This window comes from Comamonas sp. DB36, assembly GCF_057914905.1.
Genome location: NZ_CP196632.1, coordinates 670,885 through 725,955 on the forward strand (window position 1 = coordinate 670,885; position 55,071 = coordinate 725,955).

Annotated in this window: 53 protein-coding genes and 1 riboswitch (2 of these 54 cut by a window edge); of the genes, 29 read left to right on the top strand and 24 right to left on the bottom strand. The window is 67.9% G+C overall.

Going from position 1 to position 55,071, the window contains the following annotated elements:
• On the bottom strand, positions 1-511 hold the 5' portion of the coding sequence (locus ACSVDO_RS24110) for a DJ-1/PfpI family protein (protein WP_489596828.1). 71 nt of this gene lie to the left of the window's left edge; 511 of the gene's 582 nt are visible here — the first part of the coding sequence; its start codon is at positions 509-511; its stop codon lies beyond the left edge, outside the window.
• A 289-nt stretch (positions 512-800) separates the two neighbouring features.
• Here ACSVDO_RS24110 and ACSVDO_RS24115 point away from each other — a divergent pair, with 289 nt between their 5' ends.
• From ACSVDO_RS24115 to rbp, 5 genes are all read left to right on the top strand, one after another.
• A complete protein-coding gene (locus tag ACSVDO_RS24115; protein ID WP_332535510.1) occupies positions 801-1,139 on the top strand; it encodes a helix-turn-helix domain-containing protein in 339 nt (112 codons plus the stop codon).
• A gap of 35 nt (positions 1,140-1,174) precedes the next feature.
• A complete protein-coding gene (locus ACSVDO_RS24120; protein WP_489596831.1) occupies positions 1,175-2,497 on the top strand; it encodes a type II toxin-antitoxin system HipA family toxin in 1,323 nt (440 codons plus the stop codon).
• Positions 2,498-2,537: 40 nt separating this feature from the next.
• On the top strand, positions 2,538-3,230 hold the full coding sequence (locus ACSVDO_RS24125; RefSeq protein ID WP_489596832.1) for a glutathione S-transferase family protein: 693 nt from the start codon (positions 2,538-2,540) through the stop codon (positions 3,228-3,230).
• A 284-nt stretch (positions 3,231-3,514) separates the two neighbouring features.
• Positions 3,515-3,724: a hypothetical protein gene (locus ACSVDO_RS24130; RefSeq protein WP_332535513.1), complete on the top strand. Its 210-nt coding sequence runs from the start codon at positions 3,515-3,517 to the stop codon at positions 3,722-3,724.
• A gap of 97 nt (positions 3,725-3,821) precedes the next feature.
• Positions 3,822-4,157, top strand: a complete 336-nt coding sequence (rbp, locus tag ACSVDO_RS24135; protein ID WP_332535515.1) for an RNA-binding regulator — start codon at positions 3,822-3,824, stop codon at positions 4,155-4,157.
• Positions 4,158-4,277: 120 nt separating this feature from the next.
• On the opposite strand, the gene ACSVDO_RS24140 is transcribed toward rbp, so the two are convergent.
• The 4 genes from ACSVDO_RS24140 to ACSVDO_RS24155 all read right to left on the bottom strand — a co-directional run bounded on the left by ACSVDO_RS24140 (position 4,278) and on the right by ACSVDO_RS24155 (position 8,117).
• Entirely contained in the window at positions 4,278-5,030 is a 753-nt protein-coding gene (locus tag ACSVDO_RS24140; protein WP_489596833.1) for a GDSL-type esterase/lipase family protein, read from the bottom strand.
• Positions 5,031-5,072: 42 nt separating this feature from the next.
• Positions 5,073-5,975 (bottom strand): TIGR01777 family oxidoreductase, encoded by a 903-nt coding sequence (locus ACSVDO_RS24145; RefSeq protein WP_332535517.1) that lies wholly within the window; start codon positions 5,973-5,975, stop codon positions 5,073-5,075.
• Positions 5,976-6,017: 42 nt separating this feature from the next.
• A complete protein-coding gene (locus tag ACSVDO_RS24150; RefSeq protein WP_489596836.1) occupies positions 6,018-6,725 on the bottom strand; it encodes an SDR family NAD(P)-dependent oxidoreductase in 708 nt (235 codons plus the stop codon).
• Positions 6,726-6,869: 144 nt separating this feature from the next.
• Positions 6,870-8,117, bottom strand: coding sequence for an MFS transporter (locus ACSVDO_RS24155; protein ID WP_489596837.1), 1,248 nt, complete (start codon positions 8,115-8,117; stop codon positions 6,870-6,872).
• Positions 8,118-8,252: 135 nt separating this feature from the next.
• On the opposite strand from ACSVDO_RS24155, the gene ACSVDO_RS24160 reads away from it, so the two are divergent.
• Complete coding sequence (locus ACSVDO_RS24160; RefSeq protein ID WP_489596839.1) at positions 8,253-8,969, top strand: ArsR/SmtB family transcription factor; 717 nt, start codon at positions 8,253-8,255, stop codon at positions 8,967-8,969.
• A gap of 42 nt (positions 8,970-9,011) precedes the next feature.
• Here ACSVDO_RS24160 and ACSVDO_RS24165 read toward each other — a convergent pair whose 3' ends face one another.
• The gene (locus tag ACSVDO_RS24165; RefSeq protein WP_489596841.1) at positions 9,012-9,608 is read right to left on the bottom strand and encodes a lipocalin family protein; all 597 of its coding nucleotides are present in this window, start codon (positions 9,606-9,608) and stop codon (positions 9,012-9,014) included.
• A gap of 90 nt (positions 9,609-9,698) precedes the next feature.
• Here ACSVDO_RS24165 and ACSVDO_RS24170 point away from each other — a divergent pair, with 90 nt between their 5' ends.
• Together ACSVDO_RS24170 and ACSVDO_RS24175 are read left to right on the top strand one after the other, a co-directional pair.
• Positions 9,699-10,367 carry an HD domain-containing protein gene (locus ACSVDO_RS24170; protein ID WP_489596843.1) on the top strand — a complete coding sequence of 223 codons (669 nt, stop codon included), beginning with the start codon at positions 9,699-9,701 and terminating at the stop codon, positions 10,365-10,367.
• Positions 10,368-10,453: 86 nt separating this feature from the next.
• Positions 10,454-10,762 (top strand): antibiotic biosynthesis monooxygenase family protein, encoded by a 309-nt coding sequence (locus ACSVDO_RS24175; protein WP_332535524.1) that lies wholly within the window; start codon positions 10,454-10,456, stop codon positions 10,760-10,762.
• A 9-nt stretch (positions 10,763-10,771) separates the two neighbouring features.
• Here the strand turns inward: ACSVDO_RS24175 and ACSVDO_RS24180 are convergent, their stop codons facing one another.
• The 7 genes from ACSVDO_RS24180 to ACSVDO_RS24210 all read right to left on the bottom strand — a co-directional run bounded on the left by ACSVDO_RS24180 (position 10,772) and on the right by ACSVDO_RS24210 (position 19,298).
• A complete protein-coding gene (locus tag ACSVDO_RS24180) occupies positions 10,772-11,536 on the bottom strand; it encodes a (2Fe-2S) ferredoxin domain-containing protein (protein ID WP_489596845.1) in 765 nt (254 codons plus the stop codon).
• Positions 11,533-12,342 (bottom strand): ABC transporter ATP-binding protein, encoded by an 810-nt coding sequence (locus ACSVDO_RS24185; protein ID WP_489596846.1) that lies wholly within the window; start codon positions 12,340-12,342, stop codon positions 11,533-11,535. The genes ACSVDO_RS24180 and ACSVDO_RS24185 overlap by 4 nt, the downstream gene beginning before the upstream one ends.
• On the bottom strand, positions 12,339-13,409 hold the full coding sequence (locus ACSVDO_RS24190) for a FecCD family ABC transporter permease (protein ID WP_489596847.1): 1,071 nt from the start codon (positions 13,407-13,409) through the stop codon (positions 12,339-12,341). The genes ACSVDO_RS24185 and ACSVDO_RS24190 overlap by 4 nt, the downstream gene beginning before the upstream one ends.
• Positions 13,406-14,491, bottom strand: a complete 1,086-nt coding sequence (locus tag ACSVDO_RS24195) for an ABC transporter substrate-binding protein (protein WP_332548112.1) — start codon at positions 14,489-14,491, stop codon at positions 13,406-13,408. The genes ACSVDO_RS24190 and ACSVDO_RS24195 overlap by 4 nt, the downstream gene beginning before the upstream one ends.
• On the bottom strand, positions 14,481-16,604 hold the full coding sequence (locus ACSVDO_RS24200; RefSeq protein WP_489596849.1) for a TonB-dependent receptor: 2,124 nt from the start codon (positions 16,602-16,604) through the stop codon (positions 14,481-14,483). The genes ACSVDO_RS24195 and ACSVDO_RS24200 overlap by 11 nt, the downstream gene beginning before the upstream one ends.
• Before the next feature lie 80 nt (positions 16,605-16,684).
• Positions 16,685-16,957, bottom strand: a riboswitch (cobalamin riboswitch).
• A gap of 22 nt (positions 16,958-16,979) precedes the next feature.
• Positions 16,980-18,194, bottom strand: coding sequence for a zinc metallochaperone GTPase ZigA (gene zigA, locus ACSVDO_RS24205; RefSeq protein ID WP_489596851.1), 1,215 nt, complete (start codon positions 18,192-18,194; stop codon positions 16,980-16,982).
• 213 nt (positions 18,195-18,407) lie between these two features.
• Positions 18,408-19,298: a LysR family transcriptional regulator gene (locus ACSVDO_RS24210; RefSeq protein WP_489596853.1), complete on the bottom strand. Its 891-nt coding sequence runs from the start codon at positions 19,296-19,298 to the stop codon at positions 18,408-18,410.
• 101 nt (positions 19,299-19,399) lie between these two features.
• Between ACSVDO_RS24210 and ACSVDO_RS24215 the strand changes: the two genes are divergently transcribed.
• Complete coding sequence (locus tag ACSVDO_RS24215; protein WP_489596855.1) at positions 19,400-20,524, top strand: mandelate racemase/muconate lactonizing enzyme family protein; 1,125 nt, start codon at positions 19,400-19,402, stop codon at positions 20,522-20,524.
• A gap of 36 nt (positions 20,525-20,560) precedes the next feature.
• On the top strand, positions 20,561-21,535 hold the full coding sequence (locus tag ACSVDO_RS24220) for a Bug family tripartite tricarboxylate transporter substrate binding protein (RefSeq protein ID WP_332548109.1): 975 nt from the start codon (positions 20,561-20,563) through the stop codon (positions 21,533-21,535).
• 3 nt (positions 21,536-21,538) lie between these two features.
• Here ACSVDO_RS24220 and ACSVDO_RS24225 read toward each other — a convergent pair whose 3' ends face one another.
• Both ACSVDO_RS24225 and ACSVDO_RS24230 read right to left on the bottom strand, forming a co-directional pair.
• The gene (locus tag ACSVDO_RS24225) at positions 21,539-23,650 is read right to left on the bottom strand and encodes a site-specific integrase (RefSeq protein WP_332535544.1); all 2,112 of its coding nucleotides are present in this window, start codon (positions 23,648-23,650) and stop codon (positions 21,539-21,541) included.
• A 151-nt stretch (positions 23,651-23,801) separates the two neighbouring features.
• A complete protein-coding gene (locus ACSVDO_RS24230; protein WP_489596857.1) occupies positions 23,802-24,293 on the bottom strand; it encodes a DUF6882 domain-containing protein in 492 nt (163 codons plus the stop codon).
• Between the two features lie 144 nt (positions 24,294-24,437).
• Between ACSVDO_RS24230 and ACSVDO_RS24235 the strand changes: the two genes are divergently transcribed.
• The gene (locus tag ACSVDO_RS24235) at positions 24,438-24,890 is read left to right on the top strand and encodes a DUF441 domain-containing protein (RefSeq protein WP_332549521.1); all 453 of its coding nucleotides are present in this window, start codon (positions 24,438-24,440) and stop codon (positions 24,888-24,890) included.
• Between the two features lie 55 nt (positions 24,891-24,945).
• Complete coding sequence (locus ACSVDO_RS24240) at positions 24,946-25,386, top strand: DUF4174 domain-containing protein (RefSeq protein ID WP_332535550.1); 441 nt, start codon at positions 24,946-24,948, stop codon at positions 25,384-25,386.
• Positions 25,387-25,390: 4 nt separating this feature from the next.
• Here ACSVDO_RS24240 and ACSVDO_RS24245 read toward each other — a convergent pair whose 3' ends face one another.
• Together ACSVDO_RS24245 and ACSVDO_RS24250 are read right to left on the bottom strand one after the other, a co-directional pair.
• Entirely contained in the window at positions 25,391-25,921 is a 531-nt protein-coding gene (locus ACSVDO_RS24245) for a hypothetical protein (protein ID WP_332535551.1), read from the bottom strand.
• Between the two features lie 83 nt (positions 25,922-26,004).
• A complete protein-coding gene (locus ACSVDO_RS24250; RefSeq protein ID WP_489596860.1) occupies positions 26,005-26,577 on the bottom strand; it encodes a TetR/AcrR family transcriptional regulator in 573 nt (190 codons plus the stop codon).
• Between the two features lie 88 nt (positions 26,578-26,665).
• Here ACSVDO_RS24250 and ACSVDO_RS24255 point away from each other — a divergent pair, with 88 nt between their 5' ends.
• The 3 genes from ACSVDO_RS24255 (at position 26,666) to ACSVDO_RS24265 (ending at position 29,759) form a co-directional block, all read left to right on the top strand.
• Complete coding sequence (locus ACSVDO_RS24255; protein ID WP_489596862.1) at positions 26,666-27,856, top strand: MFS transporter; 1,191 nt, start codon at positions 26,666-26,668, stop codon at positions 27,854-27,856.
• Positions 27,857-27,950: 94 nt separating this feature from the next.
• Positions 27,951-28,781 carry an amidohydrolase family protein gene (locus tag ACSVDO_RS24260; RefSeq protein WP_489596864.1) on the top strand — a complete coding sequence of 277 codons (831 nt, stop codon included), beginning with the start codon at positions 27,951-27,953 and terminating at the stop codon, positions 28,779-28,781.
• Between the two features lie 12 nt (positions 28,782-28,793).
• On the top strand, positions 28,794-29,759 hold the full coding sequence (locus ACSVDO_RS24265) for a tripartite tricarboxylate transporter substrate binding protein (protein ID WP_489596866.1): 966 nt from the start codon (positions 28,794-28,796) through the stop codon (positions 29,757-29,759).
• On the opposite strand, the gene ACSVDO_RS24270 is transcribed toward ACSVDO_RS24265, so the two are convergent.
• A complete protein-coding gene (locus ACSVDO_RS24270; RefSeq protein WP_489596868.1) occupies positions 29,756-30,616 on the bottom strand; it encodes a LysR family transcriptional regulator in 861 nt (286 codons plus the stop codon). The genes ACSVDO_RS24265 and ACSVDO_RS24270 overlap by 4 nt on opposite strands.
• Before the next feature lie 223 nt (positions 30,617-30,839).
• Between ACSVDO_RS24270 and ACSVDO_RS24275 the strand changes: the two genes are divergently transcribed.
• The 7 genes from ACSVDO_RS24275 to ACSVDO_RS24305 all read left to right on the top strand — a co-directional run bounded on the left by ACSVDO_RS24275 (position 30,840) and on the right by ACSVDO_RS24305 (position 39,582).
• A complete protein-coding gene (locus tag ACSVDO_RS24275) occupies positions 30,840-31,316 on the top strand; it encodes a sigma-70 family RNA polymerase sigma factor (protein WP_332535561.1) in 477 nt (158 codons plus the stop codon).
• Entirely contained in the window at positions 31,313-32,263 is a 951-nt protein-coding gene (locus ACSVDO_RS24280; RefSeq protein ID WP_489596870.1) for a FecR domain-containing protein, read from the top strand. The genes ACSVDO_RS24275 and ACSVDO_RS24280 overlap by 4 nt, the downstream gene beginning before the upstream one ends.
• A 195-nt stretch (positions 32,264-32,458) precedes the next feature.
• The gene (locus ACSVDO_RS24285) at positions 32,459-34,948 is read left to right on the top strand and encodes a TonB-dependent siderophore receptor (RefSeq protein WP_489596872.1); all 2,490 of its coding nucleotides are present in this window, start codon (positions 32,459-32,461) and stop codon (positions 34,946-34,948) included.
• 51 nt (positions 34,949-34,999) lie between these two features.
• Positions 35,000-37,159: a TonB-dependent receptor gene (locus ACSVDO_RS24290; RefSeq protein ID WP_489596873.1), complete on the top strand. Its 2,160-nt coding sequence runs from the start codon at positions 35,000-35,002 to the stop codon at positions 37,157-37,159.
• A gap of 80 nt (positions 37,160-37,239) precedes the next feature.
• Positions 37,240-38,388 carry a PepSY-associated TM helix domain-containing protein gene (locus ACSVDO_RS24295; RefSeq protein ID WP_489596875.1) on the top strand — a complete coding sequence of 383 codons (1,149 nt, stop codon included), beginning with the start codon at positions 37,240-37,242 and terminating at the stop codon, positions 38,386-38,388.
• A complete protein-coding gene (locus ACSVDO_RS24300; protein WP_332535569.1) occupies positions 38,385-38,576 on the top strand; it encodes a hypothetical protein in 192 nt (63 codons plus the stop codon). Before ACSVDO_RS24295 ends, ACSVDO_RS24300 begins: the two co-directional genes overlap by 4 nt.
• Positions 38,577-38,649: 73 nt before the next feature.
• Positions 38,650-39,582, top strand: coding sequence for a LysR family transcriptional regulator (locus tag ACSVDO_RS24305; RefSeq protein WP_332549682.1), 933 nt, complete (start codon positions 38,650-38,652; stop codon positions 39,580-39,582).
• Here the strand turns inward: ACSVDO_RS24305 and ACSVDO_RS24310 are convergent.
• On the bottom strand, positions 39,567-40,730 hold the full coding sequence (locus tag ACSVDO_RS24310; RefSeq protein ID WP_489596877.1) for an alpha-hydroxy acid oxidase: 1,164 nt from the start codon (positions 40,728-40,730) through the stop codon (positions 39,567-39,569). The two genes, ACSVDO_RS24305 and ACSVDO_RS24310, sit on opposite strands and share 16 nt — an antisense overlap.
• Before the next feature lie 10 nt (positions 40,731-40,740).
• A complete protein-coding gene (locus tag ACSVDO_RS24315; protein WP_332539932.1) occupies positions 40,741-41,739 on the bottom strand; it encodes a Bug family tripartite tricarboxylate transporter substrate binding protein in 999 nt (332 codons plus the stop codon).
• 229 nt (positions 41,740-41,968) lie between these two features.
• Between ACSVDO_RS24315 and ACSVDO_RS24320 the strand changes: the two genes are divergently transcribed.
• Positions 41,969-43,657, top strand: coding sequence for a thiamine pyrophosphate-binding protein (locus ACSVDO_RS24320; protein WP_489596879.1), 1,689 nt, complete (start codon positions 41,969-41,971; stop codon positions 43,655-43,657).
• 21 nt (positions 43,658-43,678) lie between these two features.
• On the opposite strand, the gene ACSVDO_RS24325 is transcribed toward ACSVDO_RS24320, so the two are convergent.
• Positions 43,679-45,157 carry an NAD-dependent succinate-semialdehyde dehydrogenase gene (locus ACSVDO_RS24325; protein WP_489596881.1) on the bottom strand — a complete coding sequence of 493 codons (1,479 nt, stop codon included), beginning with the start codon at positions 45,155-45,157 and terminating at the stop codon, positions 43,679-43,681.
• Positions 45,158-45,171: 14 nt separating this feature from the next.
• The gene (gabT, locus tag ACSVDO_RS24330) at positions 45,172-46,461 is read right to left on the bottom strand and encodes a 4-aminobutyrate--2-oxoglutarate transaminase (RefSeq protein WP_489596883.1); all 1,290 of its coding nucleotides are present in this window, start codon (positions 46,459-46,461) and stop codon (positions 45,172-45,174) included.
• A gap of 93 nt (positions 46,462-46,554) precedes the next feature.
• On the opposite strand from gabT, the gene pdxR reads away from it, so the two are divergent.
• Together pdxR and ACSVDO_RS24340 are read left to right on the top strand one after the other, a co-directional pair.
• Entirely contained in the window at positions 46,555-48,090 is a 1,536-nt protein-coding gene (gene pdxR, locus ACSVDO_RS24335; RefSeq protein WP_332539938.1) for a MocR-like pyridoxine biosynthesis transcription factor PdxR, read from the top strand.
• A 58-nt stretch (positions 48,091-48,148) separates the two neighbouring features.
• Positions 48,149-48,940 (top strand): IclR family transcriptional regulator, encoded by a 792-nt coding sequence (locus tag ACSVDO_RS24340; RefSeq protein ID WP_489596885.1) that lies wholly within the window; start codon positions 48,149-48,151, stop codon positions 48,938-48,940.
• A 21-nt stretch (positions 48,941-48,961) separates the two neighbouring features.
• On the opposite strand, the gene ACSVDO_RS24345 is transcribed toward ACSVDO_RS24340, so the two are convergent.
• Entirely contained in the window at positions 48,962-49,924 is a 963-nt protein-coding gene (locus ACSVDO_RS24345; RefSeq protein WP_332549775.1) for a tripartite tricarboxylate transporter substrate binding protein, read from the bottom strand.
• Positions 49,925-49,979: 55 nt separating this feature from the next.
• Positions 49,980-50,708: a ribonuclease activity regulator RraA gene (locus tag ACSVDO_RS24350; RefSeq protein ID WP_489596887.1), complete on the bottom strand. Its 729-nt coding sequence runs from the start codon at positions 50,706-50,708 to the stop codon at positions 49,980-49,982.
• Between the two features lie 106 nt (positions 50,709-50,814).
• On the opposite strand from ACSVDO_RS24350, the gene ACSVDO_RS24355 reads away from it, so the two are divergent.
• The 4 genes from ACSVDO_RS24355 to ACSVDO_RS24370 form a co-directional block, all read left to right on the top strand.
• Positions 50,815-51,543, top strand: coding sequence for a GntR family transcriptional regulator (locus ACSVDO_RS24355; protein WP_332539642.1), 729 nt, complete (start codon positions 50,815-50,817; stop codon positions 51,541-51,543).
• Positions 51,544-51,685: 142 nt separating this feature from the next.
• Entirely contained in the window at positions 51,686-53,470 is a 1,785-nt protein-coding gene (locus ACSVDO_RS24360) for a cupin-like domain-containing protein (protein ID WP_489596888.1), read from the top strand.
• 48 nt (positions 53,471-53,518) lie between these two features.
• Entirely contained in the window at positions 53,519-54,523 is a 1,005-nt protein-coding gene (locus ACSVDO_RS24365; RefSeq protein WP_489596889.1) for a LacI family DNA-binding transcriptional regulator, read from the top strand.
• A gap of 321 nt (positions 54,524-54,844) precedes the next feature.
• Positions 54,845-55,071: the beginning of a glycoside hydrolase family 3 protein gene (locus ACSVDO_RS24370; protein ID WP_489596891.1), read on the top strand. It continues 2,017 nt past the right edge of the window; 227 of the gene's 2,244 nt are visible here — the first part of the coding sequence; the start codon lies at positions 54,845-54,847; its stop codon lies beyond the right edge, outside the window.

A 55,071-nucleotide genomic window follows, 5' to 3' on the forward strand; every position in this document is an offset into this window, starting at 1 on the left:
CGGCCGCCGCAAACACTTCGCAGGTGAAGCTCACCGGCGCGGTTCCCGGGGCCGTGATCACGCGCTGCGCATGCACGGCTGCCGGGCTGTCCCGGTAGTGCGCCGCGCCGCCATAGCCCATGGCATTCCTGCGCAGGAAATCGGCGCTGTTCGAGGTATGGGCAATGTGGTCGAGCAGGCCGGCACGCGCCAGCGCGAGCGTTCCCCCGCAGATGCCGGCAACTGCCGCGCCCTGATCGCGCAGCGCGTGAAGAAATGCGCCCAGGTCGGGCGCTGCGCTGCTTTCCCAGACCATGCCGCCTATGACCGCGACCGCCTGCGGCTGCCATGCCTGGCATTGCGCAAGGTCGTCGGCCACGGTCACGTCCAATCCTCCCTGCGAGCGCAACGCTCCCGGTGCGGGAGAGAAAAACCGCAGGTCTATGCCGTAGAACGACTTGGCCGTGCCTGCGAGCAACGCGTATTCCCAGTCTGCAAAACCCGGTGTGAGCACCACGCCAATGCTTGCCATCATTCAATCCTTTGTTGTGCAGCGCAGCCGCGTGGCGCGCCGGGTTGGAAGGAAAAGATTGTAACTGTATATACGTACAGTTAATAGCTACACGACGTGTGAACCAGCACTCCATGAGAATAGCCATTCAACATGCGATCTTTGGTGTGTTAAAGGCTTTTGGTAAACTAAAGTTCGAAATTTGGTAGTTTATTCACATCAAAACTACTGATGCACCAATGCATGATAAAGTACGTAAAAGCGTATGTTGCAGCCATATTTTTGGTTAACACAACGAAAAAGGTACTTTATGGAGCAGATTAAAACGCCTGAAGATCTGGAGCGCGAGCTGGGCGAGCAGCTGCGCGCCGAGCGTCTGCGGCAAAACATCACCATGGAAGACCTGTGCCTCAAGGCCGGCGTGTCCAAGCAGACGCTGCGCGCGCTCGAGACCGGAGCGGGCAGCCGCGTGATCTCGCTGATCCGCGTGATCGATGCGCTGGGCCATGGCGCCTGGCTCACCACGTTCCGTCCACCAGTGCGCATCAGCCCCTTGCAGATCGCGCGCGGCGTGGCCTCGCGCCAGCGTGCCGCGCGCAGCGTCTATGCCAGGAAGCTGCGCCTGGAACGCGGCGACGACCAGGGCTGAGCCGCCGCTGAAATCAATATACAGAGAACAAGACCATGGCAACGCGCAAGAGTGTTTTCCGGGCCGTGCAGGCCGTGACCGTGAACATCTGGGGAATGGATGTGGGCGCGGTCGCGCTCGATCCAGATACCGGCTACTACGCGTTCGAATACGAGCCGAAGTTTGTGCGCTCGGGCATAGAGCTGGCGCCGCTGCAGATGCCGCTGGCCCAGGCCAATGCGCCGTTCGTGTTTCCCAATTTGCCCATCGCCACCTACCAGCGGCTGCCGGCCATGCTGGCCGATGCGCTGCCCGACCGATTCGGCAACGCGCTGATCAACGCCTGGATGGCCGAGCGCGGCATTGCGCAGGCCAACGTCACGGCGCTCGATCGCCTGGCCTACATGGGCCAGCGCTCCATGGGCGCGCTGACGTTCAAGCCCAGCCGCGGCCCGCAGTCGTCGGCCGCGACCGCCGTGCAGATGTCGCAGCTCGTGGCCCAGGCGCGTTCGGTGATCAGCGGCGACTTTGCGGGCAGCGACCATGCGAGCGAGCTGCTGCGCCAGATCATTCAGGTGGGCACGTCGGCCGGCGGTGCGCGCGCCAAGGCGACGATTGCCTGGCGCCGCGCGACCCAGGACGTGCGCACCGGCCAGTTCGAGATTCCCGAAGGCTATGAAGCCTGGCTGCTCAAGTTCGACGGCATAGGCCTGGACAGCCAGCTGGGCCCGGGCAGGAACTACGGCCGCATCGAATACGCGTACTCGCTGATGGCCAGGGCGGCCGGCGTCACGATGTCGGACTGCAACCTGCTCGAGGAGGGCGGCCGCGCGCATTTCATGACCCAGCGCTTCGACCGCGACGGCAATGCGCGCCACCACATGCAGACGCTGTGCGGGCTGGCGCATCTGGACTTCAACCAGCAGGAATCGCACAGCTACCACCAGCTGTTCCAGACGCTGCGCCAGTTGCAGCTCGATGAGACGGCATTCGCGCAGACGCTGCGCCGCATGGTGTTCAACGTGCTGGCCGCGAACAACGACGACCATACGAAGAACTTCTCCTTCCTGCTGCGCCAGGGCGGCCAGTGGGAACTGGCGCCGGCCTACGACGTGACCTATGCCTATGATCCGGGCAATGTCTGGTTGCGCCAGCATCTGATGTCGGTCAACGGCAAGTTCTCCGGCATCACGCGGGGCGACATTCGCGAAGTCGCCAACAGCTACGGTATGCGCGGCGTTTGCGACCCGATCATCGAGCAGACCCGCGCGGCGCTCGCGCGCTGGCCCGAGTTTGCGCAGCAGGCGGGGCTGCCCGGCGAAGTGCGCGACCAGATCGCGGCCACGCACCGGGAGATGGACGGCCTGCTGACCGCATGAGCGCCTGCCCCGGGCATTGTTTCAACCAACGGAGACCTTGATGACGCTGACCGTTCACCACCTCGAAACTTCGCGCTCGCAGCGCATACTGTGGCTGCTGGAGGAGCTGGGCCTGCCGTATGCGCTGCGCGTCTACCAGCGCGACCCCAAGACGCGGCTGGCCCCGCCCGAACTCAAGGCCATTCACCCTCTGGGCAAGTCGCCCGTGATCACAGATGGCGACACCGTGGTCGCCGAGTCGGGCGCGATCATCGAGTACCTGGCCGAATGCCATGCGGCGCGGGCGCCGGCGGAACTGGCGCAGCTAGAGCCTGCACGCGGCACGCCCGAGCACCGCGAATGCCGTTTCTGGATGCACTACGCAGAAGGCTCGCTGATGAACTGGCTGGTGATGAAGCTGGTGTTCGACACCATTCCACGCCAGCCCATGCCGTTTTTCGTGCGCCCGATCGCGCGCGGGCTGTGCGCCAAGGTGCAGCAAAAGCTCGTCAGCCCGAATGTGCAGACCGCGCTGGAGTTCATGGACGCGCACCTGGCGCGCAACCCCTGGTTTGCGGGCCAGCACCTGACCATGGCCGATTTCCAGATGAGCTTCGCGGTCGAAGCCGCGCTGGCGCGCAGCGGCAATGAATCCGCCTGGCCCCATCTGCTGGCCTACCGCGAGCGCATGCGTGCCCGGCCCGCCTACCAGCGCGCCTTGCAAAAGGGCGGGCCGGTGGTGATGTCGGACTGAAGGCGGGGGCGGGTCAGCATTTTTAAAACCCAATAGAATAATGATTGGTTTTTAAATTCTGATGGGTGATATAATAGCTTCTGTTGCAGCCACGCCGGTGAGTCCGATACGCTGGCCGCAACGCTTGCGAGGAAGGCCGCGGCCTTCCTGCAAGACCCGTTTTGCGACCCTTGTCGCCCGGTTGTTCTGTAGAGCTGCAGACACCCGCGTTCTGCCCTAAGCTCACGCGGCTTGATCCAGGCCTGCGTTCCCGAATGCATTAAATTCCAAAAATCGGCATTTCCATGGGCCAATACGTCGTTTCGCCCGCGACACACCCGACCGACTGTGGCCGTTTTCGCGCCTCCTTCGCGGTCCATCGCTCCCAGAGCAACGGCAGCTATTGCCGAATATTCCGGTTTGACAAGACTTTTGCCTCGCGCGAAGCCGCACGGCTGTTTGCCGTGACGCAAGGCTGGCTGCAGACATGCATGCCGCATCCGCCGATTTGCTGATGCCCCCATTTCCAGTGGCTGCGGGATTTCCGTCCACGCACCTTTGTTCCAACGGCGCGCCATTTGTTGCGCACCTTCCTCCAGAAAGGCTCTTTCCATGAGCGTCAAAATCTATGTGGGCAACCTTCCCTACTCCGTAACCGATTCCAGCCTGGAGAGCAACTTCGCCGAGTTCGGCGGAGTCTCCTCGGCCAAGGTCATGATGGACCGTGAAACCGGCCGTTCCAAGGGCTTCGGCTTCGTGGAAATGGCTTCTGCCGAAGTGGCGCAAGCCGCCATCACCGGCCTCAACGGCATGTCGGTCGACGGCCGCGCGATTGTCGTGAACCTGGCGCGTCCACGCGAAGCCGGCGGCGGCTCGGGTGGCTTCAGCGCGAGCAATCGTTCTGACGTCGGCTATGGCAGCGGTGGCTACGGCGGTGGCCGCTACTGAGCCTGCGGCTCTGCTGAAAAAACCGGCTCTGACGAGCCGGTTTTTTTTCGTCCATGCGCGCGGCGCGTCATCTGCAGCAAGGCCGAGACCGCGGCCGTCGTCGCCGCGCGCAGCCCCGCTTCAGCGCGCCTTGGACGGCGCGAGCAGCGTCGCGAGCTGGGCCTGCTGCAGCAGCTCATCGAACCAGATGCGATAGCCCGGGTCGCTGGGGTGCAGGCCGTCCGAGGCGTGCAGCAGTTGTGGCTGCTGGGCAAACGGGTCCTGGTCCTTGTCCTTGTACAGGTTGATGTAGACCGCCTGGCGCCGCTGCGCCGTTTCGCGCACCACGCTGTGCAGGGAGCGGGCGCGCGCGCTCATCAGCCAGGACACCGGGGCGAAGAAGAACGGCGCATGGCCCACGTTGCCGGCCGGCATCAGCAGCACATGGTCGCTGCGCGCGCGTGCCAGTTCGGTCACGCGGTCCATGTCGCGGCCCATGCTGTCCTGTGATCGCAGCCGTATCACATCGTTGCCGCCGGCCTGCACCAGCACTGCGTCATAGCGCCCGCTGACCGCTTCGAGCTGGCCGCGCACATCGGCGAGCAGCGCGCCGTCCGCTGCGCGATTGTCGATCTGCAGCCGCGGAAAGGCCTGGGCCAGCAGGCCCGCGAGGCTGTTTTCGGGCGAACTCGCCCCGGTGCCCACGCCCGTGCTGTCGCCGACGATCAGCAGGCGCTGCGCGGCATCCACGGGCGTGCTTTGCAGCGGCTCGCTGCGGTCGACCAGCTCGCGCGTCTGGCCCAGGCGCCAGGCGGCGCAGCCCGAGGTGACGATCACGGTTCCTACCACGACGGCGAGCAGGGCGGGAACCACGAGTTTGGAAGGTTTGCGCATGCTTGGCAGTCTATTGCCTGCGCGCCCAGGATGGATGTAGGCCTAGGTGCTGTGCAGTAGCTGCGCCAGCGCCGGCGCGAGCGTGGGCTGGCGCCACGCGAAGCCCGCGTCCTGGGTGCGCCGTGGCGACAGCCGCTGGCCGCCCAGCAGCAGCACCGACATCTCGCCCAGCGCCAGGCGCAGCGCCCAGGCCGGCGCGGGCAGCACCGCGGGGCGGTGCAGCGCGCGCGCCAGCGTGCGGGTGAACTCCGCGTTGCGCACCTGATGAGGCGCGCAGGCGTTGAAGGCGCCGCTGCAGTCATCGCGCTGCAGCAGATGGTCGATCAGCGCGACCTGGTCGTCGATATGGATCCAGGGCATCCATTGCGCGCCGCTGCCCAGCCGCCCGCCCAGGCCCAGCCGGAACGGCGGCAGCAGCCGGCCCAGCACGCCGCCCTGGGGCGCAAGAACCGGCGCGGTGCGCAGCAGCGCCACGCGCATTCCCAACTGGCACGCCTTGTCGGCTTCCTGCTCCCAGGCGGCGCACAGCTGGCTGCCGAAGTCGGGGCGGGTCGCGGCGCTGTGCTCGTCGAGCGGCTGCTCGCCGCCGTCGCCATACCAGCCCGTGGCCGAGCCCGACAGCAGCACGCGCGGCGGCACGCGCTGGCGACCCAGCCATTCGACCAGCGTGCGCGTCAGATCCACGCGGCTGCGCCACAGCAGTTCGCGCCTGGCCTTGGTCCAGGGGCGGTCGGCAATCGGCGCGCCCGCGAGATTGACCACGGCGTCCAGGGGCGGCAGGCCTTCGAGCTGCTGCAGCTGCGCCACGCCGCGCGCGCCGCTGCACAGCGCCGCCACCTGATCGGGGCGGCGGCTCCAGACAAACAGTTCATGGCCCTGGCGCTGCCAGTGTTTGCACAGGGCCCGGCCTATCAGGCCGGTGCCGCCGGTAAGAAGAATGCGCATGGGGAATCTTTCCTTGAATGTGTCAATGTGAGGCGCGTCGTTTCACCATGGCAGACGCTGGCCATCGTAGGCCCACAGGCCGCCGCTGTCTTCGGGACGCAGGCCGTCGAGCACCGCCAGCAGATCGCGCGCCGCGTCGGCGGCCGGCCGGCCGATCTGCGCGCCGCGAAACGGCGCCGACAGGGCGGAGTCCACCGTGCCCGGGTGCAGCGCGGCGAGCACGGTCTGCGGATGGGTACGCGCCAGCTCGATGGCCGCGGTCTTGAGCAGCATGTTCAGCGCGGCCTTGGAAGCGCGGTAGCTGTACCAGCCGCCCAGGCGGTTGTCGCCTATGCTGCCGACCTTGGCCGAGAGCACGGCCACCAGGCAGCGCTCACCGCGCGCGAGCTGCGGCGTGAAATGCGCCAGCGCCAGCGCGGGGCCCAGGGCGTTGATCGCAAAGCTCGCGGCAAGATGCTCGGCACGCAGATCGGCAAGGCGCTTTTCGGGGCCTCCGGTGGGGCCTTGCAGCATGCCGGTGGCGACGACAATCAGCTGCCAGGGACCCTGGGACTGCAATGCCTGCGCGGCCTGGGCAATGCTGTCGGGCGCAGAGAAATCGATGCGCGGCGCGGTGTCGCGCGCGAGCGCGCACACCGTGGCGCAGCGCGGGTCGGCGCGCAGCCTGTCGGCGATCGCGCCGCCTATCGCGCCCGAGGCGCCCAGCACCAGCGCGCGGTAGCGTTCAGGCAGGGAAAGTAGGGAATGCATGGTTGGTCCGGGTGGAGGAATATGGCTGCCATCGCGTCCCAGGATACGGCAGCGGCAGCGCACAAGGCAACTGTCTGTGCGTCGGACCCCTCCTCGTCCTCATGCCCACCATTCAGTTGCAAGGGTCAAGGCATGCACACCGCTTCATTGAGCTGGCCGACGGCTGCGCGTGGGCCGGCTGCCGCCGAGCACGCATGCCGCAGCCAGGGCCTGCAGCACGAAGATCGCACAGAAATAGGCATCGGTGTGGGTGCCCAGCGATGGCGTGTGCGCCGCGCCGAGCAGCAGGCTGGCCAGCAGCGCCGGCGCGAATGCGTACAGCGCCTGGGACAGCGCGACGCTGCGCGCCACCACGCGCGGCACATCGGCGGGCGCGAAGTCCGCCTGGGCGATCAGCGGCGGCAACGAGGTGGCATTGCCTATGCCCAAGCCGAAAAGCACGATGCCCAAAAGCACCAGCGCGCCATGCCCGGCGCCGGCGAACAGCAGCAGCAGCGTTCCCGCGGCCTGCAGCGCATAGCTGGCGGCCGCCGCGCGGCGGCGCTGCGGGTACCGGCCCAGCAGCCTTGCCATGAGCAGGCGCCCGCCCATGCCACAGCCCGTCGCCAGCGCCGTGATGCCGCCCGCCAGTTGTGTGCCCATGCTGGGCGCGAGCAGGGAAAAGAGCTGGGCGATCAGGCCGATCTGCGCGAACAGGCCCAGCGACATCGCGATGGCGAGCGTCAGGAAACGGCGGTCCTGCCAGAGACTCCCGCGGACCGCAGCAGGCGCCGGCGCGCAGCCCGGGCCGGCCTGCGCGCCCGGCTGCTCGTTCGGGGGAGTTCTGGCAAGTGCCCCGCGAGCGATGAACCGCACCACGGCGATCATCGAAAAACCCAGCACCATGGCCGCTGCGGGAAAGCCCATGTGCTCTATCGAAACCGCCCACAGCGGCGAGAAGAGCATGCCGCCGACACTGGCGCCGTTGTAGGCCTTGGCCAGCGCGAGCGGCCGGTTGCGCGTGAACCAGGGCGAGATGATGGCATTGATGCCGGCCGCGCCCAGCGGCACCCAGCCGCCGCCGGTCAGCATCGCCGCGACGAACAGCTGCCACGGCGCCTCTGCCAGCGCCCAGCCCATCGTTCCGGCGGCCAGCATCACGGCCCCGGCGCTGGTGGCCGCGGGAATTCCCAGTCGCCGGTGGATTCGGGGCAGGCAGGCGACGACGCCCGCACCCAGCAGGAAATGGAACGTGACCGCGGCGGACACCAGCGGCAGCGGCCATCCGGTGCGCGCCATGACGGCATACAGGAAGATGGGAGGGCCGTAGAACCCGACCCCCCAGCCGAACAGTGCAAGAACAAAGGCGGCGCGAATGACGCTGTTTCCGTGGAAGGGCGGGCAGGATGGCATGGGCTGAAGAGGTCCGGTGGTGGCGCGAGCCGCGATGCGTTGGATGCTATCGGCGGGCCCGCGCCGGATGCTTCGCTGTGGGACTAAGCATGGCGCCGGCTGCATGGCTTACGCTTGCGCGCTACATGCCAGACCATGAACACCAACCAGATCGCCCGAATTGCCTCCCTGATGGGAGACCCCACGCGTGCCGCCATGCTGCTGCAGCTCATGGACGGGCGCATGCTGACCGCCACCGAGTTGGCCAGGTCGGGCAATGTCTCCGCCGCGACGGCCAGCCGCCATCTGGCGCAGATGGTCGAGTACGGCCTGATGTGCGTGGAGCAGCGCGGACGGCATCGCTATCACCGGCTGGCCTGCGTCGAGGTTGCCAAGGTGCTGGAGGGCATGATGCGGATCGCAGGACAGCTGCCGGCCGCGCGCGCCGTGGTGGTGGGGCCGCGCGATGCGGCGATGCGCATGGCCCGCATGTGCTATGACCACATCGCGGGCCGCCTGGGGCTGGCGATTGCAGAGCGGCTGCTGGCCGACCAGCTGATCGTGTTCGATGGCGACGCCGGACATGTCACCGAGGGCTCGGCACAGGCGCTGGAGCGCTGGGGAATTGCGCTCGCGTCGGCGCCGCTGCCGCTGCCGCTGCGCGGCCGGCCTTACTGCCGCCCGTGCCTGGACTGGAGCGAGCGCAAGCCGCATCTTGCCGGCCGGCTCGGTGCGATGATCTGCGCGCATGCGCTGGACCAGGGCTGGCTCGTGCGCAAGGCCGGCAGCCGCGCGCTGACGATCACCGCCGGCGGCGCCGAGGCCTTGCGCGAACGGCTGGGCCTGCAAGCCTGGGACAAAGTCTGCAATTGAGGTGCCCGCCGCGGGCAAGCGAAGCCGATGCGCGCGCAGCGCTCAAGGCTGGCCTTGCTGGTCGTGCGTCACCCAGATCAGCGCATCGGTGTCCACGCCCAGGGCCTTGGCGCGGGCCAGCAGGGCCGTGCGCGTATCGGTATCGAGCGTCTTTTCGCGCGCCAAAATCCAGGCATAGCCCAGGTCCGCGCCGACCACCAGGGCCCAGCGGTAGTCGCTGTCCAGCGAGACCACATGGTAGCCGCCGTAGAACGGACCGAAGAACGAGACCTTGAGCGAGCCTGTCGTGGGCGCGCCGGTGAAATAGGCCTTGCCGATGGCTTCGTTCCATTTGCCCTTCTCGGCCGAATAACCTCGGTTGAGCACCTGTACGCTACCGTCGGTCTGGGGGGTGTAGGTGGCCGACACATTGCTCAGGCCGCGCTCGAACGAGTGGTCCAGCCGCGCGATCTCGTACCAGCGGCCCTGATAGCGTTGCAGATCGAACGGGCTAACGGCTGCGACGCCGGCCGGAGGCTGGGTGCTGGTGCAGGCGCCGAGCAGCGCGGTTCCTGCCAGGCAGCCGGCCAGCAGCAGGCGGCTGCTGGAGCGCGCCAGCGCCTGGCGCGCGCGCGAAAGGCAAGTTGTGAGCGTATGCATGGCGGTATCCTTTTTGGATTGTGAGGGAGGCGGGCGCGGCAAGGCCTTCGCCCAGGATACGGCAGCAGCGGCGTGAAGCACAATCAGCCCATGACCCATGATGATGTGCTCCAGACCGCAAGGCAACTGCAGGCCTACTGGCTGCGCAGTGTTCCTGCGCCCTCGAGCGCCAGCGCCCAGCAGGTGCTGGACCAGGTGCTTGCCGGCTGGAATGAGCCCCACCGCGCCTATCACACCACCCAGCATCTGCTCGAAGCCCTGACGCTGCTCGACGAATGGAGCCGCGCCGAGGAATGGCCGGCCACCGTGGCCCTGGCGCTGTTCTTTCACGATCTGGTCTACGACCCGCGGCGCGCCGACAACGAGGACCTGAGCGCGCTTGTGGCGCGCGAAATGCTCGCGTCGCTGCTGCTGCCGCAAGCGCAGATCGAAGCGATTGTGCGCCTCATCGACATCACCAAGCATGCGGCCCGGCCCCTGACCGAAGACGAGAAGCTGATGGTCGATATCGACCTGTCCATTCTGGGCGCAGCGCCCGAACGCTATGCACAGTACCAGCTGCAGGTGCGCCGGGAATACGCCCATGTGCCCGAGCCGCTGTTCACGCGCGGGAGGCTGGTGGTGCTCGAGGCTTTTCTCCATGCGCGGCCCGCGCTTTATCACACAGAGCGCGGACGCAGCGCCTTCGATGCGGCCGCGGCGCGCAATCTGGCGCACGAAGTGGCGCAGCTGCGCGCCGCGCTGGCCGCAGCAGCTTAGGCCGCAGCGCCGCATTTTCCCGTACAGTGCTAGGCGCTGGCCGGCCTGCGGTTCAGGCCAGGCTTTTCCTTCTATTGGAGATACCGATGATTGTCGAAGTGGTGGATTTCAAGATCGATCCCGCAAAGCACCAGGCCTTTGGCCCGGTGCTGAAGAACGCCGTGGCCGAGGTGCTGTCGAAAGCCAAGGGCTATGGCGGCCACAGCGTGCTGGCCTGCATCGAGACCCCGGGCCGCTATGTGCTGACCGTGCATTGGGCGACGCTCGAGGACCACACGGTGGGCTTTCGCGAATCCGCCGCTTTCACCGAATGGCGCGCGCTCATCGGCCCGTTCTTCGCCCAGCCGCCGCATGTGGAGCATTTCACGGTCGTCGACAGCCGCGCGGCTGACTGAGGCCTGCGCTCAGCGCAGCATCTGCTTGCCCGGCTGCGGCGCATAGGCCAGATCGGCGACGACTTCGCCGCCCAGCAGGTGCGAAGCAATGATGCGGTCCACGCCGGCCTCGTCGACGCCGCCGTACCAGGTGCCTTCGGGAAACACCTGCACCACGGGCCCGAGGTTGCACGGCCCCAGGCAGCTGGTGCGCGCGCTCATCATGCCCTCGCCCGCATTGCGCAGGTCCAGGCGCTTTTGCGCATTGCGCAGATGGCCCCAGACCTGGGCCGCGCCCGCCTGGTTGCAAGGCCCGCCCTGGCACACCAGCACGCGGCGCAGCTGCGGCGGAACAGCAGAGCCCGCGGGCAGGGCGGCCGCGGGCGCATCGACTGCCACCGGCGTCTGCTGCAGCAGGTCTTGCACCAGCGCATCGACCGCCAGGCTGTCGCCGGGTGGAGCGCTCAGGTGCACCGCGGGCAGCGGCTGCGTGGCATTGGCGCCGCGCCGCCAGCGCTGCACCGCGCCCGTGATCCAGCTGCGAAAGCCCGGCTCCATGGGCAGCAGCAGCGGCACGATGGTGATTTCTTCGGCCTTCTGCGCAGTCAGCAGATCCAGCGCTTCGCGCAGGCTGGGACTGCCCTGTTCGCTGAACGCATGTATGACCATGCTGAAGCGTTCGCCCAGCGCGGCCTGGGTGCGTCCGGCCAGTTCCTGCATTTCGCGTTCGGACGCGCCGGTGATCGAGGCCTTGGCCAGCAGGATCGCGGCGTGGCGTGGAAGTGAGGTGTTCATGCGGCAAGGCTTTCTGCGCTGGCGGCGGAAATCGGAATGACATAGGGCAGGCCGCCATCGCTGCCTATGCGTGCGCTGACGCCAAACAGGGCTTGCACATTGGCGGGAGTGAGTACCTGCTGCGGCGTGCCCGCCGCGAGCAGGGCGCCGGCGCGCAGCATCAGCAGCCGGTCGCAAAAGCGCGCGGCCAGCGCCAGGTCGTGGATGGCGATGACCGCGCCCACGCCGCGCTGGCGCGACAGTTCGTGCACCGTCTGCAGCGTCGCCAGCTGGTGGCGCAGGTCCAGGTCGCTGGTCGGCTCATCGAGCAGCAGCAGCCGGCCCTGCTGGGCCAGGGCGCGCGCCATCAGCACGCGCTGGCGTTCGCCGCCGCTCAGGTCGCTGAAATGGCGCAGCGCCAGCGGCTGCAGCGCCAGGCGCTCTATCGCGGCCAGCGCGATCGCCTGGTCCTGCTGCGCGCTGCCGCGGCCGCGGTGCGGCAGCCGGCCCAGCAGCACCATGTCGATCACGCGCAGCGACATGCTCGGGCCCGTGTGCTGGGGCACATAGGCGATGGCGCGCGCGATTTCCTGGCGCGCATGGCCGGCCAGCGAGCGGCCTTCGAGCAGCAGAGTGCCGCCGCTCGGCGGCCGCAGGCCCGCGAGGCACTTGAGCAGCGAGCTCTTGCCCGAGCCGTTGGGGCCGACCAGGCCCAGCACTTCGCCCGGCGCCAGCGTGAAATCCACGCCGCGCAGCACTTCGGCCGAGGAACGCCCGCCATAGCGGCTGCGCAGGCCGACGGCTTGCAGGAGAGGGGTGTTGCTCATGACGCCATCTCGTTGCGCCGCGTGAGCAGCAGGTGCAGGAACAGCGGCACGCCCAGGAACGCGACGACAATGCCCACGGGCACGATCACCGGCGCGAACAGCAACCTGCCCGCCATGTCGGCCAGCAGCACCAGCAGCGCGCCGACCACGGCCGCGAACGGCAGCAGCGCACGGTGGTCGCCGCCTATCAGCAGGCGCGCGATATGCGGCGCGACCAGGCCCACGAAGCCGATCACGCCCGTAAAGCTGACGATGGCCGCGCTGCTGAGCACCGCGGCCAGCGTGATCGCGATGCGCGCGCGCGCCACGGCCACGCCCAGCGACGCGGCTACATCGTCGCCGCCCGCGCTGAACGCATTGAGCGCGCCCGCATGCGCGAACATCACGGGCGCGCAGACCAGGCACATGGCGCCGGCCACGCCCACTTCATGCCAGGTGCGGCCGTTGAGCGTGCCGAAAGTCCAGTGCACGATGGCCGCGAGCTGCTGCTCGCTGGCAAAGAACTGCAGCGTGGCGGTAAGCGCGCCAAACAGATAGGTGAAGGCCACGCCGGCGAGCACCAGCACCATGGCGTTGACGCCGCGCAGCGAAGCCAGCGCCAGTACGGCGGCCGCGCAGGCCATGGCCGCGGCAAACGCCAGGCCCACGGTCCACCAGACGCCGGTATCCGGAAGATTGTTCCAGCCAAGCAAAATGGCAATCGACGCGCCAAACGCCGCGGCCGGCGAAATGCCCAGCGTGTAGGGGCTGACCAGCGGGTTGCGCGTGATGCCCTGCATGGCGACGCCGGCCAGCGCCAGACCCGCGCCGCAGACCAGGGCCATGGCGGTGCGCGGCAGGCGCAGCTGCAGCAGCACATTGCGCTGCGGCCCGTCGATCGCCAGAGATTCGAGACCGGGCAGCAGCGACAGCAGCTGCTGCGCCACCATGCCCATGGACTGCGACTGCACGCCCAGGCTCAGCGAAGCCAGCACGGCCAGCACCAGCACAGCGACCGCCAGCAGCGCCACGCGCCAGCGGCTGGCGCGCAGCCGGCGCAGCGCCTGCGGCAGTTCGGCGCTGTTCATGCCGGCCCCTTCACGCTTTGCAGCGATTGCCAGTAGCCGCGCTGCGCGGCCACGCCCTGGAACTCCTGCAGCCACTGGCCCATCACGGCCTGCGGGTCGATTCCGGCCATGCGTTCGGGGTGCAGCCATTGGGCGATCTGCAGCGCGCCCGTGATCTTGGAGCAGCCCGAGGCGAGGTAGTAGCTCAGGTGAAAGATCTGCGCGTCGCGCAGCGCGGGCGTGCCCTGCAGGCCGGGGCGCGCGGCCAGTTGGCCCAGCACCTCGGCCGAGAACGCGCGCGGATGCGGCAGGTACTGGCCGGGCTGCAGCTTGATCACGGCTTCGGGGCGGCGCGCCTGCACCTCCTCGGGGTCGACTTCGAAGTTCTGCACATTGCCGCGCGGCGAGACGCCGCCGGGCAGCTGGATGTCGCCGAACACATTGCGCCCGCCGCCGGCCTCTATCATGTCGTGCCAGCCCGAGCCCTGCAGCGCGGTCTTGTACAGGCCGACTTCCTCGAAGTACACGCGCTTGGGCGTCACGCCCTGCAGGCGGCCGCGCAAGGTGTCGCGCCAGTGGCGATAGAACGCGTTGAGCCGCTCGGCGCGCGGCTGCCGGGCGAACAGCCGGCCCAGCAGCGTGACATTCCACTCGTGCTTGAGCAGGTCCCAGCCGGTCACCACGATCACCGGAATGCCCAAGCCCTGCAGCACCTGCGCGGCCTTTTTCCAGTCGCTGTTGCGCGGCATGAAGACCGCGTCGGCCTGCATGCCGACAATGGCTTCGTAATTGACGCTCGATTGGCCGCTGCCGGCGCGCATGGCCGGCGTCACGCCGGGCCAGTAGTCGGGGTACTGCCTGCCGTCGAAGTCCACGCCGACCACGGCCGGCATCGCGCCAATGGCGCGAATGAACTCGGTCGTGTAGCGGTTGAACACCACCACGCGCTGCAGCGGCAGCGTGACGCTGACGCTGCGGCCCAGATCGTCGTTGATCTGCGTGGCCGCGCGCACCGCGCCTGCGAACCCGGCAAGACCGGCGGCGCCCGCCAGGCCGCGCAGCAACGCCTGGCGGCGGCCGGGAATGCGCTCGTCAGAACGCATAGACACCCGTCAGCCACAGCGTGCGCGGCCGGCCCAGTATCCACTGCACTTCCGAGCCCTGGGTGGCGTAGCTCTTGTCAAAAACATTGTCCAGGCGCAGGTCCAGCGTCATGCCCTTGGTCGCGCGCCAGTTGATGCCTGCGTTGACCACGGTGTACGAAGGCAGCGACGCGGTGTTGGTGTTGTTCACGTAACGCTGGCCCACGTACTGCAGCGCGGTGCGCGCGCTCCAGTCGGGCGCGAAGTTCCAGAACGCGGCGAGGTTGGCGCTGCGCTTGGGCACGGTCATGGGCACATTGCCCGCGAGCTGGCGCGCGCCGCCGCCGACCTGGGCCGTGAAGTCGTCGAACTTGGGGTCCAGCAGCGTGCCGTTGATCTCCAGGCGCCACTTGCCCAGGCGCGTCGACGCCGAGGCCTCGATGCCGCGCGACGACTGCTGGCCCACCTGCTCCTGCAGGGTCGGGTTCGCGAGGTTGGTGGTCAGCAGGTCTTTCTTGACCAGATGATAGGCCGCAAGCGTCCAGTCGAAGCGCCCGCCCCAGAGGCTTTGCTTGAGGCCCACTTCGACCTGGCGGCCCGCGGACAGGCCGAAGCCCTGCTGGTTCGCGCCAATGCTGGCCAGCGAAGTCACCGGGTCCTGCGCCGTGGCGACCTGGCCGTAGAGCGCCACGTCGGGTACGGGGTTGAAGACCACGCCCAGGCTGGCGCTCGTTCCGCTGACCTTGCCGTTGGTGATCTTGCTCGACTGGCGGTCCTCGCGCTCCGTGCTGTAGCGGTCGTGGCGCAGGCCCGCGACCACGGACCAGCGCTCGCTGAGCGTCAGGTGGTTCTCGAAGAAGATGCCCGTGCGTTCCAGATCGAGGAAGTACATGGGAATCGATTCGCCCTGCCAGGCATCGCGGTAGCGGCCCGGCACGGGCTTGAGCGCATCGACCGTGGAGCTGCCGCCGCGGTTGTTGTCGAAGCGGTCGTAGTAGCTGCGCTCGAGCTGCACGCCGGCGAGAAACTGGTTTCTGCGCCCGGCAAGCTGCCCGCTGAACTTCGCATAGGTGTTGATGCCTTCCTGGGTCTGGCGCGAGTACGAAATATCGCGGTAGCTCGTGCGGCGCACGGCGGATGTGGCCGGCAGATAGGTGAATACCGTCACGTCGCGGTAGCGGCGGTTGTGCTCCAGGCTGTAGAGCGTGTTGTGCACGCTCACATCGGACCAAGGCTGCCACTGCGTGTCCAGCGTGACCCAGCGGTCCTGGAAGTACAGGTCGCTGTCGGCGATGTTGTAGTTCCTGGTCTCGGTGCCGGGCACAGGCGCGCCGTTGAACACCGGCGTGCCCAGGTAGTGCATGGGCTTTTGCCGGCCGTAATCGGCCGCGAGAATGAAGTTCAGCTGGGGCGACACGTCATAGCGCAGCGAGGCCGAGGCGGCCAGCGTTTCCGATTCGCCGCGGTCCACCCAGTTGTCCGAGCTGCGGTGGCTCAGGTCCACGCGGTAGGAAAAGCCATTGCCCAGCGGCCCGGTGCTGCTGAGCGCGCGGTGCCAGGCGTTGTCGCCGCCCAGGCCCAGGCCCACTTCATGCGAGGACTGCGTGGGGTTGGGGCGCTTGCTGACCACGTTGACCGCGCCGCCGATGGAGCCCGCGCCATAGAGCACCGAGGCCGGCCCATAGAGCGCCTCGATGCGCTCCACGTTCCAGGGATCGAACGGAAAGCTCACCACGCCGCCCGCATTCGACAGCTCCAGCCCGTTGTAGAGCTGCTTGACCGAATTGACGCCCGTGAAGCCGCGCGCGCTGAGCACATTGCCGCCATTGCCCGGGCTGTTGGCCGAGCTCATTCCCGGGGCCAGGGTCTTGGCGTCTATCACCGAGGTCGTGCCCAGCGCGCGGATCAGCTCGCCGGTGACGATGGCCAGGCTGGCCGGGGTCTCGAACGGCGTGAGTTCCAGCCGGCTGCCGGCGGTCGATTTCTGCACCAGCGGCGTGGCGACGCCGCGTTCCTCGGTGACGGTGATGGCTTCGAGGGTGGGCACGCCTTGGGCGTGGGCGGAAATGCACGGATAGGCGGCCGCAAGGGCGAACGGGAGCGCAGCAATGCGCACACGAAGAACGGGCTTCATGAAATAGGCAATCGAAAAAGGCAACCCTGGCCGGCATCCCCGCCGGCGTCTGGGCGTTACGACAGCGCCGCCTGCGCGGCAGCGCTGTCACTTTGTTGGCCGGTATCCGGGCTGGCGGCACTGCATCCATCGCCTTCCCAGACGCTTGTTCAAGGCGTCCAGTGGCTATGTGGAGGGATGCTGAAAGCGCCGGGGCGCTTTCGTCCGTTTGACCGTTGCGGGGGCAGCGCAGGCCAGACCTGGGGGCGCACCAGCGCTGGATCTCAGCGGCTGGGGGCTTGTGGGTCCTCCTGCTTCCCGTTGAACTGCGGCCTGTGAACCACGCCGCGAGCACCAACGCTGGGGATTCTAAGGGCAAGCGCCGCGCTCACGGCATCACGACCAATCGGCAAACGGCGTCGGCCAGGTCGTCCAGACATCGGGGCCACAGGCCATTTCCGCTTCGTTCAGCAGGCAGTGGTCGAAGCGCGCGCGCAGCGCGGCCTCGTCCATATCGATGCCGATCAGCACCAGTTCCTGGCGCGCGTCGCCCGTGTCCTGGTCCCATTTTTCGTTTATCAGCGCCACGGTTTCAGGGTCCTGGGGCCAGTGCTCCTGCGGCACGGCCGCCCACCAGCGGCCCGCCGGGCCATGGCGCGCGACGGCGCCGGCCTGCGACCACGAACCCGCGAGCGTAGGGTGGCTCGCGAGCCAAAAAAAGCCCTTGGAGCGCAGCACGCCCGGCCATTCGCTTTGCACCAGATCAAAGAAGCGCTGCGGATGAAACGGCAGGCGCGCGCGGTAGACGAAGCTGCCGATGCCGTATTCCTCGGACTCGGGCACCTGCGTGCCGCGCAGCTGCTGCAGCCAGCCCGGCGCGCGCGCCGCGGCCTCGAAGTCGAACAGCCCGGTGTCCAGCACGCGTTCCAGCGCCACCTGGCCAAACGCGGCCAGCTCGATGCGCGCGCGCGGGTTGAGGCTTTGCAAAATGGCCAGCAGGCGCGCGCGTTCCTCGGCGCTCACCAGGTCGATCTTGTTGAGCACCAGCACGTCGCAGAACTCGATCTGCTCGATCAGCAGATCGACCACCGTGCGCTGGTCGTCCTCGCCCATCGATTCTCCGCGCGAGCGCAGGCTGTCGCGCGCGCTGTAGTCGCGCAGGAAGTTGCAGGCATCGACCACCGTGACCATGGTGTCGAGCCGGGCGACTTCGCCCAGGCTGCGCCCGTCTTCGCCCTCGAAGGTGAAGGTCTCGGCGACGGGCAGCGGCTCGGAGATGCCCGTGGACTCGATCACCAGCTGGTCGAAGCGGCCGGCGCGCGCCAGCCGGTCGACTTCGATCAGCAGGTCCTCGCGCAGCGTGCAGCAGATGCAGCCATTGCTCATTTCGACCAGCTTCTCGCCGGTGCGCGAGAGCTCGGCGCCGCCGGCGCGCACCAGCGCCGCGTCGATGTTGACTTCGCTCATGTCGTTGACGATCACCGCCACGCGCCGGCCTTCGCGGTTGTTGAGGATGTGGTTGAGCAGCGTGGTCTTGCCCGCGCCGAGAAAACCGGAGAGCACGGTGACGGGGAGTTTTCTGGCCGGAGGGGGGAGTGTGGGGGTGGGCATCGTGGGATGAGGGAAAGAAAGTGGCCGGTGACAAGGCCTGCGATCTGTCCATTTGTTGCGTATTTGGACGTTATAACATAACAATAACAGGATGACGAAAAGCAAGCCAGGGGAGGCGACCAACCTATGGACCGTGGCCTGATCGGCGCTGGCGCGCGCAGCGGAGAAAGGCGCGCCCGCGCTGGCGGCGTCCTGGCCGCCGGCAGTGGCGCTTCAGCGGATGGGGAAATTCGCCGGCTCCGCGGCCTCGACCAGCGCATGCAGCGCGCCGGCCAGTGGCGAGCGGGGCGAGGAGCGCAGCCAGGCCATTCCCACCTGGCGCGCGGGCGCGCCCGCGGGCAGGGGCCAGCGCCGCACGCGGGTGTCGGCCTGGCCCAGCTGCGGCCAGTCGGGCAGCACCGACACGCCGAAGCCTTCGGCCACCAGTTGCGCGATGTGCTCTATGCCGTCGAGCTCGAAGCGCACCTTGGGCTTGATGCCCTGCTTGCGCAGGTAGTCATCGGCGAGCTTGCCGGCCATCACCTTGCGGTCATAGAGGATGAAAGGCTCGCGCGCTGCGGTCATCAGCGGGTCGTCGACGCGCATGCGCTGCGGCGTCAGCAGGACCAGCGGCTCTTCGCGCAGCAGCCGCCATTCACAGGTCTTGTGCAGCGCAAACGCCGGGTGCACGAGGATGGCGACGTCGAGTTCGCCGGCCATCACGCGGTCCAGCAGCAGCGTGGAGGTGCCGGGTTCTATGTAGATCTGGATGTCGGGATAGGTGCGCATCCAGCGCCTGAGCAGCGGCGGCGCCAGGCCCATCAAGGCCGTGGGCGTGGCGCCCAGGCGCAGCGGGCCCGCGGGCAGTTCGGTGTCGGACGCCGCCGAGCGCAGGTCGCGCACGCCGCGCAGCACTTCGCGCGCCTGGTCGACGATGCGCGAGCCCAGCACCGTGGGCTGCACCGTGCGCCCCGCGCGCTTGAGCAGCTTGCCGCCGATGTCGGCCTCGAGCGCGCGCATCTGCTGGGCGACGGTCGTGGCCGGCAGATCGAGCCGCCGCGCGGCATCGGCGATGGAGCCGAAGTCGACCACGGTCACGAAACTCTGGAGAAAGCGGCTGTCCATCCGACGTATTTTACGTTATCTGAACCATTGAAAAGCAGCTTCTTTGTCGGGACGTGGCGCGGCACAGTGGCTCCATTCCCCCCGCTTTTCAAGGAGACACTATGCCCATCATTGAATCCATCGAAGTCTGCGTCGCCCGCGTGCCGCTGGACAAGGTCACCTATCTCGCCAACCGCACCGTGGTCGATCGCCATTACGGCCTGGTCAAGGTGCGCAGCTCGGACGGCGTCGAAGGCATAGGCTTTTGCTACGTGGGCAATGCCGCGGGCGAGATCTTCCGCGTCGCCGTGGAGCAGCTGCTCGCTCCCGTGTTGCTGGGCCGCGATTCGCTGGCCGTCGAAGGCCTGTGGAAGGAGATGTACCAGGAGGCGCTGCTGCAGGGCCGCATGGGAACGGTCATGCGCGCGCTCAGCGCGCTGGACATCGCGCTGTGGGACCTGAACGCGCGCAGCGCCGGTCTGCCGCTGCACAAGTACCTGGGCGCCGTCGAGCTCGAGACCGTCGCCGCCTACGCCAGCGGCGGCTACTACGTCGAAGGCAAGACGGCCGAGCAGGTGGGCGAAGAGATGGCCGGCTATGTCGAGCTGGGCTTCCAGGCCGTGAAGATGAAGACCGGCCGCTGGAGCCCCGCGGGCGAGGAAGCGCGCGTGAAGGCGGCGCGCGAAGCCATAGGCCCGGATGTCGAGCTGATGCTTGACTGCAACAACGGCTGGGTGGACACGGTCCAGGCCATGCAATACCTGCGCCGCTTCGAGCAGTACGACCCGTACTTCATCGAGGAGCCGTTCAGCCCCGACGACATCGAGAGCCATGCGCGGCTCGCCAAGCTCACGCGGATTCCCGTCGCGACCGCCGAGATCGGCTACGGCCGCTGGTACCACAAGCAGCTGCTGGACATGGGCGCTGCCGCCATCCTGCAGACCGACGCCGCCGTCTGCGGCGGCATCACCGAGTGGAAGCGCATTGCCGCCATGGCCGCGGGCTACGGCGTGCAGGTCTGCCCGCACTGGTTCCACGACATCCACGCGCCGCTGGTCGCGGCCACGCCCAACGCGCGCTACGTCGAGTTCTTCTGGGACGACCAGGTGCTCAATTTCCGCCGCCTGATCGACCGCCAGATGACGCACGAAAAGGGCCGCGTGGTGCTGCACCAGACGCCGGGCCTGGGCTTTGGCTTCGACGCGGCGCAGGTCGCGAAGTACGGCCACTGGACCACGGTGTCCTGAGCGCCGGCTGCGGAAAACAAAAAAAGGAGACAAAGAATGCAACGCCGACATTTCATGACTTCCGTCGCCGCCGTGGCCGCGCTGGGCGCGCCGCCGTCCTTTGCGCAAGGCAAGCTGCCTGCGGGCCCGGTGCGCATCCTGGTGGGCTTTTCGGCCGGAGGCGGCACCGACATCCTCGCGCGCATCGTCGCCAACAAGCTCAACACGCTGTGGGGCATTCCGGTGGTGGTCGAGAACAAGCCCGGCGCCGCCGGCCTGATCGCGGCCGCCGAAGCCGCCAAGGCCGCGCCCGACGGCTCCACCCTGATGCTGGGCCACATCAATCCGCTGGGCATCGCGCCCGCGCTCTATGCCAAGCTGAACTATTCGGCCGAAAGAGACTTCGCGGGCATTGCCCTCATAGGCCAGACACCGCAGGTGCTGGTGGCCGCGCCCAAGTCGGCGGACAGCCTGGCGGCCTTGCTTGCGCAGCTCAAGCGCAAGCCCGGCGAGCTGAGCTTCGGCTCGTCGGGCACGGGCTCGGCCCAGCATCTGGCGCTTGCGCTGTTCGAGCAGGCGGCGCAGGTCTCGGCGCTGCATGTGCCCTACCGGGGCGCGGCCAATGTGATGACCGACCTGATGGGCGGCCAGATCGACTACGCGTTCGAAGGCATGACCACGGCCGCGCCTTTCATCAAGAGCGGCAAGGTCAGGGCCTTGGCCCAGACCGGGCCCAGGCGCGTCAAGGCGTTTGCCGACCTGCCCACGGTCGCGGAACAAGGCTTTGCGGGCTTTAACGCGAGCATCTGGTTCGGGCTTGTGGGCCCGGCGAAGATGCCTGCCGACCTGGTGGCGCGCATCAACGCCGATGTGAACCAGATCCTCGCGCTGCCCGACGTGGTGGCCAGGCTCGAGGAGTTCGGCGCCGAGGACGGCGGCGGGTCGCCAGCGCGTTTCGACGCCTTCATGAAGGACGAGCGCACGAAATGGGCGGCCCTGGTCAAGGCGCGCGGCATCAAGCTTGAAAGCTAGGCCTCAGACCGCGGCCTCGACCCCCAGCACCGCAGCCACGCGGGACGCCATGTCGGCCTTGACATAGATGCCCGTGGTGGAAATGTCGGCATGGCCCAGCAGCTGCTGCACCACGGCCAGGTCCTTGCCGCTGGAGCGCAGCGACTGGTGGGCGAAGGTGTGGCGCAGCCAGTGGGCCGAGGCCTTGAGAAAGTCGGTGTCGCCCGCGCCCGGCTGCTGCTGCACCTGGCGAAAGAAGTTCTTGAGCACGCCGTGCAGCCGCGCTGCCGACAGCGCGCCGGTGGCATTGGTTTCGCGACGCGCGTTCGAGGCCAGGTCGCCCAGCGTGCCCGCATTGCCCTGGGCCAGGCGCTCGTCGAGCACGCCCAGCAGCGGGCAGTCCTTTTTTTCCATGTCGGCGTAGCTTGCCAGCGCACCCGATTCGATCAGCGCGAGCCGGTCCTGGTAGTGGACTTCGAGCGCTTGCAGCGTTTCGGGCTTGAGCGGCACCATGCGCTCGCGGTTGCCCTTGCCCGCGAAGCGCAGCGCCCAGATGTCGGACTCCATGTTGTCCAGGCGCACGCGCTCGATATGGCCCCAGGTCATGTTGACGGCTTCGGAGCGGCGCAGGCCCGCGGTCTGCAGCAGCAGGATGGCGGCGCGCAGCCGGCGTTTGACTGCGCCCTCGGGCATGTCCTGCAAAGTGGCGCGAATCGCCTGCAGCGCCTCGTTGGAAAACGAGCGCATCACGTCCATCTGCATGTCCTTGCGCTTGCTGCCGCGCACGCTGGCCACCGCATTCGCGTCGAGGTAGCCGCTCGCATGCCAGTCGCGGTACATGGTGGCGATGGCGCTCATGGTCTGCTGGATGCTCAGATCGGCCAGCGGGCCGCGCAGCGGGCGCCAGTCTTCGGAGCCCTTGGTCACGGGCGCCTTCTGGCACCAGTGCGCGGGCGGCGCGCGCAAGAAGGCCTTGAAGGCGATGAAGTCTTCAGTCGCCAGCGACGAAAGCATGGTGCGGCGCTCGACCAGCGCCCACAGCACCAAGCGCTCGACCGCGCGCCGGTAGCTGTCCTGCGTCGCCGCCGATTTCTCGGACAGTGTAGCGAACCAGGCCTGCACCGCCTCGCGGTCGGTATGCGCCTTGAGGGTGTTGGGCCGGTGCGAGCGAAACAGCCCGTCGTCGCCCAGCAGTTCCAGCGGCCAGGCGAGGGCGTCCAGCGGCACCACGCCGAAGATCTCGGGCGCGGCGCTGCCGAGCTTGGCGGGCAGCAGCGTGGCCTGGGCCGCGGGCGCGAAGTCGGCGTAGATCATCTCCTGGGCGATGCGGTGGTGTATGCGCACCCCTATCGCTTCCTGGTGGTCGCTGAGCCACAACAGCACGCGCTGGGCGCGCGTGCGGCCCACGCCGGGCAGCTGCGCATGCCAGCGCCGGCCCTGCAGGTTGATCCAGCCTATGGCGTCGCTCAGCGACAGCACGCCATGCACGCGCAGCTTGGCGGCGATCGCGGCATCGAGCCACAGCGCGGTCGGGTCCGTGGGCTGGGGGTGCTGGGCCACATGGGCCTGGACCCAATGAATGGCTTCGAGCTTGCCGCGCAGGATCTCGGCGGCCGTGGGGCCGGCGCGCTGGCCCTGCTCGCCGAAGTGATCGTCGAGCTGCTCGCGGTACAGCGCGATCAGCTCCTTTTCGCTGAACATGTCCTCGGCAAAGCCTTCGGCGAATTCCTCCAGCGTGGGCAGCTCGGGCGTGGGCTGGGGCTGGGCCAGCAGCTGCGCCAGAATGCGCGTGCCCTGGGCGCGGTCGGGAAAATTCTGCAGCGCCAGATGGATGCGCCGCTCGAGCAGGTCGCGGAAGGCAGCGGCCGCGCGCCTGTCCATGCTGCCCAGATGCAGCAGATAGCGGTTGGCGGCGAGCTTTTCATCGATGCCCTGCAGCACGGCACGCATGAACGAGGTTTCGCTCGCCGAGATGCGCGAGCCCGCGCTGGCGATCGTCGCTTTGGAGCCCGGCGGGCGGCCGCGCCGACGCGCGGGGCGTGCGGGCGCAGCCTGTGGCGCGGAATCTTCGTCGATGTCCACGACCTGGATGCGGTCGATGGGCGGGTCCGCCAGTAGGCTGTCGGGCAGGGGCATGCTGTATTTTTTACGGGAATTGATGCACGCATCATATATTTCCCGCGCGCGCTTCGCGCATTTGCCGCGCGCCGTGAATTGCTGAAGGCGCAGCGCAGGCACTGGCGTTTTAGCCGCTAAAAAACGGCGCTGCAGTGGCCTGGCCCCGGCCTCAATGCAGCAGCTGCTCTTTCGCGGGTTCGACGCGCAGATGCAGCACGGTGAAATACAGTGTCACATCGCCTTGCTGGTCGATGAAGGTGCCCAGTGCGCGCTGCAGGCGGCCCGCGATGCACAGGCACTCCATCGCCTCGGGACGCCCGCCCTGGATGCGCGCCGTGGTCAGCAAGGCCAGCTGGTGCTCGCGGCCGAATTCATGCACCACCTCGAGCGCCTGGCCGTGCTGGCGTGGAATGGCCTCGTTGGCCCAGCTCCACAGGAAGCTGCCTTCGCTGTCGCTGCTCGTGCCCACCAGGCACACCGTTGCCAGCACCGGACCGAGCGCTCCCTCGAAGGTCAAGGTCGCGCTGTCCAGGTCCCAGTGGTATTTGGGCGCGCCTTCGAGGCCGAAGTCGTGCTGCCATTTTGCATTGCCGGCCACCATGGCTTCGACGGCCGCGCGGCTCCAGGCGTTCCAGTCGGTGGGTTGTTGCACTGTACTCATTCCAGATCCATTCATTTTTCCTGGGCGCCATTGTCATTCAAGACGAGGTGGGCGCGTTCCGGCCGGGCGCGGCATTGCCTGTCAGGCCTTGTGGAGATGCGAAAATAAGGGTTTCCACTGAATGACCCGCGTGCAGGTCTTGCCATGTCCATTTTCGAGCCCATTGTCCTGATCCTGCTGGCACTCGCCGGGCTCAGCATGTTCGCCGGCAACTACACCGTGGCGGCCGCCATGGTGGTGCTGATCGTCATCCGCATCTCGCCGCTTGCGCTGTACTTTCCCTGGCTGCAGAAGCATGGACTCAACATCGGCATCTTCTTGTTGATGATTGCAGTGATGGTGCCTATCGCCAGCGGCAAGATTCCGGCGCTGGAGCTGCTCAAGTCATTCACGCACTGGAAATCGGGCGCGGCCATCGTGGTCGGCATCTTTGTCGCCTGGCTGGGCGGGCGCGGCGTCACGCTGATGGCGGCCCAGCCCGGCGTGGTCGCCGGGCTCATGGTCGGCACCATCCTGGGCGTGGCGTTCTTCCGCGGCGTGCCGGTCGGGCCGCTGATCGCCGCCGGACTGCTGTCGCTGCTGATCGGCAGGTCGTGAGGCTCCAAGGGATATCTCCGAGTGCCTGCGGCGGCCGAACTCCGATACTGTGGTCATGAATAACCGCCTACTGCGCCGCAGCGCGCTCGCCCTGTCGCTGGCCTTGCCGGTCGGCGCCGCGCTGGCCGATGCCAACCCGCTGACCGCCGAGCGCTGGAAGACGCGGCCCGTGGTGCTGGTCGTTGCGCAGGACGGCGACGCGCTGCTGGCCAAGGTGCGCGCAGCGCTGGCGCAAACCCGCGCGCGCGAAGCGTTTCGCGAGCGGGATATGGTGCTTTACACGGTGGTCGCCGGAGCAGGTCGGCGCAACGATGAGGCGCTGGGGACGGCGCAGACCGCGGCCTTGCTCAAGGCGCTGCAGCTGGATGCGCACGGGCCGTCGACTTTCGTGCTGGTCGGCATGGATGGCGGCGTGAAGCTGCGCGCCGGCACCGCTGTGGACCTGCAGGAAGTGTTTGCCGAAATCGACCGCATGCCCATGCGCCAGGCGCGTTGAAGGCTCAGTGCGGGCCGGGCTCCTGGGCGCCGTCCAGGCCCAGCTCGGCGGCAGCGAACTTGATTTCCGCCATCTGGTAGTCCTGCACCGTGTGGCGCGACGAGACCTGGCGCTGCTGCGGTCCGGGAATCAGCAGCCAGGCGCTGGCGGTTTCGTCCTGGGGGTGGGGCATGGCGAACATCAGGAACTCGCAGTCTATGCCCCAGACGTCATCGACCTGCATCTCGCGGCACTGCGATGGCACGTGCAAAAAGCTCACGCGGTCGCCGACGGCGCGCAGGAAATCCTCGTCCTGGGCTTGCTCGGCGTCGGGTGCGCCCTGTATCGGGTCGATGGAACGGATCAGCACCGTGCTGCTGAAGGCGCCGTGCTCCCATTCCTCGGCTTGGCGCTGGAACATCAACGTGGCCTGGCCCGTGAACGCGAAGCCGGATTCGTCGTCGCCGTATTTGAAGTCCCTGGCCGCGGCCACTGCCTGCGCATAGCCTTCGTCGTCAATGCCTACAAAGCGCAGGTCCTCGGTGATGCTGGTCATGTTTTCATCCAAAAAATAAGCCCTATCCAACGACAGGGCTGCAGCGCCCGATTATCGGTCAGTGCGCAAGCCTGGTGCTGGCGTCAGGTCTGGCGCCAGTCGGTGAGGCATTGCGTGGCCAGGCGGCGCGCGTAGGCCGCACCGACGTCGGCACAGGCGCCCATCAGCAGGCGGTAGACGACGGGCGCGGCGACGCGGTCCACCACATATTCGACCGACGGCGCCGGCTCGCCGCGCGCAACGGCACGCTCCACCATGTCGGTGATCTGTCCCGCGGTGAACACCAGGCAGGGCGCGACGCCCTCGATTCTGTAGCCGCCGCAGATCACGTCGCGCACCAGCGCCAGGCCGGGCTCGGAGGCCATTTCCTCGACGAACTGCTCCGACCAGGCCAGCAGATCGTCGCGGAAACTGCCGGTGTCGGGCGGGCCGCTCTCGGGGCGCAGGCGCTGCGCCGCGACATCCGACAGCAGCGCGGGCAGGTCGCCCCACCTTCTATAGATGGTCGAGGGCGTCACGCCCGCGCGCGCGGCGATCATGGGCACGGTCAGCGCGCCGCGGCCCACTTCTTCCAGGAGCTCGCGCGCGGCATCGTGCACGGCGGATTGCACGCGCGCGCTGCGGCCGCCGCTGCGGGTTGCGGTCTTTGTCGTCATGCTGCAAATTTTAAAGCAAATAAATTGCGTTAACAGAGGGTGTAGCCGCATAATCGCAAAAGCTCAATATTTGCTTTAAGGAACCGCCATGGCGCTCCCTCTGACCCTGCGCTCCGCCTTGCGCCTCCAGGCCTCGCTGGTGCTCGCGTTCATGGCCGCGTCCAGCGTGCCGTCACCGCTGTATGCGATCTACCGCGCCGAATGGGGCTTCTCGCCGGCCACGCTGACGGCGGTGTTCGCGGTCTATGTGTTCAGTCTGCTGCTCGCGCTGCTGACGCTGGCCCCGCTGTCGGACCACCTGGGCCGCCGTCCCGTGGTGCTGGGCGCGATCGCGCTGGAACTGCTGTCCATTGCGCTGTTTCTGGGCGCCGATTCGGTCGGCATGCTGATCGCCGCCCGGCTGGTCCAGGGCGCGGCGACCGGCGTGGCGCTGAGCGTGCTCGGTGCCGGCATCGCCGATCTGGACCCGCGGCGCGCGCCGCTGATCAACAGCACCGCGCCGCTGCTGGGAATGTGCGCCGGCGCGCTGGCCAGCAGCCTGCTCGCCACCTATGCGCCCGCGCCGCTGCGGCTGGTCTATCTGCTGCTGTTCCTGGTGCTGCTGGCCCAGGCCTGGCTGGCCTGGCGCCTGCCCGAGACCGTGAATGTCAGACCCGGCGTGCTGCGCTCGCTGCGCCCGCGGCTCGCGGTGGCTCCGACCGCGCGCCGCGGCTTTGTGCGGGCCATGCCGCTCGATATCGCGGTCTGGGCGCTGGGCGGCTACATGCTGTCGCTGGGGCCCACGCTGGCCCGCCAGATCACGGGCGGGCAGAGTCCGCTGGTCGGCGGACTGATGCTCGCGGCGTTGACCGGCAGCGGCGCGCTGGGCTCGCTGCTGCTGCGCGCGCGCAGCGCGCGGTCGCTGATGCGGCTGGGATCGGCCGCGCTGGCCGCGGGCATGGGCCTGGTGCTGGCCTCGACGTTCATGCCCTCGGCGGGGCTGTTCTTCTGCGGCATCGTGGTCGCGGGCCTGGGCTTCGGCGTGGGCTTCCTGGGCGCATTGCGCACCGTGATGGCCGATGCGCTGCCCGCGCAACGCGCTTCGCTGATGGCGGCTTTCCTGGTGCTGAGCTACTGCGCTTTCAGCCTGCCCGCGCTGGCCGCGGGCGCGGCGGTCACGCATTTCGGCCTGGTCGCCACCGCACAAGTCTATGGCGCGCTGGTGATGCTGCTGGCCCTGGTCGCGCTGCTGGGCACGCGCGCGAAGGCCGCGCTGCGCACCGGCGCCTGCCCCGGCTGAGCCTGCATGTCCGGCACTATCCATAACGGCCGCTTATGGATAGGCACCAAGACGCCGCTGACTGGCGCGCGCGCGGCCGCATACAGTGGCGCCCATGACTGCAACCCTCTCGGTGGACACCCACGCCCATGTCTTTCTGCGCCAGATGCCGCTGGCGGCCGCGCGCCGCTATGCGCCCGACTTCGATGCCACGCCCGGCGAGTACCTGAACCTGCTTGACACGCACGCGCACAGCCATGGCGTGCTGGTCCAGCCCAGCTTTCTGGGCTGCGACAACAGCTATCTGCTGAGCGTGCTGCGCCAGCATCCGCGGCGCCTGCGCGGCGTGGTGGTGCTCGAGCCCACGGCCACGGAAGCGGAACTCACCGCGCTGGCCGCCCAGGGCGTGGTGGGCGTGCGGCTGAACCTCGTGGGGCTGCCGCTGCCCGACCTCAGGCAGCCTTCATGGCAAGCCTTTCTGGAGCGCATCCGGGCGCTGGACTGGCATCTGGAGCTGCACCGCCGCGCCGCCGATCTTTCAGCGCTGATAACTGCCGCCGCAGCAAGCGGCTGCCGTGTGGTGATAGACCACTTCGGCCGGCCCGACGCCGGCCTGGACGGCAAGGACCCGGGCTTTGCGGCGCTGCTGCGCCATGCCGATGCGGGACGCGTGTGGGTCAAGCTGTCGGCCGCCTACCGCAATGCCGGCGACCCGCCGCAGGCCGACGCCGCGGCGGCGCGCGACTGCGCACGCCAGCTGCTCGCGGCCTTCGGCCCGCAGCGCCTGGTATGGGGCAGCGACTGGCCCCATACCCAGCACCAGCATCTGGCCTCCTACGGCGCGAGCCTGGCGGCGCTCGGCGACTGGGTGCCCGATGCCGCCCAGCGCCAGCAGATTCTCGGCGCCACGGCCGCCGAGCTGTTCCGAATTCCGTTCCCATACTAACTAGGAGACAACATGCATCGACGTTCCATGGCCCTGGCCATCGCCGCCCTGGCGCTGGCACCGGGCCTGCAGGCCCAGACCGCCTTTCCCAACAAGCCCGTGCGCCTGATCGTGACCTATCCGCCCGGCGGCACGGTCGACGTGGCGGCGCGCATCCTGGGCACCAAGCTCGCGCAGATCTGGGCCCAGCCGGTGGTGATCGACAACCGCGCGGGCGGCGGCGGCATCATAGGCGCGCAAGCCGTGCTGAGCGCGCCGGCCGATGGCTATACGCTGATGGTCGACGCCTCCAATCATGCGCAGAACCCGGCGCTGAAAAAGCGCATGCCTTTCGACACGCTCAAGTCGTTTGCCGCCGTGTCGCTGCTGGTCAAGGTGCCCAGCGTGCTGGTGGTGAACCCGGCGTTTGCCGCGCAGTCGCCCAAGGACCTGGTCGCCTACAGCCTGGCCCACCCCGGCAGGCTGGACTTCGCCTCGTCAGGCAATGGCTCGGCCCAGCATCTGGCGGCCGAGCTGTTCGCGCTCAGGACCGGCGCCAAGATGACCCATGTCGCCTACCGCGGCGGCGGCCCGGCCATGGTGGACGTGATGGCCGGCAATGTGCCCGTCTTCTTCGCGAGCCTGGCGTCCTCGCTGCCTTTCATCCAGAGCGGCAAGCTGCGGCCCCTGGCCGTGGCCGGCGCCAAGCGCTCGCCCGTGCTGCCCGACACAGCCACCTTCACCGAAGCCGGCATATCGGGCGTCGACGTATATGAATGGAACGGCCTGTTTGCGCCCGCGGGCACGCCCGCGGCGCTGGTCGAGAAGATCAGCAAGGACGTGGCCGCGGCGCTCAACGACCGCGAAGTCAAGGCCAGGCTGATGTCGCTGGGGGCCGAGGTCATAGGCTCCAGCCCCAGGGAGCTGGAACAGTTCCGCCGCGCCGAGATCACCCAGTGGACCGCGCTGGGCCAGCGCGCGAACATTGCGCTGGACTAGAGCAGATCTGCGAGCTGGCTGGCGATGGTCGCGCGTCCCGACGCCTGCCACAGCACGCTGAGCTCGAAGTGGGGCAGGCGCTCGCCGTCGCTCAACGGCGCGAAGCGCACGCCCCGGTGCTGCAGCACTTCTGCCGACTGCGGCAGCAGCGAGGCGCCCAGGCCTGCGGCAACGCACGACAGCACCGTGAGCGAACGGTTTGCCTCCTGCACCACGCGCATCGCGAGGCCGGCGCGCGAGAACGCTCCGGCGATGCCCGCGCGCAGCGTGGGCAGCTGGGCCTCGGGAAACCACACCAGCCCCAGCCGTTCGAGGTCGGCCAGCGTGGCCAGGCCATCGCCGGGCAGAGCGTAGCCTGCGGGCAGTACCGCGACCAAAGGGTCGCGCCGCACCAGTTTCTGGCGTACCCGGCCCTGCAAGGCCACGGGCGTGTGCAGCATGGCCAGGTCGATGCGGCCTTCGGCCAGCGCCTGCATCAGATCGGCATTGCCCATTTCGGACAGCACCACCTGGATGCCGGGAAACCGCGCATGCAGCAGCTGGAGCGCGGCCGGCAGCGCGTCGTACACCGCATGCGTGACAAAGCCGATATGCAGCCGCCCGGTCTTGCCGGCCGCGATGGCCTTGGCACTGCGCTCGGCATTCTCGGCCAGCGCCATGCTGGCGCGCATATCGTCGATTACAGCCAGGCCCGTACTGTTGAGCACCGCGCCACGGCGCGAACGCTCGAACAGGCGCGCGCCCAGCGCATCTTCCACGCGCCGCAGCGCCTGGCTCAAGGCGGGCTGGGCCACGCCCAGGTGCGCGGCCGCGGCGGTCATGCTGCCCAGGTCGGCGACGGCAAGCAGATAGCGCATGGTTCGGGTGTCGAAGAGATCGGACATAGGCCGCGAGAATACCCGCAAGCGTGGCCCGACGCATGCGGCCCGGGAGGGCATGGCCGGCCGGCGCGCTCGTCGCATGAATACAACAAAGTGAGTGGCAAAAACCACACTTTGGTCCAATCGCCGGATAATTGATAATGATTCTCAATATTCAAGTCATCCCGCTCCGTGGCCTTGCGCATGCCACGCCCTCGCTGTGCATAGCCTCTACCAAGATCACCATCCCTGGCTGCAAGGCCTTCTTCGCAAGCGCCTGAGCAACCGCGAAGATGCCGCCGACCTCGCACAGGACACCTTCGTGCGCCTGCTGCGTGCGCCGCTGCCGCAGGAGGACATCCGCGACCCGCGGCGCTACCTCGCCACCATCGCCAAGGGCCTGACGGCCGATCTGTTTCGCCGCCGCTCGCTGGAGCGAGACTATCTGGAATACCTCGCCACCTTGCCGCAGGGCCTGGCGCCGTCGGCCGAGGAGCAGCTCAGCGTGCAGCAGACGCTGCTGGAACTCGACCGCCTGCTCGCGGGCCTGCCGCCCAAGGTGCGCGCAGCCTTTGTGCTCGCCCAGTTCGAGGAGTTGAGCTATCCCGAGATCGCCCAGCGCCTGGGCATCTCGCTGCGCACGGTGAGCAACTACCTCACGCGGGCCATGGAACACTGCTGCCTGACGCTGGCATGAAGCCGGCCGACGACGCGGAACGCCAGGCGCTGCACGAAGCCGTGCGCTGGCATGTGCGGCTGCGCGACAGCGCGGCTGCGGCCGACGCGCGCCAGGACTGGGAGCGCTGGCACGGGGCCGATGCGGCGCACCAGCGCGCCTGGCAGCGCGTGCAGGCGGTGCATGCGCAACTGGCTTTCCTGCCGCCCGCGCTGGCGAGCAGGACGCTGGGCAAGCGCAACCACAGCAGCCGGCGCAATGTGCTGCGCGGCCTGGTGCTGGGACTGGGCGCGGGCACCACGGCCTGGATGGCTTTGCATGACCGGCAGGCCACGCACAGCACGGCCACCGGCGAACGCCGCGACGTCATCCTGCCCGACGGCTCGCTCCTCGCGCTGGACAGCGCCAGCGGCGTGGCGCTGGAATTCAACGCCAGCGAGCGCCGCGTGCACCTGCAGCGCGGACGCATCCTGATCGCCACGGCACCCGACGCTGCGGGCCGGCCTTTCAGCGTCCAGACGCCGCAGGGCAGGGTGCTGGCCCTGGGCACGCGCTTCATGGTGCGCCTGGACGACGCGGGCCGCAGCCATGTCCAGGTCGAGGAACACGCGGTGCGCTTGCTGCCTTCGGGCGGCGCGCCGCAGAAGCTGGTCGCCGGCGAGCAGGCCTGGTTCAGCGCGCATGCGGTGCAGGCGCCGGCGCCGGCCGAACCGTTTGCCGCGAGCTGGCATGAGGGCGGGCTGGTGGCGGTCGACATCGCGCTGGGCGATCTGGTCGCCACGCTGTCGCGCTACCGGCGCGGCTACCTGGGATGCGCGCCCGAAGTCGCACAGCTGAAAGTCTCGGGCGCGTTTCCGCTCGATGACACCGACCGCGCATTGGCCGCGCTGGTCAGCCGCTTTCCCCTGCAACTGCGCAGCCACACGCGCTACTGGGTGCGGATAGAGCCCAGGGATGCGGCTTCCTGAGGCTTTTTTCGGCCTGTAGAAAAAATAAAACCATAGCACCGGATGCTGGCAGCGCATGGGATGGATTGCTTCAACACGGCTGAAATAGCTCCGTGCACTGAAAAAATCCACGCCCGGCGTTGCAGGATGGGCAGCACTTGTTCGGCATACAAGGAAACCACGCCACTTTTCTGCTGAACCATGCCGCGCCCTCCCATGCCATTGCCCCGAACGTCCGCCTTGCGGCCGTGCCGGCCTGCGGCTGGCGTCGCGGGCCTGGTGCTGTGGCTGCTGCTGGCCGCAGCGGTTGCGGCCAGCGCCCAGTCCATGCCGGGCGCGGAGGCGCGCACGCAACTGCACAGTTTTGCGATTGCCGCCGGCCCGCTGACCCACGTCATTGCCCAATACGCCAATCAGGCCGGCGTGGCCCTGACGTTCGACGCGGCCCAGATTGGCGCGCGGCGCTCGCCTGGCCTGCGCGGCGCGTATTCGGTCAGTGACGGTTTCGCGCGGCTGCTCGAAGGCACGCACCTGCAGGCCCAGCGCGAGGCCAGCGGCGTCTATACCTTGCGCGCGCAGCCTGGGCAGACGGGCGGCGCCGGTATGGTGCTGGGCGATGTCACGGTCAGCGCCAGGGCCGAGGTCGGCGCCACCACCGAGCGCTCGGGCAGCTATGCGGCCGGCCCGGTCACGGGCAATATCGGCCCGCAGCGGGTGAGCGACATTCCCCAGCCCGTGACCGTGCTCACGCGCCAATGGCTGGACGATCAGGCGCTGCCCGATCTGCACGCGGTGCTGAAGAACACCACGGGCGTGACCGTCGACTACATCGACAGCGAACGCATCAACTACTACGCGCGCGGCTACCAGATCGACTCGCTGCAGATCGATGGACTGGGCATCAACCAGGTCACTTCGGCCGCGACTTTCATCCAGCCCGACACGGCGATGCTCGACCGCGTCGAAGTGCTGCGCGGGGCTTCGGGCCTGCTGCGCGGCGCGGGCAATCCTTCGGCCGTGGTCAACATGGTGCGCAAGCGCCCGACGCCGCAATGGCAGGGATCGGCGGCGCTGACGCTGGGCTCGTGGGATCGCCAGCGGCTCGAAGCCGACCTGTCGGGCCCGGTCAACGCCGCGGGCACGCTGCGCGCCCGGCTGGTGGCACTGAGCGATGAAAAGGCCGCGTTCCAGACCGCGCGCCACGAGGACCGCAAAAGCATCTATGCCGTGATCGAGGCCGACCTCGCACCCGCCACCCGGCTCACCGCCAGCCTGCAGCACACTGCGCTGGGCGCGACCGGCGCCTGGGGCGGACTGCCCGCGGCGCCTGACGGCAGCCAGCTCGGCCTGGCGCGCAACACCTATCTCGGAACGCCCTGGAACGCCTGGAACCGCAGCAACCGCCAGGTCTTTGTCGAGCTGGACCACGGCCTGGACAACGGCTGGAAGCTCAAGGCCCAGGCCGCGCGCACCTACTTCCGCGCCGACGGCTTCAAGCAGACTTCATTCACCAGCGCCAGCGCCACGAATCCCTATCTCGCCGACGTCAACACCTCGATCTACGACGGCGAAGCCAGCAGCCAGGGCGCGCTGAGCCTGCAGGCCACAGGCCCGTTCGCGCTTCTGGGCCGCACACACGAACTGGCGCTGGGCCTGGACCTGCAGCGCGTGCGCGCCATCGGCACTTCGGGCTATTGGGATGTGAGCCCGCTCTACGGCGTGGACATCCGCAGCTGGAACCCCTACACCAGCTACCCCGAGCCCGTCTACAGCGCAGGCAATGGCAACGCCTATTCGGCCCCGACCTCGCATGTGCACCAGCATGGCGGCTTCGCGCGCGCCCGCCTGTCGCTGAGCGATGCGCTCACGGCGGTGGTCGGCGCGCGCCTGAGCTGGTGGGACTACCACGAGCCGGCGACGCCGGGCAGCGGCTACGGCGTGCGCCACGAGCTCACGCCCTATGCCGGACTGATCCATGAACTGTCGGATCACATCAGCGCCTACGCGAGCTACAGCAGGATCTTCAGTTCGCAGAACAAGAAGCAGGCGGACGGCAGCCTGCTGGCGCCCATCCGCGGCCAGGACCTCGAAGCCGGCCTCAAGGGCGATTTTCTCGACGGCCGGCTGCAGGCCACGCTGTCGGCGTTCCATATCCAGTACGTGGGCGGCGCCATGGAGGACACGGCCTCGCCCATGCCCTGCCTGCCGTACTACCTCGCCGGCCGCTGCTATCTGGCCGGCGGCAAGAGCCGCAGCCGCGGCTGGGAAGTCGAGCTGTCGGGCGAACCCGCCGCGGGCTGGCAGCTCATGGCGAGCTACACCAATACCCGCAGCCGTTACCTGCGCGCTGCCGAGGCCGCGCTGGTCGGCCAGCCGCTGCGCCCGGCCGATCCCCAGCATGCCTTGCGCCTGTTCACCACCCACAGGCTCGCCGGGCCCTGGCCGGGCTGGACCCTGGGAGCCGGCTTGCGCCTGCAAAGCCGCAGCTACGCCAGCGTCGCCGATGCCACCACCCGCCAGGGTGGTTATGCGCTTTTTGACGCACTGGTCGCGTACCGCATCAATTCCACCCTGTCGCTGCAGCTCAACGCCAACAACCTGTTCGACAAGGTCTATTACGCCAAGTTCTCGCCCAACAGCAGGTACTTCAACAACTACTACGGCGATCCGCGCAACCTCACGCTGACGCTGCGCGCGAACTTCTGACATCCGCCAGCCGCTGCATTTTCCCTTTCCATAACCTGTGACGTGAATGTGATGAAAAATCGTTCTTACTCCGATTCCCCACGCTTTGCCGCCAAACCGCTTGCGCGCCTGATGGCGCAGTGCCTGGGCACGGGCCTGGCCATGGCCTCGCTGGGCGCGCTCGCCCAGACCGCCTCCAAGCCGCTGCAGGAAGTGGTGGTCAGCGACCAGGCCGCGGCCATAGGCGGGCTGCAGAAAACCTATTCGGGCGGCCAGCTGGCGCGCGGCGGCGACCTGGGCATACTGGGCCGCACCGACCTGATGGACGTGCCGTTCAGCACCACCAACTACACTTCGGCGCTGATCGAGAACCAGCAGGCGCTCAACATCTCCGACGTGGTGATGAGCGACGCTTCGGTGCGCACGCTGCAGGCGCGCGGCGGCTATGGCGAAGACTTCCAGATCCGCGGCTTTGCCGTGGGCATGCGCGATGTGTCGCTCAACGGGCTGTACGGCCTCGTGCCCTCCACGCGCGTGCCGCTGGAGATGATAGAGCGCGTCGAAGTGCTCAAGGGCCCGGGCTCGCTGACCAACGGCGTGGGCCCCAGCGGCAGCGTCGGCGGCAACATCAACCTGGTGACCAAGCGCGCCGGCGACGAGCCGCTGACGCGTGTCACCGGCACCTATATGGGCCAGGGCCAACTGGGCACCCACCTCGACGTGGGCCGGCGCTTCGGCACTGACAACCAGTGGGGAGTGCGTGCCAACGGCGTGTGGCGCAATGGCGAAGGCAACATCGACGGCGGCCGCCAGCGCCTGGGCCTGGGCTCGCTGGGCCTGGACTTCGCGGGCGACAAGCTGCGCTGGTCGCTGGACGCGCTGGCCACCGACGGCAAGACCACGGAGTTCCGCCCGCAGATCGGCTTTCGCAGCGGCATCACCAGCGTGCCCGCCGTGCCCGATGCGCGCCTGAACTTCTACCCCGGCACCGAGCTGACCGACAAGGCCAGGACCGTGATCTCGCGCCTCGAGTACGACATCAACGACAGCACCACCGTCTACGGCGGCGTCGGCTACACCGACTCCAAGACTTTCCAGCATTTCCCCGGCGCCTGGGGCACCGAGCCCGATTCGCAGGGCAACTTCAGCGTCTCCAACGGCCTCTACGACGAATACAACAAGACCACGTCGGCCGATGCCGGCCTGCGCACGCGCTTCAGGACCGGCAGCGTGGGTCACACGCTGGTGCTGTCGGCCAACCACATGGCGCGCGAGACCGGCTACTTCTACACCGGCACCGCCACGTCCAACCCATCCAACCTCTACCATCCCGCGCCGCTGCCGGTGCTCACCGGCGCGCGCCTGGCGCCAAGCAAGACCGCCGACCTGACGCAGCAAAGCGTGGCGATTGCCGACACCATGGCGTTTGCCAACGACCGCGTGCTGCTGACGCTGGGCCTGCGCGACCAGACTATCCACCAGAAGAGCGTCAACGGTTCCACCGCCTACAAGGCCAGCGCCGTGACGCCGCTCGCCGGCCTGGTGTTCAAGGCTTCGCGCGACACCTCGATCTACACCAACTACACCGCCGGCCTCAGGGCCGGTGAGATTGCCGGCGTGGGCACGATCAACGAGGGCGAGGTGTTCGCGCCGCAGAAGACCCGGCAGATCGAAGTCGGCGTGAAGAAGGACTGGGGCATGCTGATGACCCAGGCCGCGCTGTTCCAGATCAAGCAGCCGTCGAGCTTGACCGAGAACCGCGTGTTCAGCTTCGGCGGCGAACAGCGCAACCGCGGCCTGGAACTGACCACCTACGGCGAGCTGCAGCGCGGCCTGCGGCTGATGGCCAGCGCGGCCTTCCTCGATGCCAAGCTGACGCGCACCAACGGCGGCGCCAACCAGGGCAACGATGCCAACGGCGTGCCCAAGCGCACCTTCAACGTGGGCCTGGACTGGGACACGCCCTGGGTCGCGGGCCTGAGCCTCAACGGCCGCGTGATCCACACCTCGGCCATGTACTTCGATCCGGCCAACCAGCTGCGCATGCCCAACTGGACCCGCATGGACATCGGTGCGCGCTACCGCACCAAGGTCAGCAACCAGCCCGTGGTGCTGCGCGCGAGCCTGGAAAACGTCGCCGACAAGGCGTACTGGGTGACCAGCACCAACCCCAGCTATGTGACGGTGGGCGCGCCGCGCACGCTGATGCTGTCGGCACAGATCGACTTCTGATCTGTTGAGCCCGCAGGGCAGCGCCAGGGCCTTGCGGCCTGGGCGCTGCCTTTGACATTTCCTCCAAAGCAACGAAGCCAATGCAAAGCCACACCATCAAGATCTGGGCCTGGGTGCACAAATGGAGCAGCCTCATCTGCACCATTTTCATGCTGCTGCTGTGCCTGACCGGCCTGCCGCTGATCTTTCACCATGAGATCGGCCATCTGTTGGGCACCGAAGTCGAGGCCCCGGCCATGCCCGAGGACACGCCGCATGCGAGCCTGGACAAGGTGCTGGAGCTGGCGCGCGCCCAGCATCCGGATCGCATCGTGCAGTTCGTGTCCAAATCCGACGAGACCGACGACATCTGGTACGTCACCATGACGCACACGCCGGCGAACACCGACGACTTCCGCACGGTGATCGTCGATGCGCGCAGCACCGAACTGCTGGCGCCGCAGCTGCGCTTCGACGAAGGCTTCATGTGGGTCATGTTCAAGCTGCATGTGGACCTGTTCGCCGGCCTGCCGGGCAAGCTGTTCCTGGGCTTCATGGGCCTGCTGCTGCTGGTGGCCATCGTCAGCGGCGTGGTGCTCTACGCGCCGTTCATGCGCAAGCTCGATTTTGGCACCGTGCGCCGCGACCGCACGGCGCGCGTGAAATGGCTGGACCTGCACAACCTGCTGGGCATAGTGACCCTGGTCTGGCTGTTTGTCGTCGGCGCCACGGGCATGATCAATACCTGGGCCGATCTGGTGATCAAGTATTGGCAGCACGACCAGCTCAGCAGCGTGCTTGCCCCCTACCAGGGCCAGCCCACCGTGGCTGCCGCCGAGCGCGCGCCCGTGCAGCAGTCGCTGGACGCGGCGCTGCGCCAGGTGCCCGGCTCCAAGCTGTCGTTCATTGCCTTCCCCGGCACCAGCTACTCCAGTCCGCACCACAACACCGTGTTCCTGCGCGGCGACGAGCCGCTGACTTCCAAGCTGCTGCACCCGGTGCTGGTCGATGCCAAGACTTCGGCCGTGACGGCCGCGCCGCAGATTCCCTGGTATCTCACGGCGCTGCTGGTCTCGCAGCCGCTGCACTTCGGCGACTACGGCGGGCGCGTGATGCAGATCATCTGGGCGCTGCTGGACATCGCCAGCATCTTCGTGCTGGGCACGGGTCTGTACCTGTGGCTCAGAAAAGGCCGCACGGCCGCCAAGCCGGCGGCCCTCATCACTTCCCCTCAGGAGGCCACACCATGACCGCGAAGCGCGCGAAGAAACGCTTTCTTGCCCTCTGGGGCTGGCCGATGGTGCTGGGCGTGCTGACCGGCATAGGCCTGGTCTGCGCTCTGTTCAGCGACGGTGGATTCGGCGATCTGCTGTCGGGCATCTGCCTGGGCAGCGTCACCGCCGTGGGGCTGTGGTTCAGCCTGGTGCGCTCGCGCTGAGCTTGCGGGGCGCGGCGCAAAAATTGCCGGCGCAAGCGCATGAAGTCCGGCGCGCCGTCGGTATATTCAGCGCATGGACCTTGGCGCGCTCGAATACTTCCACATCGTTGCCCAGAGCGGCAGCATCTCGCGGGCGGCAGCGGCGCTGGGCATGGAGCCGTCGACGCTGACCCGCCATATCGGCCGCCTCGAGGACGAGGCCGGCGTCAAGCTGTTTCACCGCAGCGGCCGCGGCATGGTGCCCACGGAGGCCGGCGCGCTGCTGCTGATGGAGGCGCGCAAGGTGGTCGATGCGCTGCAGCACACGCGCCGCGTCGCGGCGGACCTGGCTGCCGAGGGCCCGGCGCAGATCGTCGTCGCGGCCATGCCGACCATTGCCCAGGTGACCTTCGGCGCGCTGGGCCATGCGCTCAAGGCGCGCTTTCCGCGCGCGCGCCTGCGATTTGTCGAAGGCATGGGTCACCAGCTGGTCGACTGGCTGCAGGAAGGCAAGATCGACGTTGCGCTGCTCTATGTGCCCACCCAGTCGCGCATCGTCGACCACGATCTGCTGCTGCAGGAGCCGCTGTGCTGCGTGCTGCCGCCGGGCTGGCGGCGGCCGGCCGACCCGCTGCCTATTGACCAGCTGCTGGACCTTCCGCTGGTGTTGCCGACCACGCAGCACGGCCTGCGCGGCCTGGCCGAAACCTGGGCCCAGCGCCGTGGCCAGCGGCTGCAGGTGGCGATGGAGTGCGACGGCTCGACGTTCATGACGCGCCGCCTCGTGGCCGCGGGCCACGGCTGCACGCTGCTGCCGCTTGCGGCCGTGCAGGATGAAGTCGAGCGCGGCCAGCTGCAGGCCGTGCGCCTTGCCGGCGACGAGGCATTGCGCACCGTGGCCATCGCCACGGCGACGAACCGGCCGGCCGCGAGCGGTCTGTGGGATACCACCCAGGTCCTGCGCCAGGTGGTCGCCAGCCTGGTCAAGAAGGGGCAGTGGCCGGGCGTCACTCAGCCCTGCGCCTGAAGATCGCGCACCAGCGAAGCGTCAAGCTCGCCCAGCCGGTTGATGCCCAGCAAGGCCATGTTGCGCTGCACTTCTGTGCGCAGTATGCCGATCGCATGCCGCACACCCTCGGGCCCCGCAGCGGTTGCCGCATAGTTGAACGAGCGGCCGTTGAACACGCAGCGCGCGCCCAGCGCCAGCGCCTTGAGCACATCGCTGCCGCGCCGTATGCCGCTGTCCATCATCACCGTGAGACCGGGCGCGGCCTGCACGATTTCCGGCAGCACGCGCAGCGGTGAAATCGCGCCGTCCATCTGGCGGCCGCCATGGTTGGAGACAATGATGCCGTCGACGCCCAGGTTCTGGGCCTTCACCGCGTCCTGCCAGCGCAGAATGCCTTTGACCACCAGCGGCCCTTTCCACAGCTCGCGCATCACGCCCAGGTGGGACCAGTCGAGGTGATCGCGCGCCTGGAAGTCGCGCTCGGCGCGCGCCGCCAGAATCGGCGCACCGCGCTCGGCGCGCCAGTTCTCGAAATGCGGCATGCCGTGGCGCGCCAGCGTCTTGAGAAACGTGCCGGCGAGCCAGCGTGGATGGCTGATACCATCCCAGGCCAGGCGCAGACTGGGACGCAGCGGCGTGCTGAAGCCATTCTTGGCGTAGCGTTCGGGGTTGACCTGCACCGGCAGATCGACCGTCACCACCAGGGTCTCGAAGCCGGCCTTGGCGATGCGGCTGATCAGCGCCTCGACGCGCGCCGGCTCGCCCGGCATATAGGCCTGGAACCAGGTGCCGGGCGCGGCGGCGGCCACGGTTTCCATGGGAATCAGCGAAGCGCCGCTCATCACCGCGGGAATGCCCATCTCCTGCGCGGCCTGGGCCAGCACCAGATCGCCGCGATAGCACCACATGGCCGAGAGGCCGACCGGAGAGATGCCGAACGGCGACCGGTAGCTGCGGCCGAACAGCTCGATCTGCTGCGAGCGCCGGGCCACGCCTTCGAGCATGCGCGGCACGAACGCATAGCGCTCGAACGCCGCGCGATTGGCGCGCAGCGACGATTCGTCGTCCGCGCCGTTGTGGATGTAGCTGAACAGCTGGCGCGGCAGCTTGCGGCGCGCCAGCGCCTCGAAATCGGCCAAGGCGTGAATGTTCTTGAGTGCGCTCATAAAAGTGGCATCAGTCCAGTTTGACGTTGGCCTTGCGCGCCACTTCAGCCCATTTGCTGACTTCGCGCCGCTGCAGCGCGCGCAGCTCCTGCGGGCCCGCACCCGAAACATCCATGCCCAGCGCCGTGAGCTTTTCCTGCACGTCGGGCTTTTTCAGCGCGGCGGCCATGTTCTGGTAGAGCTTGTCGATGACCGGCCTGGGCGTGCCCGCCGGGGCAAACACCGCCTGCCAGGAAAGGACTTCGAAGCCGGCCAAGCCTTGCTGCGCCAGCGGCTTGACGTCGGGCAGCGAAGCCGATGCCTCCAGCGATGTCACGCCCAGCGCGCGCAGCCGGCCCGCGTTGACGAAAGGAACGCCCGCCGTGATGTTGTCGAACAGCAGGTCGATCTCGCCCGACATCAGCGCCTGCAGCGCGGGGCCCGAACCCTTGTACGGCACATGCGTCAGGTTGGCGCCGGTTTCCAGCGCGAACAAGGCGCCGGTCAGGTGCTGCGACGAGCCCACGCCGGAAGAGCCGAAGTTGATGCTGCTGCCGGGCTTCTTGCCCGCAGTGATCACATCGTCGACCGTCTTCAACGGCCCGTTCGCGCGCACCAGCATGACGTTGGGCAGCGTGCCGCTCAGAATGACGGGCTCGAACGAGGCGATGGGATCGTAGCCGATGGACGGGTAGATGCTGACGTTGATCGCGTGCGAGCTGATGGTGCCGCCGACCAGCGTGTAGCCGTCGGGTTTGGCGCGCGCGGCCTTGGCCGAGCCCAGGCTGCCGCCGGTGCCGCCTATGTTTTCGACCACCACGGGCACTTTCAGCGACTGCGTCAGCGCCTGGCTGTACATGCGGCCCAGGATATCGGTGGCACCGCCCGGAGCGAACGGCACGATGTAGGTGATCGCACGCTCAGGCCAGGTGTCGGCGGCCAGGGCTTTAGCGAACGGCCAGGCTGCGGCTGCGGCTGCGGCTGCGGCCTGCAGCATGAGGGCGCGTCGACCCGGGATATGTCTTGTCATGTTCATGTCTCCTTTTTTTGCGCCGCGGCGAAGGCCGGCGATCGGCGTTGAACGTCATGGCATGCAGTCCTTGCGTTCAGGGGACATGCTAGGAAAACCGGGCCGGCACCAGCAATGCAATTTCGGCACGACTGCCCTGCGGAAATGGCGGTGCGCGCGGCCACTGCGGCTTCTAGACTTCGCGCCAGTCCGGGCCGGATTGCGGCCCCGCCACCACAGGAAATGCCCCATGCTTGAAGACTCCCCCGCCCGTATCGCTGATCCCGCCGCCTCGCGCACCGCAGGGCAGGTGCTGGTCGATTCCCTGCGCCTGCACGGTGTGGACCGCGTGTTCTGCGTGCCGGGCGAAAGCTACCTCGCCGTGCTCGACGCCTTGCATGATGTGCAGGACAGCATTCAATTGATCGTGACCAAGCACGAAGGCGGCGCGGCCAACATGGCCGAGGCCGACGGCAAGATGACCGGCCGCCCCGGCATCTGCATGGTGACGCGCGGGCCGGGCGCGACCCACGCCAGCATCGGCGTGCACATCGCCCAGCAGGATTCGACACCCATGATCCTGTTCGTCGGCCAGATCGCGCGCAGCCAGGTCGGCCGCGACGCATTCCAGGAAGTCGATTACCAGGCGATGTTCGGCGGCCTGGCCAAATGGGTGGTCGAAGTGACCGATGCCGCGCGCATGGGCGAGATCGTGGCCCGGGCCTTCCATACCGCGGTCTCGGGCCGGCCCGGGCCGGTCGTGGTGTCGCTGCCTGAGGACATGCTGGTCGAGTTGACCGACAAGCCGGCCTTTGCCTGCCGCGCGCTCGAGCCCACGCCGCCGTCGAGCGACGCGCTGGCGCGCGTGGCCCAGGCGCTGCAGGGCGCGCGCCAGCCGCTGGTGGTGGTCGGCGGCAGCGGCTGGACCGCGCAGGCGTCGCAGCAGCTGCAGCGCTTTGCCGCGGCCTGGAACCTGCCGGTCGCCTGCTCGTTCCGGCGCCAGGACGTGCTCGACAACCGCAGCGCCAACTACGTGGGCCATCTGGGCCTGGGAATGAACGCCGCGCTCAAGGAGGCGGTAAAAAACGCCGACGTGATTCTGGCCATAGGCACGCGGCTGGGCGATGTCTCCACGGATTCGTATTCCCTGCTCGAAGTGCCCGAGCCGCGCCAGCAGCTGATTCACATCCACCCCGATGCCAATGAGATCGGGCGTGTCTATCGGCCCCGCATGGGCCTGCAGGCCGGCACTGCGAGCAGCATTGCCGCGCTGGCGGCGCTGGCCGCACCAGCGCGCCGCGCCTGGGATGAGTGGACGGCGCGCGCCAGGCAGGCGCATGAGGCCTTCAGCCTGCCGCCCGCGCGCGCGGCCGAAGCCAGCGGCGCCGATCTCGGCGCGGTGATTGCGCATGCGAGCGCCCAGCTGCCCGACGACGCCCTGGTGACCAACGGCGCCGGCAACTATTCCGTCTGGCTGCACCGTTTCTACCAATACCGCGGCGCGCGCACCGAGCTGGCGACGACCTGCGGCGCGATGGGCTATGGGGTCCCTGCCGCGGTGGCTGCGGCGCTGCGCCATCCCGCTCGCGAGGTGCTGTGCGTCGCCGGCGACGGCTGCTTTCTGATGTACCCGCAGGAACTCGCCACGGCCGCCGAGCATGGCGCGCGGCTGGTGGTCATCGTGGTCAACAACGGCATGTACGGCACCATACGCATGCACCAGGAAAAGCACTATCCGGGGCGCGTCAGCGGAACGCGCCTGGTCGGGCCCGACTATGTCGCGCTTGCCAGCGCCATGGGCGCCGCGCATGCCGAGCGCGTCGACACCACCGAAGCATTCCCCGGCGCGCTGGCGCGCGCGCGCCAGGCTGCGGGCTTTGCGCTGATCGAAGTCCTCACCGACCCGCGGCAGATCACGCCGGCGTTGCGCCTGGACTGAAGGCCGCGCGCGCCGCCGCTCTCATTTGTCGATGTCGCCCAGGCAGAGGTACTTGAGTTCGAGGTAGTCATCGATGCCGTGGCGCGAACCTTCGCGGCCCAGGCCCGACTGCTTGACGCCGCCGAACGGCACATGCTCGGAAGCGATGACGCCGGCATTGATGCCCACCATGCCGTACTCCAGCGCTTCGCCGACGCGGAAGATGCGGCCCACGTCGCGGCTGTAAAAGTAGCTCGCCAGGCCGAACTCGGTGTTGTTGGCGGCGTCAATGGCTTGCTGCTCGCTCGTGAAGCGAAACACCGGCGCGAACGGGCCGAAGGTCTCCTCGCGCGCGCACAACATGTCGTCCGTGGCGTCAGCGACCACCGTGGGCTGGAAGAACTGGCCTTCAAGCCGGGCACCGCCCGCGACCACGCGCGCGCCCTTGGCCAGCGCATCCTGAAGGTGACGCTGCACCTTGTCGACTGCAGCCGGCTCGATCAGCGGCCCCTGCACCACGCCCTCGTCGAAGCCATTGCCGACCTTCAAGGCCTGCACCCGGGCGGCGAACTTCTGCACGAATTCCTCATATACGCCGTCCTGTACATAGAACCGGTTGGCGCAGACGCAGGTCTGGCCCGCGTTGCGGAATTTGCTGGCGATGGCGCCGTCCACCGCGGAGTCGATGTCGGCGTCGTCGAAGACGATGAAGGGCGCATTGCCGCCCAGCTCCAGGCCCAGCTTCTTGATGCTGGGCGCGCTTTGCGCCATCAGGATGCGGCCCACTTCGGTCGAGCCCGTGAAGCTCAGGTGGCGCACGATGTCGCTGGAACACAGCAGCTTGCCGACGGCGATGCTGTTTTCGCTGTCGGCCGTGAGCACGTTCAGCACGCCCGCGGGAATGCCGGCGCGCAGTGCGAGTTCGGCCGCGGCCAGCGCCGTGAGCGGCGTCAGCTCGGCGGGCTTGATCACCACGGGGCAGCCCGCGGCCAGCGCCGGCGCGACCTTGCGCGTGATCATCGCCAGCGGGAAGTTCCAGGGCGTGATCGCCGCGCACACGCCCACGGGCTGCTTGAGCACCAGCAGGCGCCGGGTGTTGTCGAACTGCGGCAGCGTCTCGCCGTTGACGCGCTTGGCCTCTTCGGCAAACCACTCGACAAAGCTCGCGCCGTAGGCGACTTCGCCCTTGGCTTCCGCAAAGGGCTTGCCCTGTTCGGCCGTCATGATGCGCGCGAGGTCGTCGCTGTGCGCCATCAGCAGTTCGTACCACTTGAGCAAAATCGCATGGCGCTGCTTGGCGGTCTTGCCGCGCCACGCGGGCCAGGCGGCGTTCGCGGCGTCGAGCGCGACTTGCGCCTGGGCCGCGCCCAGGTTCGGCACATCGGCGAGCTTGAGTCCGGTGGCGGGGTCGTTCACATCGAAACGCGTGTCGCCCTGGACCCACTGTCCGTCGATCAGCGCGTCGGTCTTGAGCAGGCTCGGGTCGTTGAGCAAGGCGAGAGGGGAAGTCTTCATGTCCATGGTGGGGTACTTTCTTATGCTGCGACTGCGGCATCCGCCGCGGCCGACACGGCTTCGCCCAGCGTCGCGAGCGCGGCGTCGAACTGGGCGTCGGGGATGGTCAGCGGGTAGAGGAAACGGATCACATTGCCGTGCTGGCCGCAGCTCAGCAGCAGCAGGCCGCGCTGCAGCGCTTCCTTCTGGATGCGCGCCACCAGCGCGCTGTCCGGCGCCTTGGTCTGAGGATCGGCGCACTCCATGGCAATCATGGAACCCAGACCGCGCACGTCGGCGATCGCGGGAATGCGTTCGCGCAGGTCGTTGAGGAACTCCTGCAGGCGTGCGCCCAGCTGCACCGAGCGCGCCAGCAGCTGCTCCTGCTCGATGACGTCGAGCACCGCATGCGCGGCGGCGACGGCCAGCGGGTTGCCCGCATAGGTGCCGCCCAGGCCGCCGGGGTGGGCGGCGTCCATGACTGCGGCGCGGCCGCAGACCGCCGACAGCGGCATGCCGCCCGCGAGGCTCTTGGCCATGGTCATGATGTCGGGGCGCACCGCGTAGTGCTGCATTGCGAACAGCTTGCCCGTGCGGCCGAAGCCGGTCTGCACTTCGTCGGCAATCAGCAGGATGCCATGCTTGTCGCAGACCTGGCGCAGGCCGGCGAACAGCGCGGCATCGGCCACATTGAAGCCGCCTTCGCCCTGCACCGGCTCGACGATGATGGCCGCGACACGGCCGGGCTCGATGTCGCACTTGAACAGGTGCTCGAGCGCATCAAGGCTGTGCTGCACCGACACGCCGCGCAGCGGGGCGGGGAAGGGCAGGTGATAGACCTCGCCCGGAAACGGACCGAAACCGGCCTTGTAGGGCTGGACCTTGCCGGTCAGCGCCAGGCCCATCATGGTGCGGCCGTGAAAGCCGCCGCCAAAAGCGATGACGCCGGGGCGGCCGGTGCTGACGCGGGCGATCTTGATGGCATTCTCGACGGCCTCGGCTCCCGTGGTGAAGAAAGCGGTCTTCCTCGCGCCATCCATCGGCACCAAGGCGTTGAGGCGCTCGGCCAGGGCCACGGCGCTTTCGTAGGGCACGATCTGGAAGGCCGTATGCGTGAAGCGCTGGAGCTGGGCCTGGATGGCGGCGACGACCTTGGGGTGGCGATGGCCGGTGTTGACCACGGCGATGCCCGCGGCGAAATCGGTGTACTGCTTGCCTTCCACGTCCCAGATGGTCGCGTTCTCGGCGCGGTCCGCATAGAACTCGCACAGCACGCCCACGCCACGCGGGGTGGCGTCGAGCCGGCGCTGATCGATCTGCTGGTTGTTCATGGAGGATCTCGTTGGCGGGTGGTTGATGAACGGATTACACAGAGAATCAGTCCTATAATCCAGCGCCACTTTGACCAAAATGGATGGTGCCAATTGAAGTCCCTCAGCGGCGACCTGATCGCCCCCCGGCTGGCACAATTGCGCCGCGAAAAGCCCGCCATGCCGGTCAACCGGCTGCTCTATGAATGCCTGCGCGATGCCATCCACGACGCGAGCCTGCCGGCCGCGACGCGCCTGCCGCCCACGCGCGATCTGGCGCTGCAGGCCGGCATCTCGCGCAATACCGTCATGCATGCCTACGAGCAGCTGATGGCCGAGGGCTATACCAAGGGTCTTACCGGCAGCGGCACCTATGTGGCGCAGCGCATTCCCGACCTGGCGCCGGTCAAGCCCAGCCAGGCGGTCGTGGCCCTGCCCGGCAAGGCCGTGGCGGGGCGGCTGTCTGCGCGCGGGCGCAAGGTTGTCATGAACGCCAAGGCCCAGTCCACGCAGTGGGGTGCCTTCCTGCCCGGCGTGCCCGACGTGACCCAGGTGCCGCATGCCAAGCTTGCGCAGATCACCGCGCGCCTGAGCCGCGAACTGCCGCCCGCGACGCTCAGCTATGCGACCAACGGCGGCTATCCGAAACTGCACCAGAGCCTTGCGGTCTATCTGCGCCAGGCGCGTTCCGTGGTCTGCGAGCCCGGCCAGATCGTCGTCACCGAAGGCGTGCACCAGGCGATCGATCTGATCACGCGCGTGCTGGGCGATGCGGGCGACCATGCCTGGGTCGAGGAGCCCGGGTACTGGGGCACGCGCAGCATCCTGGAAATCAACGGCATACGGCTCAAGCCCATGCCGGTCGACGCCGAAGGCATGCGCTTTGCGCGCAACGCCGCGGGCAAGCCGCCGCGCTTTGCGTTTGTCACGCCTTCGCACCAGTACCCGCTGGGCCCGGTCATGAGCCTGGCGCGCCGGCTCGATCTGCTGGCCTATGCGACGCGCCACGGCACCTGGGTGGTCGAGGACGACTACGACAGCGAATTTCGTTTCTCCGGCCACCCCGTGGCCTCGCTGCAAGGCCTGCTTCCTGGCGCTCCGGTGATCTATGTGGGCACGTTCAGCAAGACGCTCTACCCTGGGCTGCGCATGGCCTACATGGTCGTGCCCGCGCCGTTTGCCGCAGCGTTTCGCACCGCGCAATCGGAGCTGTACCGCGGCGGCCACATGCTGCAGCAGGCCGCGCTGGCCGAGTTCATGGACAGCGGCCAGTACGCCGCCCATATCCGCCGCATGCGCCTCATCTATTCGGCGCGCCGCGCCTATCTGATGGGGCTGGTCGAACAGTCGCTGGGGCCTGGCTGGGTGCATGAATACGACAGCAATGCGGGCCTGCATCTGGTGCTGTCGCTGCCGCCGGGCAGCGACGACGTGGCGATTGCCGCGGACGCCGCGGCCCAGGGCGTGATCGCCCGGCCGCTGTCGAACTACTATCTGGGCCGCAACCCCCGCCCGGGACTGATGCTGGCCTTCGCCAGCATTCCCCAGGAGGAAATGCTGGCGCCGTGGCGCATCGTCGCGCGCTGCATTCTCAAGGCGTGCGGCAAGCGGGCCGAGCCGCCTGTCGCCACGCCAACGCGGTGCGCTTGAAGTATTGAAATAAGATACAAACACTTTTGGAAACAGTTCAGAGAAGGTACGTGCCTGAATGGGAAACCCCGTGACGCCGGATGCCGCCGACGAGTCGGCCGAGAAAAAGGATTTCCTGTACGTGGCAGCCGTGGAACGCGCGATGCGCGTGCTCGAAGCCTTTGCGGCCAGGCCGGGCGATCTGGGGCTGACCGAGCTCGCCGAGATGACGGGCCTGGGCAAAAGCGCGGCCCAGCGCTTTGTTTTCACCTGGGAAAAGCTCGGCTACCTGACGCGCGATCCGGCCTCGCGCCGGCTGCGCATGACGCCCAGGGCGGTCGAACTGGGCCATTCGTATCTGAAAGGCGATCCCTTGATCGCGCAGGTCGCGCCGCATCTGGGCGTGCTGCGCGATCAGTTCGGCCTGGCCGTCAACCTGAGCATGCGCCGCGGCGACGACATGGTCTACCTGCTGCGCCTGCCCAGCCGCCAGCTCACGCTGTCCGAGATGCTGCCCGGTCGCCGCCTGCCGGCCTGGTCCAATGCGAGCGGCCGCATGCTGCTGACGCAGTGCAGCGATGAGGAACTGCGCGCCATCTATCAACGCCAGCCGCCGCTGGCGTTCACGCCGCGCACCACCACCGATCTGGGATCGCTGCTGGGCGAGATTGCGAAGGCGCGCGCCGATGGCTATGTGATCACCCAGCACCAGATGAACATGCACCAGATCGGCGTCGCCGTGCTGGCCACCGTGTCTTCGGGCGCGCAGGTGGCGATAGGCATGTCGACCACGCTGGACGACTATTCGCCGGCCCGCGTCGAAACCGACCTCGTGCCCGCGCTGTTCAGGGCGGCGGCGGCGCTGCGCTGACGCGCGCGCCGCGCCGCGGTTTCATTCGGGCTGAATCCCCGCGTCCTTTGCGACCTTGCCCCATTTGACCGACTCGGACGCGATGAAGTCGCTGAACTGCTGCGCCGAGCCCGCGCCCGGCTCGATGCCTGCATCGACCAGCGTCTTGCGCACATCGGCGAGCTGCAGGATGCGGTTGACCTCGGCATTGAGCTTGCCGACCACGGCCTTGGGCGTGCCCGCGGGCGCGAGCAGTCCGCCCCAGGTGCTGGTTTCATAGCCCGCGATGCCTGCTTCCTGCATCGTGGGAACGTTGGGAAACACCGCCGAGCGCTTGGGCGATGTCACGGCGAGTGCGCGCAGGCGATCGGAATTCACCTGGGTTTTGACCGCGGCCACCGTGTCGAACATCATCGTCGTGCGGCCGCTGATCAGGTCGGGATGGGCCAGCGTGCTGCCCTTGTAGGGCACATGCGTGATGTCGATGCCGGCCAGAGTCTTGAACAGCTCGCCCGACATGTGGGGCGCGCCGCCCTTGCCGCTGGAGGCAAACGTCATCTCGCCCGGATGGGACTTGCCGTGGGCCACCACGTCCTTGACGCTCTTGAAGGGTGCGGAGGGCGAGACCACGAGAACCAGCGGAACGACATGGGTCAGCGCGACCGGCTCGAAGCTCTTGATGGTGTCGAACGGCAGCTTCTTGAACAGGCTGGGATTGATCGCGTGGCTGCTCGCGACCAGGGCCAGCGTATGGCCATCGGGCGCGGCCTTGGCGATCGCTTCCGTGCCGATGATGCCGGACGCGCCCGCGCGGTTCTCGATCACCACCGATTGGCCCCAGGCCTCGCCCATTTTCTGGCCTATCAGGCGTGCGGCCAGGTCGATCGCGCCGCCGGGCGAGGAGGGCACGACGATGGTGATGGGCTTGGTCGGGAAATTCTGTGCGAGTGCGGGCACGGCGAATGTGCTGCCAAGCAATGCAAGGGCTACGGTGGCGCGAATCATGGATGTCTCCTCGTTGGCTGCGTGAACTGTTGCGGGAAATGCGCGGCTGGCGTTCTCAGCGGCCGTTGGCCGCACGCCACTGGGCAAAGTCATCCAGCGTCTGCGGCTGGGTCGCGGGATAGAGGCCGATGATCGAGCGGCCGTTTTGTACCTGCTCGGCGACGAAGTCCTCGAAGGCCGTCATGCCGGTGGCTTCCACGGCGATCTCCTCGGCGAGATGCGCCGGGATGACCACCACGCCGTCGCCATCGCCCACCACGATGTCGCCCGGAAACACGGGCGCGTCGCCGCAGCCGATGGGAACGTTGATGTCGATCGCCTGGTGCAGCGTCAGGTTGGTCGGCGCGGAAGGGCGTGTATGGAAGGCGGGAATCTCCAGCGCTGCAATTTCGGGCGCGTCGCGAAAGCCGCCGTCGGTGACCACGCCGGCCACGCCGCGCACCTGTAGCCGGCGGATCAGGATCGCACCCGCAGACGCGGCGCGCGCATCCTTTCGGCTGTCGAACACCAGCACCGCACCCGGCGGGCAGTCTTCCACGGCCTTGCGCTGGGGATGGGCAGGGTTGGTGAACTCGGCCAGCGTGTTCAGGTCTTCGCGCGCCGGCATGTAGCGCAGCGTGAAGGCGGGGCCGACCATCGTCGGCTTGGCGCTGCCACCCACGGGCACCGTGCCCTGGATGACCTGGTTGCGCAGCCCGCGCTTGAACAGGCAGGTGCACAGCGTGGCGATGCTGACTTTTTGCAGCAGGGAGATGGTGGTCGGGGAAACGCTGGAGGAATTCATGAAGCAGGTCCATCAAAATTGTTCTGCATTCTAGTGTTCTAGAATGCGTTAACGTTTTCGGGGGAAACCCTTGTCTTAGAATCAAAATTTCCTTCTCGCAATATTCATGGCCCGTCCCAGCTTTGTCTCCGCCGCCACCTTGGAAGGCATTGCGTCGCTGCAGCCGTATGACTCGGCCGAAGGCCGGGGCAAGGCCGCGGACTTCGTCTACGCCGCCCTGCGCCGCGCCATCGTCGAATGCACGCTGCCGCCCGGTGCGGCGCTCAACGAGCCGGTGGTGGCCGAGCGATTCGGGGTGAGCCGCAGCCCGGTGCGCGAAGCGTTCAGGGCGCTGGCCGCCGACGGTCTGCTGGACATCTTTGCGCAGCGCGGAACCTTTGTTTCGCGCCTGCAGCGCGAGTCGCTCAACGACGCGCTGTTCGTGCGCGAGGCCATAGAGTGCGCCGCCGTGCGGCTCGCGGCCAACGCCCCCCTGGCCGACAGGAAAGCGCTGGCCAGGATCGTCGAGCGCCACCGCGCGGCGCTGCGCCTCGAGGACCGTGACGCGAGCCTGGCGGCCGATGAGGATTTCCACCGCACCATCGTGCTGCTTGCCGGCCATGCCTCGGCCTGGAGCGTGGTGCTGTCGGCCCGAACGCGGCTCGAGCGCTTGCGCCGCCTGGCCAACAAGACCATACGCGGCAGCGAGGAGTCCGTGGAGTTCCACGACCAGATCGTCCAGGCCTTGGTTGCGGGCGACGCCGACCTGGCGGAGAAGCTGCTGCGCGAACATATCCGGCTGGTCAGCGGATTCATCGACCGGCTGGCCGAGATCTATCCGGCCTATGTGGCCTGAGTGGCGTGCCGGCCCGGTGGCGCGCGGGCCAATGCATTGACGCGTGCTCCACTGCCGCGCGCCGGCCGGCTTCAAGGCCGCGCTTGCCCGGCAATATCGGCAAGAATCGGGCATTCCAGTTCCATTCCTACCGGGAGCGCATGTGAAGACCTCGGCCCTGAACCCTGATATCGGCTTTGTCGTCGACGCGCCCCATGCCGACGCGGCGCTGGTCATCGCCTTCGGCTTTGCAAGCTGGGACGCGCTCAACGCTTTCGATTTCGACGGGCGCACGCTGAAACTGGCCGAATGCACGGGCGTCGCGCTCAACCGCATTCTGGTGCGCGACACCGCCAATCTCTGGTACCAGCACGGCGTCAGCGGCCTGGGCCGGGACGCAGACGAAGTGGCAGCGGCGTTGCGCGACTGGATCGCGCGCCTGCGCCCGCGCTCGGTCAGCACGCTGGGCCAGTCCATGGGCGGTTACGCGGCCATCCTGTTCGGCGCCCTGCTGGGCGCGGACCGGGTGCTGGCCTTCGGTCCCCTGTCGTATCTGCGGTCTGACTGGGCGCGGCGCGACGGCGACACGCGCTGGCTGCCGGCCTTCGACAAGCTGCAGCGTTTTCCACCTGCCCGCCTCTATGACGATCTGCCCGCATTGCTCGCGGCCACGCCGCGGCTGCCGGCGATACGCGTGGTGATCGGGTCGGCCAGCGCGCCAGGGGAGGCACAGAACCTCGACCGGCTGCATGCGCAGCGACTGGCCGCGTCGGCCGCGGTCTCGGTGCAGGAGTTTGCCCAGGCGCCGCATGCGGTCGTGCAATGGCTGATCGAGCAGGGGCGCATTGACGCATTGCTCCGGCAATGGCTGCTGCCGGATGCCAGCGCGCTGCCGTCGCCGGCGGAAAATGCCGCCCGCAATGCAGGCGCGCCCCCGGACGATGCGCGCGCCGCACCTGCGTTCACCGATGCCTGGCGCAGCTGGATCGCCGAGAACCTGGCGCTGGGAGTCGCTGCCGACACCTTGCTGCCCACGCTGGTGGAGCATGGCTTGCACGTCGGCGAGGCGCAACGCGAACTGGACAAGGCGGCGCGCAGCCCCTACCTCGCACCGGCGCGGCGGCTGGCGCAACGCGTGCGCAAGCGCGAATGGGTGCTCGAGGCCCAGCGCAAGCTGCGCCCGCCGCAGCCGGTGATCGAACGCCGCCACCGCCTGCCGCGCGACATGTTCCTGCGCGAGTACTACAGCGCCAATCGCCCGGTGATCATCACCGGCATGATGGATGACTGGCCCGCGCGCAACTGGACGCCCGAAGACCTGGCCGTGCGGTTCTGCGCGCAGCAGGTGCAGGTCCAGGCGGGGCGCAACGCCAATGCCCGCTATGAAATCGAGGGCGCCCAGCACAGGAAAACACTGCGCTTCGGCGATTTCATGCAGCAGGTGATGCATGGCGGGGAAAGCAACGACATCTACATGACCGCCAACAATGTGGGTGCCAACGCCCAGGCCATGGCGGGCCTGTGGGACGGCATCGTGCAGATCCCGGAGTACCTCGACGCCAGCGACCCGGCCAACCGCGGCTTCTTCTGGATAGGCCCGGCCGGCACCATCACGCCCACCCACCATGATCTGACCAACAACTTCATGGCCCAGATCCTGGGCCGCAAGCGCGTGCGGCTGGTCGACAGCCTGCAGGCCGCGCGCATCCATAATTCGCTGCATGTCTACAGCGACGTGGACCTGGAGGCGATCGACTACGCGCGCTTTCCCGCGATGCGCGCGGTGACGGTGCTGGAATGCGACCTCGCGCCCGGAGAGTTGCTGTTCATTCCCGTAGGCTGGTGGCACTATGTGCGCAGCCTCGACATCAGCGTCACCGTCACTTTCGTGAACTTCCTGTTCGACAATGACTTCTCGTCGATGTACACCACCTATCAGGCGGTCTGAGCCGACGACGGCGCTGCGCTGCAGGATGCTTGCCCAACGAAACAGAACATGAACATTCCCCGCAAGCGCGCTCCCACCATCCGCGACGTGGCCCTGGCCGCGGGCGTTTCCACGGCCACGGTCTCCAAGTTCGTCAACGCCAGCCAGCGTTTCAGCGTCGAGGTCGAAGCGCGCATCAGCCAGGCGGTGACCCAGCTCGGCTGGTCGCTCAACCCCATGGCCAGGGGAATGAACACGGGGCTCACGGGCAACGTGGGCATCGTGCTGCAGGACATCCGCAACCCGCACTTCACGAGCATGGTCAAGGGAGCGGCGCGCGAGGCGGCGAAGGTGCAGATGAATCTCATCGTCGCCGACGCCGCCGAGACCCGGGAGCCCGAACTTGCGGTGCTCAAGGCGCTGTCGCGCCGCGTCGACGGCCTGATCGTGAGCGCGCGCCTGCCGCTGCCGGTGATCGAGGCCTTGCTCGCGGGCAGCACGCCCGTGGTGTTCTACGGCGGCCCGTCGCCCGACGCGGCCCACCACAGCGTGTGCTGCGACAGCTATCAGGCGGGACGCATCCTGGGACGGCATCTGCGCGACCGCGGCTACCGCCGCATCAGCTACATCGCCTTTCCGACGGCGCGCTGGAGCGACGAGCGCTGGCAGGGTGTGCAGCAGGCGTTCCAGGGGCAGGACGCGCAGTTCACGCAATTCGAGGCGACAGCGCCGGTGAGCGAGGAGGGCGAACGACTGGCCTCGGTGGTCCTGCTGTCGGGCGAGATGCCCGATGCCGTGGTCGCTTTCAATGACCTGCTGGCCCTGGGACTGATGTCCGAGGCCAGGGCGCTGGGCGTGCAAGTGCCCGGGCAGGTCGCGATCGCGGGTTTCGACAACATCGCCTATGGGCGCTTTTGCAGTCCGGCGCTGACCAGCGTGGACATGATGAGCGAAGCCGTCGGTGAGGTGGCGATGCGCCGGCTGGTGCAGGCCATCCAGGGCACGCGCGGCAGCGAGGTGGATGTGCTCACGAGCCGGCTGGTGGTCAGGGAGTCGACCGCCGTTTCATCCTAGGGAAAGTCCCGGGGTGAAGATATTGACCAAGTTAACGTTACCAAGCACTATCCGCACCGGCCCTTGCGGTTTTTTTTCAACAGCAGGTTAACCGGTTTCCCAAAGAAGCTTGGTTGACTTTCAGACCCCACCGATACGGTTTGAATTGCGTGTGGGAAATTTGGTTTTTGAAGGTTAACCGGTTACTAGGCTGTCTGTCTTTGGCATTCCGACCGCCCCGATCGACAGCCAGCGCGCGTGCACCCCGCACCGATTCCTCGCGAGAAGCGATTTTTCCAAGGAGACCCCGAAATGCAAAAAACAAGCCCACAGCGCCCCGCAATGCGGCGCGTATCCCTGGCGGCCAAGCTGTGCCTGAGCGGCGTGGCCGGCCTGACCTTGCTCGCCGCCTGCGGCGGCGGCGATGGCGACGATGCAACGACCCAACCGGTGATAGGCGCGCGCGCCAAGGCCGTGCTGACGCTCGACGGCCGGCAGTTCAAGGACTCGAACGGCAACGGCCGGCTTGACCCCTACGAAGACTGGCGCCTGCCGGTCAGCGAGCGCAT

Coding starts and splice junctions, on each gene's coding strand:
- ACSVDO_RS24320 (WP_489596879.1), top strand. CDS start 41,969: ATGCTTGAAGACTCCCCCGCCCGTATCGCTGATCCCGCCGCCTCGCGC.
- ACSVDO_RS24285 (WP_489596872.1), top strand. CDS start 32,459: ATGCCATTGCCCCGAACGTCCGCCTTGCGGCCGTGCCGGCCTGCGGCT.
- ACSVDO_RS24355 (WP_332539642.1), top strand. CDS start 50,815: ATGGCCCGTCCCAGCTTTGTCTCCGCCGCCACCTTGGAAGGCATTGCG.
- gabT (WP_489596883.1), bottom strand. CDS start 46,461: ATGAACAACCAGCAGATCGATCAGCGCCGGCTCGACGCCACCCCGCGT.
- ACSVDO_RS24185 (WP_489596846.1), bottom strand. CDS start 12,342: ATGAGCAACACCCCTCTCCTGCAAGCCGTCGGCCTGCGCAGCCGCTAT.
- ACSVDO_RS24225 (WP_332535544.1), bottom strand. CDS start 23,650: ATGCCCCTGCCCGACAGCCTACTGGCGGACCCGCCCATCGACCGCATC.
- ACSVDO_RS24315 (WP_332539932.1), bottom strand. CDS start 41,739: ATGACAAGACATATCCCGGGTCGACGCGCCCTCATGCTGCAGGCCGCA.
- ACSVDO_RS24365 (WP_489596889.1), top strand. CDS start 53,519: ATGAACATTCCCCGCAAGCGCGCTCCCACCATCCGCGACGTGGCCCTG.
- ACSVDO_RS24145 (WP_332535517.1), bottom strand. CDS start 5,975: ATGCGCATTCTTCTTACCGGCGGCACCGGCCTGATAGGCCGGGCCCTG.
- ACSVDO_RS24305 (WP_332549682.1), top strand. CDS start 38,650: ATGGACCTTGGCGCGCTCGAATACTTCCACATCGTTGCCCAGAGCGGC.
- rbp (WP_332535515.1), top strand. CDS start 3,822: ATGAGCGTCAAAATCTATGTGGGCAACCTTCCCTACTCCGTAACCGAT.
- ACSVDO_RS24295 (WP_489596875.1), top strand. CDS start 37,240: ATGCAAAGCCACACCATCAAGATCTGGGCCTGGGTGCACAAATGGAGC.
- ACSVDO_RS24130 (WP_332535513.1), top strand. CDS start 3,515: ATGGGCCAATACGTCGTTTCGCCCGCGACACACCCGACCGACTGTGGC.
- ACSVDO_RS24195 (WP_332548112.1), bottom strand. CDS start 14,491: ATGCGTTCTGACGAGCGCATTCCCGGCCGCCGCCAGGCGTTGCTGCGC.
- ACSVDO_RS24220 (WP_332548109.1), top strand. CDS start 20,561: ATGCAACGCCGACATTTCATGACTTCCGTCGCCGCCGTGGCCGCGCTG.
- ACSVDO_RS24260 (WP_489596864.1), top strand. CDS start 27,951: ATGACTGCAACCCTCTCGGTGGACACCCACGCCCATGTCTTTCTGCGC.
- ACSVDO_RS24175 (WP_332535524.1), top strand. CDS start 10,454: ATGATTGTCGAAGTGGTGGATTTCAAGATCGATCCCGCAAAGCACCAG.
- ACSVDO_RS24120 (WP_489596831.1), top strand. CDS start 1,175: ATGGCAACGCGCAAGAGTGTTTTCCGGGCCGTGCAGGCCGTGACCGTG.
- ACSVDO_RS24345 (WP_332549775.1), bottom strand. CDS start 49,924: ATGATTCGCGCCACCGTAGCCCTTGCATTGCTTGGCAGCACATTCGCC.
- ACSVDO_RS24210 (WP_489596853.1), bottom strand. CDS start 19,298: ATGGACAGCCGCTTTCTCCAGAGTTTCGTGACCGTGGTCGACTTCGGC.
- ACSVDO_RS24165 (WP_489596841.1), bottom strand. CDS start 9,608: ATGCATACGCTCACAACTTGCCTTTCGCGCGCGCGCCAGGCGCTGGCG.
- ACSVDO_RS24230 (WP_489596857.1), bottom strand. CDS start 24,293: ATGAGTACAGTGCAACAACCCACCGACTGGAACGCCTGGAGCCGCGCG.
- ACSVDO_RS24325 (WP_489596881.1), bottom strand. CDS start 45,157: ATGGACATGAAGACTTCCCCTCTCGCCTTGCTCAACGACCCGAGCCTG.
- ACSVDO_RS24170 (WP_489596843.1), top strand. CDS start 9,699: ATGACCCATGATGATGTGCTCCAGACCGCAAGGCAACTGCAGGCCTAC.
- ACSVDO_RS24270 (WP_489596868.1), bottom strand. CDS start 30,616: ATGCGCTATCTGCTTGCCGTCGCCGACCTGGGCAGCATGACCGCCGCG.
- ACSVDO_RS24140 (WP_489596833.1), bottom strand. CDS start 5,030: ATGCGCAAACCTTCCAAACTCGTGGTTCCCGCCCTGCTCGCCGTCGTG.
- ACSVDO_RS24300 (WP_332535569.1), top strand. CDS start 38,385: ATGACCGCGAAGCGCGCGAAGAAACGCTTTCTTGCCCTCTGGGGCTGG.
- ACSVDO_RS24310 (WP_489596877.1), bottom strand. CDS start 40,730: ATGAGCGCACTCAAGAACATTCACGCCTTGGCCGATTTCGAGGCGCTG.
- ACSVDO_RS24340 (WP_489596885.1), top strand. CDS start 48,149: ATGGGAAACCCCGTGACGCCGGATGCCGCCGACGAGTCGGCCGAGAAA.
- ACSVDO_RS24115 (WP_332535510.1), top strand. CDS start 801: ATGGAGCAGATTAAAACGCCTGAAGATCTGGAGCGCGAGCTGGGCGAG.
- zigA (WP_489596851.1), bottom strand. CDS start 18,194: ATGCCCACCCCCACACTCCCCCCTCCGGCCAGAAAACTCCCCGTCACC.
- ACSVDO_RS24280 (WP_489596870.1), top strand. CDS start 31,313: ATGAAGCCGGCCGACGACGCGGAACGCCAGGCGCTGCACGAAGCCGTG.
- ACSVDO_RS24190 (WP_489596847.1), bottom strand. CDS start 13,409: ATGAACAGCGCCGAACTGCCGCAGGCGCTGCGCCGGCTGCGCGCCAGC.
- ACSVDO_RS24235 (WP_332549521.1), top strand. CDS start 24,438: ATGTCCATTTTCGAGCCCATTGTCCTGATCCTGCTGGCACTCGCCGGG.
- ACSVDO_RS24150 (WP_489596836.1), bottom strand. CDS start 6,725: ATGCATTCCCTACTTTCCCTGCCTGAACGCTACCGCGCGCTGGTGCTG.
- ACSVDO_RS24245 (WP_332535551.1), bottom strand. CDS start 25,921: ATGACCAGCATCACCGAGGACCTGCGCTTTGTAGGCATTGACGACGAA.
- ACSVDO_RS24125 (WP_489596832.1), top strand. CDS start 2,538: ATGACGCTGACCGTTCACCACCTCGAAACTTCGCGCTCGCAGCGCATA.
- ACSVDO_RS24200 (WP_489596849.1), bottom strand. CDS start 16,604: ATGAAGCCCGTTCTTCGTGTGCGCATTGCTGCGCTCCCGTTCGCCCTT.
- ACSVDO_RS24265 (WP_489596866.1), top strand. CDS start 28,794: ATGCATCGACGTTCCATGGCCCTGGCCATCGCCGCCCTGGCGCTGGCA.
- ACSVDO_RS24180 (WP_489596845.1), bottom strand. CDS start 11,536: ATGAACACCTCACTTCCACGCCACGCCGCGATCCTGCTGGCCAAGGCC.
- ACSVDO_RS24250 (WP_489596860.1), bottom strand. CDS start 26,577: ATGACGACAAAGACCGCAACCCGCAGCGGCGGCCGCAGCGCGCGCGTG.
- ACSVDO_RS24160 (WP_489596839.1), top strand. CDS start 8,253: ATGAACACCAACCAGATCGCCCGAATTGCCTCCCTGATGGGAGACCCC.
- ACSVDO_RS24215 (WP_489596855.1), top strand. CDS start 19,400: ATGCCCATCATTGAATCCATCGAAGTCTGCGTCGCCCGCGTGCCGCTG.
- ACSVDO_RS24255 (WP_489596862.1), top strand. CDS start 26,666: ATGGCGCTCCCTCTGACCCTGCGCTCCGCCTTGCGCCTCCAGGCCTCG.
- ACSVDO_RS24350 (WP_489596887.1), bottom strand. CDS start 50,708: ATGAATTCCTCCAGCGTTTCCCCGACCACCATCTCCCTGCTGCAAAAA.
- ACSVDO_RS24240 (WP_332535550.1), top strand. CDS start 24,946: ATGAATAACCGCCTACTGCGCCGCAGCGCGCTCGCCCTGTCGCTGGCC.
- ACSVDO_RS24155 (WP_489596837.1), bottom strand. CDS start 8,117: ATGCCATCCTGCCCGCCCTTCCACGGAAACAGCGTCATTCGCGCCGCC.
- ACSVDO_RS24290 (WP_489596873.1), top strand. CDS start 35,000: ATGAAAAATCGTTCTTACTCCGATTCCCCACGCTTTGCCGCCAAACCG.